This is a genomic window from Mesorhizobium sp. 2RAF21 (assembly GCF_052115345.1).
Taxonomy (GTDB): Bacteria; Pseudomonadota; Alphaproteobacteria; order Rhizobiales; family Rhizobiaceae; genus Mesorhizobium; species Mesorhizobium terrae.
Window position 1 is genome coordinate 403701 of the sequence record NZ_JBFRGM010000002.1, and the last position, 56966, is coordinate 460666.

58 protein-coding genes and 2 pseudogenes (2 of these 60 cut by a window edge) are annotated in these 56966 nt (G+C 62.9%); 19 read left to right on the plus strand and 41 right to left on the minus strand.

Translation table 11 applies throughout. The annotated features are described in order from the left end of the window. Positions 1-1466 carry the 5' portion of an aldehyde dehydrogenase family protein gene (locus tag AB4136_RS04675; protein ID WP_065997599.1) on the minus strand. Its footprint begins 13 nt before the window's first position, so only the first 1466 of its 1479 coding nucleotides appear in the window; it begins with the start codon at positions 1464-1466; its stop codon lies beyond the left edge, outside the window. Beyond that, on the minus strand, positions 1466-2569 hold the full coding sequence (locus AB4136_RS04680) for a mandelate racemase/muconate lactonizing enzyme family protein (RefSeq protein ID WP_065997601.1): 1104 nt from the start codon (positions 2567-2569) through the stop codon (positions 1466-1468). The genes AB4136_RS04675 and AB4136_RS04680 overlap by 1 nt, the downstream gene beginning before the upstream one ends. A 144-nt stretch (positions 2570-2713) precedes the next feature. Here AB4136_RS04680 and pdxR point away from each other — a divergent pair, with 144 nt between their 5' ends. Further along, a complete protein-coding gene (gene pdxR, locus AB4136_RS04685) occupies positions 2714-4210 on the plus strand; it encodes a MocR-like pyridoxine biosynthesis transcription factor PdxR (protein WP_210271000.1) in 1497 nt (498 codons plus the stop codon). A 7-nt stretch (positions 4211-4217) separates the two neighbouring features. Here the strand turns inward: pdxR and AB4136_RS04690 are convergent, their stop codons facing one another. Beyond that, positions 4218-5786: a GMC family oxidoreductase gene (locus AB4136_RS04690; RefSeq protein ID WP_245317493.1), complete on the minus strand. Its 1569-nt coding sequence runs from the start codon at positions 5784-5786 to the stop codon at positions 4218-4220. Here AB4136_RS04690 and AB4136_RS04695 point away from each other — a divergent pair. From AB4136_RS04695 to AB4136_RS04730, 8 genes are all read left to right on the plus strand, one after another. Next, entirely contained in the window at positions 5679-6071 is a 393-nt protein-coding gene (locus AB4136_RS04695; RefSeq protein ID WP_245317497.1) for a hypothetical protein, read from the plus strand. The genes AB4136_RS04690 and AB4136_RS04695 overlap by 108 nt on opposite strands. Before the next feature lie 937 nt (positions 6072-7008). Next, entirely contained in the window at positions 7009-7140 is a 132-nt protein-coding gene (locus tag AB4136_RS04700; protein ID WP_280939930.1) for a hypothetical protein, read from the plus strand. A 154-nt stretch (positions 7141-7294) separates the two neighbouring features. Continuing rightward, a complete protein-coding gene (locus tag AB4136_RS04705; protein WP_065997604.1) occupies positions 7295-7960 on the plus strand; it encodes a response regulator in 666 nt (221 codons plus the stop codon). Beyond that, a complete protein-coding gene (locus AB4136_RS04710) occupies positions 7957-9270 on the plus strand; it encodes an ATP-binding protein (RefSeq protein ID WP_065997605.1) in 1314 nt (437 codons plus the stop codon). Before AB4136_RS04705 ends, AB4136_RS04710 begins: the two co-directional genes overlap by 4 nt. Positions 9271-9615: 345 nt before the next feature. Then, positions 9616-9945 carry a PepSY domain-containing protein gene (locus AB4136_RS04715; RefSeq protein ID WP_065997606.1) on the plus strand — a complete coding sequence of 110 codons (330 nt, stop codon included), beginning with the start codon at positions 9616-9618 and terminating at the stop codon, positions 9943-9945. Positions 9946-10166: 221 nt separating this feature from the next. Further along, positions 10167-10340 carry a hypothetical protein gene (locus AB4136_RS04720; protein WP_167523846.1) on the plus strand — a complete coding sequence of 58 codons (174 nt, stop codon included), beginning with the start codon at positions 10167-10169 and terminating at the stop codon, positions 10338-10340. After that, positions 10337-11272, plus strand: a complete 936-nt coding sequence (locus AB4136_RS04725; RefSeq protein WP_083237704.1) for a phosphatase PAP2 family protein — start codon at positions 10337-10339, stop codon at positions 11270-11272. Before AB4136_RS04720 ends, AB4136_RS04725 begins: the two co-directional genes overlap by 4 nt. After that, positions 11269-11469 carry a hypothetical protein gene (locus tag AB4136_RS04730; RefSeq protein WP_137901757.1) on the plus strand — a complete coding sequence of 67 codons (201 nt, stop codon included), beginning with the start codon at positions 11269-11271 and terminating at the stop codon, positions 11467-11469. The genes AB4136_RS04725 and AB4136_RS04730 overlap by 4 nt, the downstream gene beginning before the upstream one ends. A gap of 453 nt (positions 11470-11922) precedes the next feature. On the opposite strand, the pseudogene AB4136_RS04735 reads toward AB4136_RS04730, so the two are convergent. Further along, positions 11923-12021, minus strand: a pseudogene (locus AB4136_RS04735) (DUF2274 domain-containing protein); the annotation flags it as partial. A gap of 141 nt (positions 12022-12162) precedes the next feature. Between AB4136_RS04735 and AB4136_RS04740 the strand changes: the two are divergent. After that, the gene (locus AB4136_RS04740; protein WP_280939933.1) at positions 12163-12297 is read left to right on the plus strand and encodes a hypothetical protein; all 135 of its coding nucleotides are present in this window, start codon (positions 12163-12165) and stop codon (positions 12295-12297) included. Positions 12298-12403: 106 nt separating this feature from the next. On the opposite strand, the gene AB4136_RS04745 is transcribed toward AB4136_RS04740, so the two are convergent. Further along, on the minus strand, positions 12404-15199 hold the full coding sequence (locus AB4136_RS04745; RefSeq protein WP_065997615.1) for a S10 family serine carboxypeptidase-like protein: 2796 nt from the start codon (positions 15197-15199) through the stop codon (positions 12404-12406). 370 nt (positions 15200-15569) lie between these two features. On the opposite strand from AB4136_RS04745, the gene AB4136_RS04750 reads away from it, so the two are divergent. Further along, complete coding sequence (locus AB4136_RS04750; protein ID WP_167523847.1) at positions 15570-15710, plus strand: hypothetical protein; 141 nt, start codon at positions 15570-15572, stop codon at positions 15708-15710. A gap of 340 nt (positions 15711-16050) precedes the next feature. Here AB4136_RS04750 and AB4136_RS04755 read toward each other — a convergent pair whose 3' ends face one another. Together AB4136_RS04755 and AB4136_RS04760 are read right to left on the minus strand one after the other, a co-directional pair. Next, positions 16051-17451 (minus strand): hypothetical protein, encoded by a 1401-nt coding sequence (locus AB4136_RS04755; protein WP_065997617.1) that lies wholly within the window; start codon positions 17449-17451, stop codon positions 16051-16053. A gap of 123 nt (positions 17452-17574) precedes the next feature. Beyond that, complete coding sequence (locus tag AB4136_RS04760) at positions 17575-18363, minus strand: helix-turn-helix transcriptional regulator (RefSeq protein ID WP_245317484.1); 789 nt, start codon at positions 18361-18363, stop codon at positions 17575-17577. A gap of 368 nt (positions 18364-18731) precedes the next feature. Here AB4136_RS04760 and AB4136_RS04765 point away from each other — a divergent pair, with 368 nt between their 5' ends. Beyond that, complete coding sequence (locus AB4136_RS04765; protein WP_065997621.1) at positions 18732-19724, plus strand: class I SAM-dependent methyltransferase; 993 nt, start codon at positions 18732-18734, stop codon at positions 19722-19724. 145 nt (positions 19725-19869) lie between these two features. Then, the gene (locus AB4136_RS04770; protein ID WP_065997623.1) at positions 19870-20805 is read left to right on the plus strand and encodes a LysR family transcriptional regulator; all 936 of its coding nucleotides are present in this window, start codon (positions 19870-19872) and stop codon (positions 20803-20805) included. Positions 20806-20852: 47 nt separating this feature from the next. Here the strand turns inward: AB4136_RS04770 and AB4136_RS04775 are convergent, their stop codons facing one another. The 29 genes from AB4136_RS04775 to alr all read right to left on the minus strand — a co-directional run bounded on the left by AB4136_RS04775 (position 20853) and on the right by alr (position 46905). After that, complete coding sequence (locus AB4136_RS04775; protein ID WP_065997625.1) at positions 20853-21077, minus strand: DUF2274 domain-containing protein; 225 nt, start codon at positions 21075-21077, stop codon at positions 20853-20855. A 2-nt stretch (positions 21078-21079) separates the two neighbouring features. Beyond that, complete coding sequence (locus tag AB4136_RS04780) at positions 21080-22231, minus strand: TrbI/VirB10 family protein (RefSeq protein WP_065997627.1); 1152 nt, start codon at positions 22229-22231, stop codon at positions 21080-21082. Then, on the minus strand, positions 22228-23127 hold the full coding sequence (gene trbG, locus AB4136_RS04785; protein WP_245317494.1) for a P-type conjugative transfer protein TrbG: 900 nt from the start codon (positions 23125-23127) through the stop codon (positions 22228-22230). The genes AB4136_RS04780 and trbG overlap by 4 nt, the downstream gene beginning before the upstream one ends. Positions 23128-23228: 101 nt before the next feature. Then, a complete protein-coding gene (trbF, locus tag AB4136_RS04790) occupies positions 23229-23918 on the minus strand; it encodes a conjugal transfer protein TrbF (RefSeq protein WP_065997629.1) in 690 nt (229 codons plus the stop codon). Then, complete coding sequence (gene trbL / locus AB4136_RS04795) at positions 23915-25288, minus strand: P-type conjugative transfer protein TrbL (RefSeq protein WP_065997636.1); 1374 nt, start codon at positions 25286-25288, stop codon at positions 23915-23917. Before trbL ends, trbF begins: the two co-directional genes overlap by 4 nt. A 3-nt stretch (positions 25289-25291) precedes the next feature. Next, positions 25292-25576 carry a putative entry exclusion protein TrbK-alt gene (gene trbK-alt / locus AB4136_RS04800; protein ID WP_065997638.1) on the minus strand — a complete coding sequence of 95 codons (285 nt, stop codon included), beginning with the start codon at positions 25574-25576 and terminating at the stop codon, positions 25292-25294. A 10-nt stretch (positions 25577-25586) separates the two neighbouring features. Further along, the gene (gene trbJ / locus AB4136_RS04805) at positions 25587-26345 is read right to left on the minus strand and encodes a P-type conjugative transfer protein TrbJ (protein ID WP_065997640.1); all 759 of its coding nucleotides are present in this window, start codon (positions 26343-26345) and stop codon (positions 25587-25589) included. Next, a complete protein-coding gene (trbE, locus tag AB4136_RS04810) occupies positions 26342-28795 on the minus strand; it encodes a conjugal transfer protein TrbE (protein WP_065997642.1) in 2454 nt (817 codons plus the stop codon). The genes trbJ and trbE overlap by 4 nt, the downstream gene beginning before the upstream one ends. Positions 28796-28806: 11 nt before the next feature. Beyond that, the gene (locus AB4136_RS04815) at positions 28807-29088 is read right to left on the minus strand and encodes a VirB3 family type IV secretion system protein (RefSeq protein WP_065997644.1); all 282 of its coding nucleotides are present in this window, start codon (positions 29086-29088) and stop codon (positions 28807-28809) included. Next, on the minus strand, positions 29088-29369 hold the full coding sequence (locus AB4136_RS04820) for a TrbC/VirB2 family protein (protein WP_245317495.1): 282 nt from the start codon (positions 29367-29369) through the stop codon (positions 29088-29090). The genes AB4136_RS04815 and AB4136_RS04820 overlap by 1 nt, the downstream gene beginning before the upstream one ends. 47 nt (positions 29370-29416) lie before the next feature. Next, positions 29417-30397 carry a P-type conjugative transfer ATPase TrbB gene (gene trbB / locus AB4136_RS04825; RefSeq protein WP_065997647.1) on the minus strand — a complete coding sequence of 327 codons (981 nt, stop codon included), beginning with the start codon at positions 30395-30397 and terminating at the stop codon, positions 29417-29419. A gap of 166 nt (positions 30398-30563) precedes the next feature. Then, a complete protein-coding gene (locus AB4136_RS04830; protein WP_065997648.1) occupies positions 30564-31028 on the minus strand; it encodes a CopG family transcriptional regulator in 465 nt (154 codons plus the stop codon). A gap of 4 nt (positions 31029-31032) precedes the next feature. Beyond that, entirely contained in the window at positions 31033-33015 is a 1983-nt protein-coding gene (locus AB4136_RS04835; protein WP_065997649.1) for a conjugal transfer protein TraG, read from the minus strand. 24 nt (positions 33016-33039) lie between these two features. Continuing rightward, on the minus strand, positions 33040-34782 hold the full coding sequence (locus tag AB4136_RS04840) for a VirD2 family relaxase/mobilization nuclease (RefSeq protein ID WP_137901755.1): 1743 nt from the start codon (positions 34780-34782) through the stop codon (positions 33040-33042). A gap of 243 nt (positions 34783-35025) precedes the next feature. After that, positions 35026-35946, minus strand: coding sequence for a lytic transglycosylase domain-containing protein (locus tag AB4136_RS04845; RefSeq protein ID WP_065997652.1), 921 nt, complete (start codon positions 35944-35946; stop codon positions 35026-35028). Positions 35947-35950: 4 nt separating this feature from the next. After that, the gene (locus AB4136_RS04850) at positions 35951-36286 is read right to left on the minus strand and encodes a DUF736 domain-containing protein (protein ID WP_065997657.1); all 336 of its coding nucleotides are present in this window, start codon (positions 36284-36286) and stop codon (positions 35951-35953) included. Between the two features lie 46 nt (positions 36287-36332). Continuing rightward, positions 36333-36872 (minus strand): S26 family signal peptidase, encoded by a 540-nt coding sequence (locus AB4136_RS04855; protein ID WP_083237721.1) that lies wholly within the window; start codon positions 36870-36872, stop codon positions 36333-36335. Then, on the minus strand, positions 36869-37387 hold the full coding sequence (locus AB4136_RS04860; protein WP_065997661.1) for a DUF2840 domain-containing protein: 519 nt from the start codon (positions 37385-37387) through the stop codon (positions 36869-36871). Before AB4136_RS04860 ends, AB4136_RS04855 begins: the two co-directional genes overlap by 4 nt. Then, positions 37384-38499 (minus strand): replication initiator protein A, encoded by a 1116-nt coding sequence (locus tag AB4136_RS04865; RefSeq protein WP_083237709.1) that lies wholly within the window; start codon positions 38497-38499, stop codon positions 37384-37386. Before AB4136_RS04865 ends, AB4136_RS04860 begins: the two co-directional genes overlap by 4 nt. An 18-nt stretch (positions 38500-38517) precedes the next feature. Continuing rightward, a complete protein-coding gene (locus AB4136_RS04870; protein WP_065997663.1) occupies positions 38518-38799 on the minus strand; it encodes a helix-turn-helix transcriptional regulator in 282 nt (93 codons plus the stop codon). Between the two features lie 129 nt (positions 38800-38928). After that, positions 38929-39432 carry a DUF2285 domain-containing protein gene (locus AB4136_RS04875; protein WP_245317485.1) on the minus strand — a complete coding sequence of 168 codons (504 nt, stop codon included), beginning with the start codon at positions 39430-39432 and terminating at the stop codon, positions 38929-38931. Then, complete coding sequence (locus AB4136_RS04880; protein ID WP_245317486.1) at positions 39353-39694, minus strand: transcriptional regulator domain-containing protein; 342 nt, start codon at positions 39692-39694, stop codon at positions 39353-39355. Before AB4136_RS04880 ends, AB4136_RS04875 begins: the two co-directional genes overlap by 80 nt. A gap of 125 nt (positions 39695-39819) precedes the next feature. Further along, on the minus strand, positions 39820-40080 hold the full coding sequence (locus AB4136_RS04885) for a DNA -binding domain-containing protein (protein WP_065997664.1): 261 nt from the start codon (positions 40078-40080) through the stop codon (positions 39820-39822). 197 nt (positions 40081-40277) lie between these two features. Then, the gene (locus AB4136_RS04890) at positions 40278-40601 is read right to left on the minus strand and encodes a DUF736 domain-containing protein (protein ID WP_065997665.1); all 324 of its coding nucleotides are present in this window, start codon (positions 40599-40601) and stop codon (positions 40278-40280) included. Between the two features lie 538 nt (positions 40602-41139). After that, on the minus strand, positions 41140-42870 hold the full coding sequence (locus AB4136_RS04895) for a ParB/RepB/Spo0J family partition protein (RefSeq protein WP_065997666.1): 1731 nt from the start codon (positions 42868-42870) through the stop codon (positions 41140-41142). Positions 42871-42945: 75 nt separating this feature from the next. Next, complete coding sequence (locus tag AB4136_RS04900) at positions 42946-43365, minus strand: DUF2958 domain-containing protein (RefSeq protein WP_065997668.1); 420 nt, start codon at positions 43363-43365, stop codon at positions 42946-42948. A gap of 51 nt (positions 43366-43416) precedes the next feature. Next, complete coding sequence (locus tag AB4136_RS04905; RefSeq protein WP_065997672.1) at positions 43417-44379, minus strand: ArdC family protein; 963 nt, start codon at positions 44377-44379, stop codon at positions 43417-43419. A gap of 424 nt (positions 44380-44803) precedes the next feature. Next, on the minus strand, positions 44804-45688 hold the full coding sequence (locus AB4136_RS04910) for a DMT family transporter (protein ID WP_065997673.1): 885 nt from the start codon (positions 45686-45688) through the stop codon (positions 44804-44806). 2 nt (positions 45689-45690) lie between these two features. Continuing rightward, positions 45691-46905, minus strand: a complete 1215-nt coding sequence (gene alr / locus AB4136_RS04915; RefSeq protein ID WP_065997674.1) for an alanine racemase — start codon at positions 46903-46905, stop codon at positions 45691-45693. A gap of 227 nt (positions 46906-47132) precedes the next feature. Here alr and AB4136_RS04920 point away from each other — a divergent pair, with 227 nt between their 5' ends. After that, positions 47133-48305, plus strand: coding sequence for a hypothetical protein (locus tag AB4136_RS04920; protein WP_137901735.1), 1173 nt, complete (start codon positions 47133-47135; stop codon positions 48303-48305). 70 nt (positions 48306-48375) lie between these two features. Here the strand turns inward: AB4136_RS04920 and AB4136_RS04925 are convergent. The 5 genes and pseudogenes from AB4136_RS04925 to AB4136_RS04945 all read right to left on the minus strand — a co-directional run. Then, positions 48376-49353, minus strand: a pseudogene (locus tag AB4136_RS04925) (C45 family autoproteolytic acyltransferase/hydolase); the annotation flags it as partial. A 6-nt stretch (positions 49354-49359) separates the two neighbouring features. Continuing rightward, the gene (locus AB4136_RS04930) at positions 49360-50082 is read right to left on the minus strand and encodes an amino acid ABC transporter permease (RefSeq protein WP_065997679.1); all 723 of its coding nucleotides are present in this window, start codon (positions 50080-50082) and stop codon (positions 49360-49362) included. Beyond that, positions 50079-50720, minus strand: coding sequence for an amino acid ABC transporter permease (locus tag AB4136_RS04935; RefSeq protein ID WP_065997681.1), 642 nt, complete (start codon positions 50718-50720; stop codon positions 50079-50081). Before AB4136_RS04935 ends, AB4136_RS04930 begins: the two co-directional genes overlap by 4 nt. Before the next feature lie 16 nt (positions 50721-50736). Continuing rightward, a complete protein-coding gene (locus tag AB4136_RS04940; protein ID WP_083237714.1) occupies positions 50737-51627 on the minus strand; it encodes a substrate-binding periplasmic protein in 891 nt (296 codons plus the stop codon). A gap of 135 nt (positions 51628-51762) precedes the next feature. Beyond that, positions 51763-52584, minus strand: coding sequence for an IclR family transcriptional regulator (locus AB4136_RS04945; protein ID WP_065997682.1), 822 nt, complete (start codon positions 52582-52584; stop codon positions 51763-51765). A 286-nt stretch (positions 52585-52870) separates the two neighbouring features. Here AB4136_RS04945 and aepX point away from each other — a divergent pair, with 286 nt between their 5' ends. The 5 genes in view from aepX to AB4136_RS04970 are tightly spaced (at most 52 nt apart) and all read left to right on the plus strand, a layout consistent with a single transcriptional unit that may run on beyond the window. Further along, entirely contained in the window at positions 52871-53803 is a 933-nt protein-coding gene (gene aepX / locus AB4136_RS04950) for a phosphoenolpyruvate mutase (protein WP_065997683.1), read from the plus strand. 52 nt (positions 53804-53855) lie between these two features. After that, positions 53856-55067, plus strand: a complete 1212-nt coding sequence (locus AB4136_RS04955; RefSeq protein ID WP_065997684.1) for an aminotransferase class I/II-fold pyridoxal phosphate-dependent enzyme — start codon at positions 53856-53858, stop codon at positions 55065-55067. Positions 55068-55078: 11 nt separating this feature from the next. Next, positions 55079-55876: a phosphocholine cytidylyltransferase family protein gene (locus AB4136_RS04960; protein WP_441930375.1), complete on the plus strand. Its 798-nt coding sequence runs from the start codon at positions 55079-55081 to the stop codon at positions 55874-55876. Positions 55877-55905: 29 nt separating this feature from the next. After that, the gene (locus AB4136_RS04965) at positions 55906-56511 is read left to right on the plus strand and encodes a CDP-alcohol phosphatidyltransferase family protein (protein ID WP_065997688.1); all 606 of its coding nucleotides are present in this window, start codon (positions 55906-55908) and stop codon (positions 56509-56511) included. Continuing rightward, positions 56508-56966, plus strand: partial view of a hypothetical protein gene (locus AB4136_RS04970; protein ID WP_065997690.1) — the 5' portion only. It continues 1098 nt past the right edge of the window; the window shows 459 of its 1557 coding nt (coding positions 1-459); it begins with the start codon at positions 56508-56510; its stop codon lies off the right edge, out of view. The genes AB4136_RS04965 and AB4136_RS04970 overlap by 4 nt, the downstream gene beginning before the upstream one ends.

The window sequence follows — 56966 nt, forward strand, 5'->3', positions numbered from 1 at the left end:
GTCACTGCCTTGGTCTTGCAATAGCTGGCAACGGCGATAAGCCCCTTTTCCCGGCCGATGCCGGAACGGCGGTTGCCGCCGAAGGGTGTCTCGATGCCGCCGGCAAAATATTCGTTCACATAGACCTGGCCGGCATCGACATCCCTGGCGATACGATGCGCCTTCGAAAGATCGCGGGTGAAAAGACCAGCGACCAGGGCGAAGTCGGTGCAGTTTGCCGCGGCGATCGCCTCCTCCGCGCTGTCGACGACCTGGACGGCAAGCACCGGTCCGAAAATCTCTTCCTGCACGACCGGATCGTCCCACCTGACGCGATCGAGGACGGTCGGTTCGAAGAACCAACCTTTACCGGTAGCGGGATCGGTTGTGACGTTGCCGCCAACGGTGACTTCGACGCCGCGCGCCTTGGCGTCCACCACATAAGAGGACACCTTGCGCAGATGCTCGGCCGAATTGATCGCGCCGAAATTGACGCCTTCCGACAGACCATGGCCGATGCGCAGGGCGCGGGCACGGGCGACGAGTTTCTCGATGAACTCGGCGTGGATGGAGCGTTCGATCACCAGACGCGAACCGGCGGAGCAGATCTGGCCGGCATTCTCGAAAATCGCGCCGACGACATTGTCGAGCGCCACACCGAGATCGGCGTCGGCCAACACGATGTTGGGTGATTTGCCGCCCAGTTCGAGCGTCACGGAGGCGACGTTCTGGGCTGCCATCTTCATCACATGGATGCCCGTCGCCGTGGACCCCGTGAAAGTCACATGCCGGACATCGGGGTGGGACACCAGCGGCGCGCCCGCAGCGGCGCCGGTTCCGGTCACGACATTGCAGACGCCAGGCGGCAGGCCGGCCTGAACCAGGATCTCCGCCAGAAGCAGCGCCGTCATCGGCGTCTGTTCGGCCGGCTTGACGACAGCCGTACAACCAGCGGCGAGCGCCGGCGCGACCGAGCGGCAGGCGGTCGATAGCGGATAGTTCCACGGCACGATATGCGCGGTGACGCCAACCGGCTCCTCGATCGAATAGGACGTGTAGTCCGGGCCAAGCGGGTAGGCCTTGCCCTCATGCTTGTCGGCGGCCCCGGCATAATAGTCGAAGGCTCGGGCGGAGCCCCGGACGTCGCCACGCGCCTCGGCAAGCGTCTTGCCACTGTCGAGGACCTCCGCCACGGCCAGACGTTCGGCATTCTCGCGGATCAGGGCGGCGGCTTTCGCCAGGATACGCCCCCGCCCAGTGGGTGACAGCTTGCGCCATTCGCCCTGCCCCGCCTGCTTGGCGCTGGCGACGGCATCAATCACATCGTCGGCGCCGCCGGCGGCGAATTCCGCATGGATCTCGGCGCGGCCGGGATCGAATGTCGGCATCGTCGCCCTCGAATGCGACGCCCGCCATTCGCCATCGATGAAATGGCGCGATGGCAGGAGACCCGAAGCTGGGCTGTTCGTCGCGGGCAAGGTGGCCATCACGCGGCCTCGCTCATCTGATAGCTCGATTTGGCAAGCCATTCGGGATCGACCTCGATGCCCCATCCCGGTTCGTCCGAAACGGCGACCATGCCGTTTTCCACCGTATAGGGCGATTTGACGAACAGCCCTTCCTGCCAGGGATAGTAATCGGGCCCCTCGATCGAGAACTCAAGATATTTGCCGGCGCCCTCGATAGCGCGCAGGAGATGCATGGTGAACAGCGTCACCAGCCCCAGATTTGCACTATGCGGTGTCACTGGTAGGCCTGCGGCCCTCGCCATGGCGCATACACGTAGGGTGCGGCTGATGCCGCCGAGATAGAGTATGTCCGGCTGCACGATGTCGACGGCGCGCATCTCGATCATGCGGCGCCAGGTCTGGATCTCGCAGTCCTGTTCGCCGCCGGTCACGGCAATGTCGAGCGCATCCGTGACCTCTTTGGTCTGCTCGAGTTCCCAGTAGAGGCACGGCTCCTCGAAATGCTCGATGCCATTGTCCTTCAACAGGGCGCCGACTTCGATCGCGCGCCGGGGCGAAAAGCCGCTATTGGCGTCGACGAGAAGTGCCGCCTTGTCGCCCAGCGCCTTGCGGATGGTTGGAATAATGTCCTCGGTCCGTCCCGGCCATTCGTCGACGTCATGACCGTATTCGGCAGCGACGCGGAATTTGAAGGCGTCGAAGCCGAACTGGCCTTGCAGCCGCCTGAAACGCTCAGCCTCGGCGGCCGGCGTGATATCGCGCTTCATGGACGAGGCGTAGGCCCGCAATTTGCCGGGCGTGCCGCCAAGCAGGGAGACGACCGGCTGGCCTGCCAGCTTGCCGCGCAAATCCCAGATGGCGGTGTCCAGGCCGCCCAGCGCCCGCTTCATGTAGGAGCCGGGGAATTTGTGCTCGCGCTCGATGACCCGATCGGTCAGCACATCGATATCGTCGAACGGCACGCCAAGCACATAGGGCGCGACCTGCCTGTGCAACACGCTCGACGTGATGTCGGAATTGTAGGTCGACACCTGGCCGGTGCCCTGCCTGCCTTCTTCATCCGTTATGCGAACGAAGCCGACATATTGCGTGGTGAACGTCTCGATGCGTTTGATCTTCAAGTCGGACCTCGGAAAACGTGCTGGTATCGTCTGGAACTATGAAATCGCAATGACATCCCCGGTAAGGTCCACTTTCGAAAAATCCGAAAGCCGGTTATCCCCGACGGATGTAAATGGCGGCTCTCAAACCGAGGCGATGGTCAGATGGTGAAACGGTCCGCCGGTGAGTTGCTATTCGCGATCGCCGTCGACCGTTCGCTCGACAAGTCGATCACCACGCAGGTCTACGCCGCCGTGCGGCAGTTGATCACCTCGGGCGCCTTGCCGAGCGGCAAGCGGCTGCCTTCGAGCCGCACACTCGCCAAGGAACTTGATATTTCGCGCACCACGGCATTGTCCGTGTTCGAGCGCCTGACGGCCGAAGGCCTCATCGTCTCGCGAACCGGCTCGGGTTCCTATGTCTCGAACCTCGCTGAAACCAGCAAACCCGAGCGGTCGCTGACGGTACCGCCGCCGTCAGCACCCCCATCGACAAGGCTTGCCGATATCATCGCCGACGCCTCACCGCGCTTTTTCCAGCGGTTGTCCCATCCGCACAAGCCGCGCGCCTTCATCACCGGCCTGCCTGACTACGACGCCTTTCCGCTGGCGATCTGGGCGCGGCTAACCGCCAAGCACTGGCGTGAGCCACGCGATCAGGTCATGGGTTATTCCGACGCCCACGGTCATCCCCGGCTCCGCGCGGCGATTGCCGAGCACCTTCGCGCAAATCGCGGCGTGTCCTGCGACACTGAGCAGATCTTCATCGTGAATGGCGCCCAGCAAGCGTTTGACCTCATCGGCCGCGTGCTCCTCAATCCCGGCGATCCGGTATGGTTCGAGAATCCAGGCGCCATCGGCGCGCGCAACAGCCTGATTGCCTGCGGAGCCCGTATGGTGCCGGTACCGGTCGACCGGGAAGGCATATCAGTCGAGGCCGGGCTTCGCCTGGCGCCGGATTTTCGCCTCGCCTTCGTGACGCCGTCGCACCAGCATCCGATGGGCGTCGAGATGAGCCTTCGACGGCGCGGTGAATTGCTGACCGCCGCCAACGAGGGGGGCGCCTGGATCATCGAGGATGACTACGATGGTGAGTTCCGCTACGACGGACGACCATTGCCGACCCTGAAGAGCGCAGATACAGCCGAACGCGTCATCTATGTCGGTACATTCGCGAAGACCATGTTCCCAGCGCTGCGGCTGGGATTCTACATCGCACCGAAGCCACTCGTCTCGACCTTCCAGCGCATTTCCGGCGCCTTCCTGCAGGGCGTTCCTTCGAGCATCCAGGCCGTTCTCGCCGCCTTCATCGAGGACGGCCATTTCGCCACGCATCTGCGCCGCATGCGCGACATCTATGCCGGACGGCACGCCGCCTTCCACGAAGCGGCGGGCAAGCATCTGTCGGGCCTGCTCGACGTGCGCAACTCGGTCGCCGGTTTTCATCTCGTCGGCACTTTTGGTTCGCCCACGATGAACGAAGACAAGGTCTGCGCCGACGCTGACGCCGCCGGGCTGGCCGTTTCGCCAATCGGGCGGTTCTGCATCGAAAGATCAAACGTCGACAAAGGGCTTGTGCTGGGTGTCGCCGCGATCGATCAGCGCACCATTCGCAAGGGCGTGGAGACGCTCGCTTCCGTTCTGGAGAAAAACTGGGGCTAGCCAGCGATCAGCGAGCGTCCTCGAGGATCATCGCTGCGCCTTTTTCCGCCACCATGATGGTCGGCGCGTTGATATTGCCGGATGTCACGTTCGGGAAAACCGAGGCGTCGACGACGCGCAGCCCTTGCAGGCCATGCACGCGCAGCCGCGCGTCGACCACATTGCGCCCGTCATCAGGGCCCATGCGGCAGGTGCACGAAGCATGAAACACACTGCCGGACCGGGCGCGGATATCCGCGATCAACGCGTCCTCGTCTTGCGTCGCCATGCCGGGCTTCATCTCCTCGACGATGACAGCACGCATGGCGGGCGCCTCGGCGATCCGGCGTATCAGCCGGACGCCGGCAAGCATCTGCTCCATATCCCCCGGCGCCGAAAGGTAATTCGGCTCGATGACCGGGCCGGCCTTGACATCGGGCGATTCAATCTCGATCGAGCCGCGGCTCGCCGGCCGGCAGGGCTGAATGCCGATGAAGAAACCGGGAAACGGATCAGGCAATGTGAGCCGCCGCACACCGGGCGTCGGCTTGCTGTAGCTGACCGGCGAGAAATAGAGCTGGGTATCGACCCGATCGAGCCCGGTGCTGGATTTGACGAAGCCGCCGGCCTGGTTGACGCTCAGCGACAGCGGCCCATTGCGAAACAAGACGTAGCGGGCGCCGAGCAGGAGCCGTCCCCACCAGGGACGCAGTTGCGAATTGAGCGTGCCCACGCGCGAGTGGTAAAGATAGTCGATACCCAGATGGTCCTGCAGGTTCCGACCTACCCCCGGCATGTCCTTCACCAAGAGCTTGCCGAACCTCTGCAGCAGAGCGCCGGGACCAACACCCGAATGCTGCAGCAGAACCGGTGAATGCACCGCTCCGGCGGACAGGATGATTTCCCGCCTGGCGTTCGCGATCTGGCGCACCCCATTGATTTCATACTCGACGCCGACCGCACGGGAGCCGTCGAAAAGGATCCGGGTCGCGAATGCACCAGTGACGACCTTCAGGTTCGGACGGCCCGTGACAGGGTGCAGAAAGGCTGTTGAGGAAGAAGCGCGAAATCCCTTTTTCGTACTGATCTGATAGACTGAAACTCCTTCCTGCTGCTCGCTATTATAGTCAGGCGTTTTGCGAAAACCGGCCTGCTCGGCAGCCAGCAGCCAGTCCCGGCACAGGGGGTGCACCGAAGGAGCCATGTCGGTGACATGCAACTCGCCATTGCCGCCCCGCATGATGTCGCCACCCCGCTCGAAGGTCTCTATCGACCTGAAGAAGGGCAGGACATCATCCCAGCCCCAACCGGGATTGCCGGCTTGTTTCCAATCGTCAAAGTCGTGCCGCTGGCCGCGCACAAAGACCATGGCGTTGATGGAGGACGACCCGCCGAGCACCTTGCCGCGTGGCCAATAGCTGCGGCGCCCGGCAAGCGCTTCCTGCGGCCCGGTCTCGAATTTCCAGTTCACCTTGGGATTATAGAAACTGTGGCCATAGCCGATGGGCATGCGGATCATGAAGCGGCGATCGCTACCGCCGGCCTCAAGCAACAGGACTCGATATTTACCCGACCGGGTCAAACGATTGGCAAGCACACAGCCCGCCGAGCCAGCGCCAACGACAATGAAATCAAACTCGGCCAATGTCCGCCCTCTGCAACCAGATCCGTTTCTACAGGAGCGAAACGCGCGACAAAGGAGCCATTTCAAGAAGAGTTCACAGCCAATTCGGCGATCGGCAAAGGCAACCGGGCGGTGATACTGGCGCTCGAACTGTCGCCCAAGCAACAAGGGTTCGTCGCCTCCAATACCGGGTCTTTGGCCGAGGTATGGCAGGATTACGAGGCGATCATCTATCGTTTCATGATCGATCGCCGCTAACAAGGCAAAGACCTTGGCCGCGCCGCGGTCGCCTAGGCGCTGCAGGAGATGGCGCGCCTTAGCCACATCCGCTGCGTTTCGATCTGCTACAACCGGAGAACGAGGCGGCATGTCCCTTTATGCCAGTTTCGATTTCGTCGAGCAGGGATTGGACGAGGACGACGAGCTGATGCCGTGCTCGAGTTGAGCCGGTAACGCCTTGCGCGGCCGGCCGGAAAGCACCCGCCTGCGATCGAGGCTGCCGTGGATCGGGCACTGCCGCCCTCGCGCCGCCCGGCTGCCGTCGCATTCAAGCGGGGACGAACAGGATCTTCTGCCGTCGGACAGCGCCTCCATCGCCACGCGCGAAAAGGGGGCGCGCCGCCAGCGGAGCGGGGCGCCACATCGTGCATGAATTGCCGCGATGTATAGGGCTCGCGGACCTCGCCGTATTGCGGGGTCACCCAGGAGACCCTATCTAGCCGGCGGCTATCGTCGGTTCAATTGCACATGACGACGAGATGGCCGTAGCGGTCGCCGCGCGGTCCGGCCTGTCCTACATGGCTTTGAATGGCTGAGAGCATCATCTGATCTGTTCCAACTCGCCGTTGTCATCAGGGCCGAGTTCTTCTTCTGCCGCGGATGCGTCTATGAATCCGCACATAGGCCGGGTAGAACGGACAAGAGGTCGGGGTGCAGGCTGATCTCGAATCGTCTTCCAGTGGCGTGAGCGCCTTGGAAACCGGCAGATTCGCCGATCACTGGCCTATTCACCGGTACCCCGTTCAAGCCACTGATCCTGTGTTTCGTGGACTGGGACTAACCCGTATCAATCGACCACAAGGCCCCGCCAGCAAAATCCTTGAGGAGACGTAGGTTGGAGTGCTCGGGGCCTAATTTGCGGCTAATTCGGGTGATCCAGAGCTGCGTCGATGACTTAACAGTTGAAGGAATCGACATGATTGCCGCCATCAAGATGCAGGGCACCTCAGGCGGCATCACGCTCCTCGCTCGCAATCCGGTTCCCAATGCGGCGGTCCGCAGCAGTTCGGCCACCATCGCGCAATGGCTGTTGGAACGTGGGAACTGACAGCTTTGGCGACATGCGACGAGCGGGTGTCGGCCCTGCCTGTCCGGCTCTACGAGGGCGGCGTCCAACTTCTCAGGCCGAGATGCTGGCACCTCACCCCGCGCAACAATGCCCGAATTGGGAATAGGACGCCATATTCAAATGGGGAAATTGGATGCGCGTCCTATTGATCGAAGATGACAGGATGATCGGGGCCGGCCTGTCGACGGCTCTGGCCCGTCAAGGCATGAGTGTCGACTGGGTGCGCACCGGTCCAGACGGTTCCGAAGCACTGGCCTGCGGCGGTTACACGCTTGTGCTTCTCGATCTTAGTCTCCCTGGTCATTCTGGCATCGACGTTCTGAAATCAGCCCGACGTGCCGGAATCCATACGCCTGTTCTGATCATTACGGCGCGAGACGGGTTGGATGATCGTGTCGCCGGTCTTGATGTAGGTGCCGACGACTACATCGTAAAACCATTTGAGACACGCGAGTTGCTAGCGCGAATGCGGGCGGTCCTGCGACGTCACAACGGCGCGGCGCAGTCGTTGCTGGTCGCCGGCGAAACGACGCTCGATATTGCCAGCCATGAAGTGAGCTATCTCGGAGCAACCATCATGTTGCCGGCGCGGGAGTTCGCGCTAATGAACGCTCTTGTGGAGCGGCCTGGCGCGATCTTGTCGCGTTCACAAATCGAGGAACGGATTTACGGCTGGGGCGAAGAGGTCGAGAGCAACGCAGTCGACGTTCTCATTCATTCCATTCGCAAGAAATTCGATAGGAACATTATCCGCAATGTGCGCGGCGCCGGCTGGATGGTGCCAAAGAGCCGATCATGACATCGCTGCGACGCTCGGCGCTCATTTGGATTTCCATCCTGCTGACTGGGGTCGGCCTGATCGCATTCGCCGTGTCTTACGAAATGGCCCGCCGTGAGGCCGACGATTTTCTCGACGGCCAGTTGCGTCAGATCGCGCTGAATGCTGGCGAAGGCATTTCGGACACGACGGCCTCACCTGGCTCTCATGATCGAGAAGACGAATTCGTCATCGAGATTTGGTCGCTCGCGGGGGAATTGGTCCGTAAAACCCCGTTCGTTCCGGAGATCCCGCGTATCGACCGTCCTGGATATGCCACCATCGAGGCCCGGGGGGAAGCCTGGCGCGTCTATCTCGCGCGCGATGCCCAGCGGTCGGTGCAAGTCGCTCAACGCGTCAGGGTGCGGCAGGAAATGGCGGAACTTGCCGGGCTCCAGGCCGGCGTGCCGATCCTCATTCTCATGCCGTTGACGTGGCTGTTGTTCAGTTGGTTGCTCGGGCGGTTGACGGGACGTCTGCAACAACTCGCAGAAGCCATTGCCAAACGTAGCCTCGACAGTCGTGATCCCGTGCCGGCCGCCGAGGTGCCGGCTGAGGTTCTGCCGCTTGTCCAAGGAATGAATGTGCTGACCGGGCGCCTGCAGGATGCGCTCGACAAACAGAAGCGCTTCGTCGCGGATGCCGCGCACGAACTGCGCACGCCACTGGCGGCCTTGCAGATTCAGCTCGACAATTTGAGCACGACGACACACCAAATGGCAGCGATCGGCGAACTTCATTCCGGGCTGGACCGCGCCCGGAAACTGGTTGAGCAGTTGCTGCGCCTTGCCCGCACCGAAGACGCGTCCGGCGCCCAGACTTGGGAAATGATCGACCTTTCCGCGTTCATCACGCAATGTGTCGCGGACTTCATCCCCTTCGCCGAGGAAAAGGTGATCGATCTCGGTATGGTCAAAGCCGACCCAACGACAATATCGGGCTCACGCGCCGAACTTGCATTGCTGTTCGGCAATTTGATCGACAATGCGATCCGCTACACATCTCCTGGTGGTTCGGTCGATGTGTCCGTGATCCGCACGGCTTCTGGTTTTTCGGTAGAAGTGGCCGATACAGGCTGCGGTGTGGCCGAAGCCGACATCCCCCGGCTGTTCGACCGCTTTTTTCGCGCCGCCCCGCCCGATGTCGATGGCAGCGGGCTTGGTCTTTCGATCGCTGCGGCTGTCGCAAGGCGTCATGCTCTGTCCGTCGACATCGCAAACCGGAAAGATACCAACGGACTGGTTGTGCGTGTCAGCAAAAAGACGAGCGAAGCGGGTCCCGCTCATTCCTAGGTCTCTAGCACTATAGCGCTGTTCTTCGCCGCGCGGCGAATAGCTGCCCCGCCGCAGAACGCCAGGGTGCCGCTGCGAGCGTCACAGTCTCTCGATCGAAATCCCGAACGCGGTGGCGACGGGGGCTGATCGCGCGCGTCGGCCACGAGCTCGGCGAAATCGCGCTCACTTACCCCTAAGTCTGAATCAATAGGCCTTCGCTGGTCGATCGCGGGCAGACGGCTTTCCCGCCGCGCAATACTTGGGGGCGGCGGTCTCAAGCCGGAATCTGCAGATCGACCGGTCGCGGCATTGTTTGCCGCGACCGTCAGCGACCCCGACTTAGCTTTCGCAAGGAGAATTATGATGAACACATGGAATGGATCGAAACTTGCTGCTGCGACGGCCATCGCCTTCTCGCTCATCGCAGGTCCCGCTGCCGCCGAAGAGAATGCGTCCGACAAGGCGCAGATCATGTCCTCGGCCAAGATTTCGATAGCCGAAGCCATCGCCGCCGCCGAGAAGGAAACCGGCGGGAAAGCTGTCGAAACCGACATAAGGAACAGGGACGGCAACGCGCACTTCGAAATCACCATCCAGAAAGGCATGGAACGACAGGAAGTTCTCGTCGACGGTCAGACCGGGCAGGTCGTGAAAACCGTCGCGAACGACGGCGACGAAAACGACGAAGGCTGATCAAACCAAGGAGAATGACTTGACCCGGCGCGGCCAGGAGACTGGTCGCGCTTTTTTGTGGGACACGACAACAAACGCCGTCAATCAGTGCCACGGCAACAATCAAGTCGGGCAAGCTCACTCCCTCCTAAGTGTCTCGTGGTACCGCTTGCTTGATCCGCTCGGCCACGGAGCAAGCGCCCCGGTACAGCAGGTACCGAAGCCGACACCAGAAGAACGATATGCCCACCATCAGCCTGACCCTGGCGTTCTTGATCGCCTATGTCCTGATCCGTCTGGTTGGAGCCTCGATCGGCGACTTCCTCGCCAAACCTGTCATCGCGGGCGGACCTGGCCAGGTGATGTCTCCGTCCCTTCCTTCAGCGGTCGCATATGAGCGTAGCGGAGAACAATGACGATGCCTTTGACGGAAGATCTGACCATCATTGTGTCGCTCGTGATGGCGGCCCTCGCAATGGCCTACCTCGTTGCCTTGCGCTCTATCGATGCCCTGGCGAACGCGGCTGCTCGGATTATTGAAGCCGATCGTTCCACCGTCTCCAGGTTGTCTCGACGCATTAAAGCTTGGCTGCGTGCAAAACGTCCGCGTCTGTATGGATATCTCGCCCGCCGGCTCGATCCGCGCGTCTTCTTGGGCTTGCCTTTGACGCTGACTGTACTTGCCGCGCTCTATATCGCGGCTATCTTCGGCGGATTGGTCGAAGGCGTGCTTGAAAGCGACGGCGTCGTGCGCTTCGATCAAACGGTCAATACCGCACTTACACCCTGGCGTATCTCGCCACTGATCGATGTGTTTCGCTGGGTGACCATGCTCGGTGATGGACCAGTCATCATCACCATCGCGATTGTGTTGACAGCAATTCTGTCAATTACGCTGCGTTCCGCCTTCATTGTCCCTTTGTGGGTAGTGCTGGTCAGTGCGCAGGCGACAACTTGGTTGGGTAAACAGATAGTTGCGCGCCCCAGGCCTGAGTTTATCCAGGGGGTCGTCGAGACTTCATCGTCCTTTCCAAGCGGTCACGCCACCGCCATTACGGCGCTGTTCGGCTTCCTGGCCTATGCGTTCGCTCGCGATCTGCAGTCTCTCCGCAAACGGTTCGAGATCGTCTTCTGGACGGCTGTGCTGATCCTCGCGATCGACGTAAGTCGCGTCTTCTTATCGGTCCACTACCTATCCGACGTTCTCGCCGGCAACCTCGTTGGCTGCTTTTGGCTGCTTGTGGGCTTCGCTCTCACCGAGTGGAGGCGAGCTCGCAAGCAAGGTGTGTTTGGACAGCACGCTGCCATCAAGAAAGTCGCGGCTCAAGACGGTGCCCCCCGATCATGACCGAGTGCGATCGAAACGAACGATGGACGCTTGAACGAAAGACGGATTTCGACAATGCGCGCGCCCGGGCGAACCCATCAAGCGATTGGCAATCCACCGTTGAGGCCCTCGGCAAAATTGAAGCGCGCAGCGTTTGGACAAGTCTCGCGGTGGTGGCCACCCTGCTTATCGTTGCCCTGGCTATCGCCGCGCTGTAACTCCAGCCTCAAAATGATCGCATGGTCGGACGTACAGGCAACGATCTCCGGCGCGGCGCAGGTAAACCTCGCCAGTGCCGTGCTCCTCAAGCCAGGTCCTACGTTGCCTTCATCGGACATGATCTTTTGGCCTTGCACCATCTCGGTGAGCGGCGCGTGGGACTGACCACTGCGGTCGGCCGCCTTTCTTAGCCACACATTCACCTATACGCTTGGGTTCGACTTCCTGGCGAGCGGCGCAATTCGCATACTCGTCTACTCCTCAGTCGACATGGAACCGCGGTGGTGATCGCGTCGGCGCAGGCACATTCTGGTTAGGGTTGGAGCAGTGGACAGCGGCATCCGTTTGGTCGAGCTTGGGATGCGTTAAGGGCCGATGGCGGTGCCATCATGAGCTACGCCGTGGCAATCGCGCTCTCGGATCACGTTCTATCGTCGCCAATGTTAGCTGGCTTACCACGGCCCCACTTGGCGGCCGGACAACGTCCGGCGCGCCTTCGCGAATCCGCGATCGGTTGCAACGAAGCGCCCCAGCATCGGAACGATGAGTTTCCGCAGGCGCCACAGGCTCGCCACAAGAGATTCGAACAGCGCGACTATTGACACCGGAGATGTCCGCTTTTGGGAAACAATTTGGACCGTACGAATGACCGACATAAGGGCGAAAGCAGAGCCGCGGCTACCTCGAGCCCGATGAAACTGGCGCCAAGCACGACCGCGCGGCGCGCAGTGGCAGCGCGGCTCAAGGGCGACGACGGCGTTGAAGGTGACGCGGCGCAGGCCGTCGAAGTCGTCGAGGCGAGCTTTCACAAGCGGCTCAGCAGGTAACCGCTGAGCCCGCTCTCCCGAACTACGGTCTGGTCACTCGGCAAGTGAGGAAATCAACCACTGAAAAGGCTTGAGGGTCGCGCCGGCTCTCGAGATGATTGCTGGTTCAAATAGCCCTCGTTGGATTTCGGTGTCGGCCGCGCACCGCGTGCGCTGTTGGGGCCAAGGGTTTGTTCGACGCCTCGAACAGTCTGGCCAGTTTGTTTGCAATGGGAGTGCCAATGCCGGTGCACGGGTCTGGGCCGATGCGGGCGCGGTAGTAGCCGTTGTCGCCCTTGGTGATGTCGTTGAAGCAGGTCTGGTTGAGCCAGAGCTTCGGCGTCACCATGCCGAGTTTGCGCCCGAAGGCCGCGAACAGCCCGGCATAAAGCGGCGCCACGGCGCTGGTGCCGCCAATCACCTCCTGCTGGCCGTGCACGAAGACATTGTAGCCCGTATAGGGATCGGCATTGGCGGAGACGTCGGGCACCATGCGGCCCGGCCCGTGCGGCGCCCCGGCCTGCCAGGCCGGCATGGGCTGGAACAGTTCCGAGAAGCCACCACCGGTGCCGGAACCTCTCGGGTTGCCGGGGTCGTCGTTCCAGACGGTTTCCTCCGCATTGGCGCCGTGCGGCTTCATGGTGCCGCCGCAACCCACGGAGAATGGGCTCGAAGAAGGCAGATCGACATTGGCCGGGTCCGCGCCGCCGTCTGAGGAATCATTGTCGCCCGATGCGGCGAAGACGATCATGCCCGCCTTGGCCGCCGCCTCGGCCGCCGCATTCAGCCTGCCCGGGTAGTCGACGCCGGACGCCGTGGCCGCCGCCCTCCAGTTGGCCTCGTCGGAACCCCACGAGATCGAGCAGACATCGCAGCCGTCGGCCGCGGCGGCAGTGATGGCGGTCGCCATCGCATTCCAGTCGGTGGCATCGGCCCAGTAGACGCGGATGCTCGCAGCTTCGCCTGTAGCCACGGAATAGGCAGCGGCGGCAACTTGGATGTCGAGCGCGACCTCGCGGTCGGGATCGGAGGCCTGGTTGCCTGAATGTTTGTTCGGGTCGTTGCGGCCGGGGCCGACCGGTACGTCGATGATGGTCGGCGCGGGCAGGCCGGTCGAGCGGAAATAGGTGTCCATGTCCTTCTGCACCCAGCCGCCGCCGAGCTCGATGATGGCGATAACACCGCCACCGACGAGCCCTGTCGGCCACGAGTAGGCCTTGCACAGATCAGGCACGCTCCATGGTTCGGCGCCGGCGGCGGCTGGACGAAAGGCGCCAGCGCCACCGCCCGGCAACTTGAAATAAGGCCGGACGACGTTGGGCACCTCGCGCATCAGAGCCGCCCTCGCAAGAAGGCTTGCACGGCGCACGGAGACGGCCTGGTCGTACATGACTGCCAGGTCGGCTTTCATGGCCGTTCGCGAGCCGCCGTCGAGATAGATCATGTGGCCGGAAGGGTAGTTCCTGATGGTCAGGTTGCCGCGCACCTTGACGTCCGCGAGCGGCATGGCGTCCAGCGTCAGCCGGGTCTGGAAGAAGGGCGTCACCGAATCGTAATAGCCGTTTGCCGAGAGCACCAGCAGGCTCGGATTGGCGGCCATGGTGGCGGCGAGGTCGCCCGCCGTATAGAGCGTCGGGTTGCCCTGACCGTCAGGCTTCTGCACCGCGCCCGTCGGGTCGGTGTGGCTGAAATCCCAGAACTGGAACGCCTGGTCGTTGAGGTCGACGAAGTTCGAGGTGGCGGTAAACTTCAGATCGTTGTTGAGATAGCTGTTCCACATGGTGGTGTAGACGCCGCTCACCGCCACCATGGTGGGGTCGTTCATGCCGCCGTCCGGCGACACGATGGCCGCGATCCCTGTGTCTATACCCGTCACCCGCCCGTCATAGGCGCCCAGCGCCACGCCCTGGTCGCGCAGCAGTTCGATCAGGAAAGCGGAATGGCCGAGCCGGTCGGCCGCCTCGACATTCAGCCTCCAGGCGTCGAGCATGCCGGCGGGAAGGCCTAGATAGCGCCTCAACGTCTCCACAGCCGCAGAGTCCGCCTTGGGAAAAGCCTGCAGCGCCTGGGTGTAGGGACCCTGCGCGAACTGCGTTACGGTTTCCATGAATGAAGCGAGGTCCGGCGGCTGCGGCTCGATGCCGGTCTTCTTGTGAAACCACGCGTCGGCGGCAAACGTAGGCATCAGTCCGGCCGCGTTGGAGAAATTGGCGGGATAGTCGAGCACACTGGACTGCAGCGTGATGCCGTTGAGGTCGATGCCATCCTCGTGCAGTAGCCAGGCAAGCACGCAACTGCGGGTTGTGCCGTAGGATTCGCCGAACAGAAACCGCGGCGAGTTCCAGCGGTTGAAGGCGCTCAGATAACGCTTGATGAACTGCTTGATTGAGACGGCGTCCTGGTCGACGCCCCAGAAGTCGCGGTTCTTGAACGGTGCGATCGCCGCGGAATAGCCGGTGCCCACCGGGTTTATGTAGACGAGGTCGCTGCGGTCGATCAGGCTGTCGGGATTGTCCTCCATGGCGTAGGGCGGAGGCGGCGTGAAGCCCGGCATGCTGGTTCTGATGCGCCTGGGCGCGAAGGAGCCGAGCAGCAGGAACACCGACGACGAGCCAGGCCCGCCATTGTAGAAGAATGTCACCGGACGGGTGGTGGCATTCATACCGTCCGCCGTGAAGGCCACGTAGAAGAACTTTGCGGCGGGCTTCGAGCTCGACGGATCGACGGTGACGAGATGACCGGCAATGGCGGTATAGGGAACGGCAATCCCGTTCACCATGGCCACGTGGTGGGTGATTGCGGCGTTCTCGGTCGCGTCTGCAAGCGCGTCATCCGGCCCGGCCCCGTAGGCGGTGATGTCGAGGAACGGCTGATCTGGCTCAGGCTGGCCAATGCCCAAGCCGTTGTTGATCGTCTTCGCCATCGCCGGCCTCCAGAACCTCGAGTTCACATCCGCCGACACCGCTCGGCTGCCCCTCCCCCAGGCCAATGTCCTTCCGGCCAAATTTGTTAAATTCTTTTTCTATACTTCCACAATTTATTGAAACTGACGCAATACTCTACGCTTGTTTAGAAAGACCGACAAGTCTTGAACTCGGAAGTGGCCCAGTCAGTTCGACCCCACGTTTGCCAAGGAGCACGGGGCGCCCACCAAGCGAAGCGTGAATTTGAACACCTACGACGGTTCGGTTCATTCCAGGGCGGCTCATCATAAACGCATTCGCGAATATGAGATTGCCTTGGTTGTCAGCCTTCAACGGCCCTGTCGATGCATGTTTGGCTAGGAGGCAAAAATGGAACAGCTTCACAAGCTGCGGGGCATTTCCGACGAGGAGTCGCTGAAAACTGTCACCGACAAGCGCGCCGCCCAGCACCGGAAATCAGTACCGACCATCTTCGCGAGGCGCAGTGGGAAAGGTACGACCAACCTTTGATCCCCGGCTCGCCATGGCTGAAGTCTGCTTATGAGGAGTGCCAAAGGCACCTCGAATGTTGAAATGAAGGCGCAAAGCCGGCATGTGCAACTCAACGCTCCAGTTGGGGCTTGAATTCACCCTCTAACTAAACCTGCAAAAAATCGTATGGTGCGCGGGTTGCGATAGCCTGGAGGATAGCAGGCAAAATGGAGAGCCAATCCACGGACGGCAACTGGTGAGCTCGCCGAGGCCGAGGATTTCTTTGTTCACCTGAGCCTGGAGGCTGGTCATCCAGGACAGCTCAAGAAATTGGGGCAATTCCCAGGGCCTGGCGCGGCGTTTCCGATCCGCCGCACCGTCAGGCGAGAGCCCACTGCGGGTCTGCGGCGGCAAGTTTCTCAGCTTCCAACCGCCTCCAAAGGTCTCGCCACGATAGGTCCCGGACGAAACCGCTCATGCCTCCGCACGCTTCGGTCAGGGCAATGTTCCCCAGACGCTCGAGTATAGCTCCAATGCTTGTGGTACCAGCAGCCTTGAATAGATCGAACAGTTCCTCATTTCGTTCGATGACGCGATGTCCCCAGGCACCCGGCACATCATCCGTGGCAAGCGAATGCTGGAGGTCGGCGTCAATACCCGCCGCCTCGCTCGCGCGGGAGACAACATACCGTATCAGCGGGTAGTAGATTGGCTGGCGGCTGCCTCCGAGCACGCGCACACCGGGAAGGATGGCCAACACCAGAAACGCAAGAACCATGTTGGGGATGAGGCTGCGGTTCAACAACCCTCCGATGATTTCCGAAGCCGTGAAACGAACCACGGCTGCGCCACCGGCATGATGGACCAAATCCTCTCCCGACAGCCGAAGCGGCATCCGCTTTCCGTTTTCATAGAACCAGAAGAAGTCTGTCCCGCGCGCGAGCCAACCAGCCCAGGGCCCGGCAGCCAAATGATCGATTCCCTCCAGAATTCCCGATGCGACCTTTGGATTTCCCAGCAGACGCCTATGCAGCCAGGAAGTTTCGTCGGACAGGTGGTCGACGACCAGATCGGCGACATCCTCGTCATCGATCTGGAGAAAAGCACAATTGTTGCCGAACATTTTCGGCCAAAGAGCAATGTTTGCGGCCTTGATCGCACGTGCCGGTTTTTCGAACTGCGTCGGTGGAAGAAGATCACGGAGTTGTGCAAGCGCCTCGCTGGATGCCTCCGGCTCTACCGGTACAAGCTCGAACCGATAGGGCCCGAGTGCCGTGAGCAGGCCATAGCCGATCATCCGGCTTCGGCTGAGGCCAAAGATGTTGACCGCCTTTCCATCGACCGTTAGCCACCCCGGTCCCTTACGAGAACTTTCGACAAGGCTCACCGTCGAAACCGCATAGGAAACATAGGTCGAGCACCCATGCGCAGCGAGCCCAAGCAGACTGAAGGCATGTGTGTAACAGGCTTCCGGCTCAAGTATGAGGAGCAAGTGCGGGCCGGTCTGCAAGACGCGGCGATTTTCAAAATCCCGACAGATTTGAGCTACCGTTTCATCTGGCAGTCGATTGCGAATTGCCGCCTTGCGGATGACGTGGAGGAGCTTGTTGAAAGCGACAACCCGGCAGTCCGGCAGCGCTTTCGAAACAGGCGGGTCGAAAAGACGACAGGCATAATCGCGAACCGGCCGGGAGAAAAAAGGTTGCATCCACGGATATAGCACGGCCAGCGCCCGAAGGACCGCCTGTTTCCCCTCAGCGTTGTTTGCCAGACGGTCCACCTCTCAACTTGTCCCTCATCGATGTTCCGCACTCACCAATGGATATGCCGTGCCCCGTCGTTTTCTGCGTTCAATATCGTAACGGGATTTGCAATTCCTTGCGCCAAACCGCTTCGCCAGAAGCTAGAGCCGGCATTGGCGGCGGAAATCGGTTGGCGTGGTTCCGAACGCCCGCTTGAAAGCTGTCGTAAAGTGGCTGGAACTGCCGAAGCCGCACTCCATCGCGATTTCGGTCAATGACCGTCCGCTGCTGCGAAGCAGATCGCAAGATTTCTCCAGCCGGCGTTTCGCCCTGAATGCGTACGGCGTTATGCCGGTCGACTGCTTGAATGCCCGCCAGAGGTGGAAACGGCTAAGCCCTATCTCTCTTGCAAGATCGGGCAACGCCCACGCTTTGTCCAAGGTTTCCAGAACCTCCAGCACCTGCTTCAGGTCGAATGGCGACAAACCGCCCTTTGCCAGTTCGTGGGGCGCGCCATTCGCCCTGACCATCCGCCCGAGCAGTTGTATAGCCTGGGACTCCACCATGGCCAGGCCGAGAGGATCGGGCTGCCTGAGCTCGATGGCGATCCGCTGCAGCGCCAGCTCCACGATGCTGTCTCGAAACCCTATCGCGGGCGGCAGGTCTGCCAGACAATGGCGCACCGTTTCGCCAAACGTCTCCTCGGCGAACTGTCGTTCGACCGATACGAGAAGGTAGGACGCGGTCGCGTCGCCCTCGTCCCACCCGCTCCATCTCGTGCCGGCAGGAAGGCAGATCAACGAGCCGGCGCGCCGCGGCGAGAAGGAAATGCGGCGCCCGTCGATGAAATCCTCACCACGGAACGCTGCCCCCCTGAGGTTCAGGATGAATACATGGGCGGAGCAGGCGAGGTCTGTTTCCTGCCTCTCCAGGCCGGTTCGTTTGATCAAGTCCGCGCGCACGCGTCCCCAGCTCTGATACTGATGGACCAGGGTCTGGCACCGACACCGCCGGATGGTGCACGGATCACCGCAAAACACTTCTCCCACAGGAAAATACTCCCGCTTAAGTGGCAGCGTATTCCTGCGTCTCTACGAACCCTGAGTTATGACTTCATCCAGAAATAATTCATGGTTGGTGAAAGATGTGACTTTTATGAAAAAAAATCATTCCACTGAAAGCGATCAATCCCGCGCCAGCCTATTGGCGACTTCGACCTATACTCGACCCAGGTGAAACACTGCTTCGTTGATCATGAAGTTTCCCTCCGTCCTGTTGCGGCATCTCACCGAACGAGCGACTGTGGGAGGCATCTTGCATGCGAGGCCTCAAGGACTTCCTGGCCGAGTGCGATCTTGGGCCAAGAATCAACGAACTCAGCGGCTTCTTTGCAGCAACCGCCGCTGGCACGAGCGGCATGCCGGTGCGCAGGCCAATCGCTGATACACGCCTTCTCCCAAGCGAGGATCTCCTGCTCGCCATGGTGAAACTGCATGCCGCACGGCAAGGTTTCTTCGACCAGCACTATCACGGCAGCATCCCCTACAGGCTGGAGGAGGAGTGCCGTATGGCCTATGCAGTCCTCAATTGCGCGCGGCAGCGGGAGACTCCTTTTTTACTTTACAGCCTTGGAACGGCGGAAGGGACGATGGCGAGAACGCTGTCGGAGATGGCGAACGGCCAGATCCGGACGCTGTCATGCAGCCCCAACCCGGAAAATTATCGATGCTTCCTGGGTTATGGAGAGCCCCCGCACGCGGAGTTCTTCGTTGCACCTTTTCACAAGCTGACCAAGGACGTCATCAGTTCGGATAGCCGACTTGCGAGGTTCGCCGGCGGCTTCGATCTCATCCTGGAGGACACCACCTTCCAGATGTACTCCCCGAGCCGGGCGAAGCAGATCGAGTATGTCGCCCAGCACCTCAAGGCGGACGGCATATTCGTCTTTGTCGAGAAGTTCCGGGCGCGTGACGCGCAAGACTACCAACGCCGCGAGGAGCAAAAGGATTTCGGCTTCAAGGCGCGCTACTTTCCGAGAGACGACATCGAAAAAAAGAAAACTGCCGTCCTCGGCACCATGCACGACAATGAGGTAACGCTGTCGGAGATGTGTGACGCGATACATGCGCAATTCAGGCATTGCGTGATGACGTGGAACAGCGGCAACTTCTACAGCCTCGCGGCGAGCAACGCCCGGGAAAACCTGGACCTCTATCTGTCCCGGATGGCGCCTGCCGCGATCCCGCACGAATATGTCTACGACACCGGTCTGCCCCGCGAGCTCGATGAATGCCCCACGGAGCAGAACTGATAGGGCAGGCACGTTCGTGTCGGTGGAACCGGTTGAAGCCCGGCCTACCGAACCATCGCCGTCAGGCACCCTGCCCTTAACCTGGGTTTGAGTGGTGACGGACGCTCAAACATCAGCCTGCTCAACTTTCGCAAGGGCATGAGCGGTGAGAAACACCAAGAACGCGCTCCGCCGGCTGGACTATGTTTTCACGGCCGTTGACCAGGGCAGCTTCAGACAGGCCGCAAGGGTGCTGCATGTGAGGGAATCCAGCGTGAGCCGCAACGTCGTCGCACTCGAGCAATTTCTCGACATGCAGCTGTTCGAACGGAGCGCGCATGGCGTCCGTCCCACCGGAGCCGGCCGAGCCTGGATCGACGTCGCCAGAACACATTATGAGGGATTGCATCAAGCCCTGGCCGAAGGTGCGGGTGAGCCGCGCCGCCGCAACGCGCTCAGCATCGGCATATCCGGGCTGGTCGGACGCGCCTTCCTGACGCGCCTGATCCATCGTTTCCGCGACCTGTATCCGGAGGTTGGTCTCGTCATCGAGGATATTTCGCATGGACAGTGCCTGGCGGCGATACGGCGACGGCGTCTCGACGTCGTCTTCGTAAGAGGGGCCCAGGCCGACACGTCATGCTGCAGCGAAACGTTCGGTCACGAGCGCCTGTTCGTTCTCCTGCCGGTTCACCATCCCCTGGCGAACGAGGCCGCCATTACATGGGCAGATCTCGCGGACGAACGCTTGTTGATGCCCGCATGTCCGGAAACACCGTCTGCGCGTCCGCGGATGGCCGACCACATTACCGCCGAAGGCGCGGTCGTTCAGACATGCGGTAGCGCCAGCGAGATGACGGCGATCCTCAAGGTACAGCTTGGTCAGGGCGTGATCCTGGCGGGCGAATGCTTTGCCCGGTCAGTCGCCATCGATGCAACGACGTGGCTGCCACTCTGGGGCGAGAACAGTGTCTGTCCGATCAAAGCCCTGTGGCTGGGATCGAACCCGAAGAGGGCGCTGCTGCGACTGCTCGGGATTGCTAGAAATGTCGCAGGCCCGGTCTCGGACGAGCGTGGTTCCTCGCGGCACCAGAGTGGATAGCCAACCAGCCATCACCTGGTGGCATGAGGGTGTTCGTCATCCCCGTTTCAAGCCACCGATGAACGCTTCGCCTTGGAGAAACCTCGATCTGTCGCAATGAACTTTTCCAACATCGGCGCGATGAGACGGGCCGGCTCGGCCGGCGGACGGCCAGATTCCTGGCCGAGCAGGCTGGCATAGGCTGCGAGATCCCGGTGCAGTGCCGCCGGCAGCTCGATGGTGACCCTGACGGGCCTGTCGTCGGCAATCAGTCCAAGTTTCAGCTTTGTCATGGTCACTCCGTGTAGGGTTCGAGGACAAGATCGCGGGTCACGACGACGCGAACGGGGAAGCCAGGGCGAATGGTGAGCGTCGGTGGAACCTGCAATTGGCTGCGCACGATCTGCTGTCCAGCGTCGTTGATGGTCTCTTGCATGCCACGCCGGATGGCCGCGACCAGACGGCCGTCCTCGCTGACAGCCAGTTCGGTGCCGACCGCGAGCAAGGTTGAGAGCCCGGCGGCCTTGGCAAGGTCCCACCAATGATGGTCAACGCCATCCTGGAGACCGGCATAGCCCTGTGCGTCGGCGCCAGGCTGACGCTCGAGCACGACCGATCGGCCGTTCGGGAATATCAGGCGATTCCAGACCAAAAGGATCCTGCGTTGCCCGAACTGTGTGCCGTTGTCGTATTGGCCGACCATGCGTGCGCCCTGCGGAACGAGCAGGGACCGACCCGTCAAGCTGTCGTAGACGTTCTCTGTCACCTGCGCCGTGATCTGGCCGGGAAGGTCGGAGCGAATACCGGTTATGAGCGCAGCCGGGATGACCGCGCCTGCCTGAAGCACGAAAGGCGACGCTGGTTGCGTGACGCGATCCGCCGACGTGGTGCGTCGGTCGACGGGCGCGTCGAGGAAGGCCAGTTGCCTGTCCTGGATTGTCTGTTGACCCCGCAGACCGGCCGGATCGGGACCGCCGAGGCTCGGTGGAAGCGCGCCCGCCGGCCCCGCAGTCGCAACGCCAGGAGATGCCTGGAAGAAGATGCGGCTGGTGCGGGCTGCTTCCTCGTCCTGGCGGCGGCGTTGTTCCGCCTCGTCCACCGCCGGCGCCGTGATGACTGGCGGCGTCGCCGGCTGCCCCTTGTTCTGCGCCTCGAGGATCGGCCGGCCGAGGTCGCCGGGCAGCGGCGGGCCAAGCACCGGACCGGTGTAATCCCGCGGCAGGCCGGCCAGACCATCGGCGGGCTGTCTGTTGGTGGTCGAATAAAGCTCCTCGCCGGCATCTCCCGACATCGGCGTCCGCAGCGCGTAGATCAATGCACCGCCAAGGCCGAGCGAGGCGACGAGAGCAACGCTGGCGAGCGCCTTGCGCGACAGGCGGGTGACGCGCGGCGGCTCGGCTCGGAGCCGCATCGCCGAAGCAGCGCCGGCTTCTTTCTTCTCACTCATGACGGCCTCCCATCGGTGCGCCCGATCCTGACGGTCTGCTGTGTCCTGCCGCTGCCAAGGCGCAGTTCGGCAGCGCCGAAGAGCCGGTCGACGATCAGCAGGTTGCGGTGAATCCGGCAGTTGGCGATCTGCGCTTCCCCCTCGGGGCCGATCACGAAGATCGGCGGCATCTCGCCCTGCACGATGCCACGTGGAAACTCGACATAGACGCGCCGGCCATCGTCATAGACCGCTACCGGCTTCCATGGCGGGTTGTCGCCGCTCAGCCCATAGCGATAGTTGCGAGCCGCCATAGCCTGGATGAGGGGCGTCGCAGCGGTACTGTCCTTGCTCCCCGGAACTCTCGGATAGGCCCAGGACACGGCCGGCATGTAAGATTTCTGGCCCGAGCGCAGTTCAAGCATGTAGGTCCGCCGATCCGTGGTGATGATCAGGTTGGTCGTGATATCGGGACGCGAGGGCTTCACCAGCACATGGACACGGCGGGTCATTCCGGAACCCGATTCCGTGTCGCCGATGATCCATCTGGCGGTGTCGCCCGCCGCGATCGGCCCCGCACCGGCCAGGCTTTCGCCCAGCTCGAGGGCGATGTCGGTGATCTGCCCTGGCGCGGCGTAAACCTGGTAGAGTGCACCTTCCGACCACGGATAGACTTGGATTGCATTGTAATAACCCTGGCGGCGGGGTTCGACGCGGGCTGCCGCATTGGCGTTTTCGACCCGTGCCGCGGGCGCGCCTGCCGCTGCACCACCCCGGGCGGGAGACCAGGCCGGGGGAACATGCAGGGGCTTCGGTCGATCATCGCTGACGGACGTGGCAAGAACCGGCAAGGGCGGAACGTCGCGGTCATACAGGATCTGCGGCGGCTTCTGGGGCGTGGCACAGCCAACAAGCATTGCTGCCGAAACCAGCAGGAACAGCAGGGCAGATCTCGAAAGAGCCGAGGCGAGGACGGGATGGCGTTGAGCATTTCGATCCTTGCGGACCAGCAACCGGTTCATTGGCTCATCTCCCGCGACCACGAGATTGCGTTGACGTAGATGCCAAGCGGATTGGCCCGAAGCTGGTCTGCGTCGCGCGGCGGCTCGACAACGATGGTCAGGATCGCCGTCCACCGCTCGGTCGTGGAGAGCTGGCCGTTTTCGTATTGCCTTTCGGTCCAGGCGACGCGGAAGCTGTCCGGCGACGCGCGAATGACCGATGAGACTTCGACGGAAATCTGCCGCTTGCCGAGCTTTGCGAACGGATCGTTGGCGCGGGCGTAGTCGTTGAGCGCGGCCGCACCCCGATCGCTCGTCCACTCATAGGCGCGAAGCCAGTTCTGGCGCACGATGACGGGATCGGCCGGGATCGCGCGAACCTGCTCGACGAAGCGAGCCAGATGCCACGCGACCTGCGGATCGGTTGGCCGGTAGCTCCCAGTCGCCGGCGCGATCGCCTGAGCCTGGCCGAGGACGTCCACCTGGACCACCCAGGGCACCACGGTTCCGCGCGCCGACTGCCACACGAAGGCGGCGGCAAGGCCGGTGGAGAGGATCAGCGACCCGAATGCCATGTAGCGCCAGTTGCTGGCCTGGACGCGGGCCGAGCCGATGCGCTCATCCCAGACCTGCGCGGCGCGCTGGTAGGGCGTTTCCGGCTGAGGGGTCTTTCCATAGTGGGTGGCGGGTCGCTTGAACGGGTTCACGAGTTGTCCCTTTCGGAAAGGTTGACGGATGTACCGGGGCCGTGGCTGTCGCCGGATCGGACCGCATGCACTGCGGCGTCGACGCCGTGGCCGATGTGTCTGCCGCGTCTCATGCGCTGCGCCCAGGCCGGCGGCCCTTCGTCGGTTGCAATCGAGGAGGTATGGGATGAAGGCTCCGACGCGCCGCCGGTACCGGTGCCCGCCTTGCTGACGAACGCGCCGCCAGTGGCACTCACCGCGTTCCGGCTACCTTGTTCGAAACCATCCTTGATGCCGTCAGCGGCGGAAACCAGCGTCCGCCGAAGGGGTGAAAGAGCCGCGTTCGCCGCCGCGACGGCGACACCGCCAACCCCTCCGGTGACGCTGCTCTTGCCGCTCCCGTCCATCGCGCCCAGTTGGTAGGCCCCCGACATTGCTCCCGCTGCCGTCGCTCCAGCGCGGACAGCAGCGGCACCACCCGATAGCGCCGCGGTCCCACCCCTGGCGGCGAGGAACGCTCCCCCGCCGGCGCCAAGAACCGCTCCACCGGCTGCCAGGCCGGTGCCGGCGGCGGCACCCGCGCCGAGTTGCGGGCCACCGCTGACCAGGCCGGATGCGATGCCGGGACCGAAAATGCCCAGCCCAAGCAGCGACAGCGCGGCCAGCACCACCGCCATGGCGTCGTCGACGGTCGGCGTTCGCCCGCCGAAACCTTGCGTGAACTGGCCAAACAGGGTCGAACCGATGCCAATGACGACGGCGAGCACCAGGACCTTGATGCCCGAGGAAATGACGTTGCCGAGGACGCGTTCGGCCATGAACGCGGTCTTGCCGAAAAGGCCGAAGGGGATCAGGACGAAACCCGCCAGCGTCGTCAGTTTGAATTCAATCAGTGTCACGAACAGTTGAATGCTGAGAATGAAGAAGGCGAGAATGACCAGCGCCCAGGCGAAGAGCAGGCAGGCGATCTGGATGAAATTCTCGAAGAACGCCACCCAGCCCATCAGGTCGGAGATGGACTCCAGCAACGGCCGCGCGGCGTCCAGCCCTGTCTGCGCCACCTTTCCCGGACGCATCAGATCCTGCACGGTGAAGCCCGTTCCGCTCGCCTTGAGGCCGAGGCCGGCGAAACTGTTGAAGACGATCCTTGCGAGATCGCTCCAGTTGGAGATCAGATAGGCGAAGACGCCGACGAACAGCGTCTTCCTGACCAGTCGCGCGACGATGTCCTCCTCCGCGCCCCAACTCCAAAACAGCGCGGCCAGGGTCACGTCGATGGCAATCAGCGTCGAGGCGATGAAACTGACCTCGCCACCAAGCAGGCCAAAGCCGGAATCGATGTAACGGGCGAAGACTGCAAGGAAATTGTCGATGACGCCGGTACCGCCCATGGATCAGTGCCCCGTACCTGTGGTCTGCGGCTTTGGGTCTGTCCTGCCGAGAAAGCGGTCGCGGGTTTCGGCCCAGACGCGCAGGCATCCGGCATCGTCCGACGCTTTCTGTCCAAGGCGCTGGCAGCGGCGCTGGCCTTCACGCAGGGCGTTGTGATCGGACTGGATGACTGGCCTGGACGCCAGCGGGACTGGCTCCATGTTACCGGCCAGCCCGAGCGCCACCGCCGTGACGACGATGGCGGCCACCACAATTGTGGCCGTTCGGGCAAGCATCCTGCGGTTCATAGAGCCGTCCTCACTTGCGGTTGAACATCTGCGCATTGCCGGGCTGGTAGCCGCTGCCTGGCGCGAGGAAACGACGGCGTTGCTCGCGTCCCTGCGTCACCGCCGCGGCGCGCTCCGCTTCGGTCAGCGCACCGGCGCGGCCGTTGGCAGCGAGCAGCGCAACGAGATCGGAAAGCTGTTGCGACTGAAGGGCGAGGAGCTGGTTACCGGCCTGGGCTGCCTGAAGCGCGCCTGTAGCGCCCTGGCTCTGACCGACGAGCTCGGACATTTGAGTGCGGTTGGCGTCGATGTTGCCAACGACACTGGCCTGCACGCGCATCGCGTCCTGTAAGCCGCCGACCGTATTGCGCCAGCGCGATCGTGCATCGGCGACGAGACGCTGGTCCGTCGCCGACATTGATGCTTCGCCATATTGCTGCCGGAAGGCTTGATCGATCTGCTGCACGTCGAAGGCGATGTTGTGTGCTTGCTGCAGCAGTTGCTGCGTCCGCTGCGTCGCTTTCTGAAGCTGCTGCAGTGCTGAGAAAGGCAGGCTCGCGAGATTGCGCGCCTGGTTCATCAGCATCTGAGCCTCGTTCTGAAGCGAGGTGATCTGGTGACTGATCTGTTCCAGGGAACGCGCGGCCGTGAGCACGTTCTGGGCGTAGTTGCTGGGATCGAAAACAAGCCGCCAAGCATGCGCCTGTGGGGCCAGGACAGGCGAAAGCGCAAGTGGCGCGGTGAGCACCGCCACGGCCAGCAGTTGGGCGCGCGCGTTGAAACGGGTCATGGGCGGACCTCCTTTTGGTTTTCAGGGATGGGGGCGTGGAATTTGGGAAGAAGATCGGCCGCCCAGTTCACACCGCGGGCCCTGAACCAGGCGTCGAGGAAGCCTTCGCGGCCGTTCTCTTCGAGAACACGGGCAATGAGCGCCTGATCGGACTTGGCGGATGCGGCGCAAAGCGCGAGACCGACTTCCGACAGCCCCAGCTCGAACAGACGATTTCCCTGGCGGCTTTGGCAGTAGTAATCCCGTTTCGGTGTCGCCCGGGCGAGGATCTCGATCTGCCGGTCGTTCAGGCCAAAACGCCTGTAGATTGCCGTGATCTGTGGCTCTATCGCTCGCTCATTCGGCAAGAGGAGCCGCGTAGGACAGCTCTCGATAATGGCCGGCGCAATGACGGACCTGTCGATGTCGCTGAGAGACTGGGTGGCGAAAACAACCGATGCATTCTTCTTGCGCAGCGTCTTCAGCCAGGCGCGAAGCTGATCGGAGAACCCCTCGTCATCCAGCGCAAGCCAGCCCTCATCGATGATGAGCAACGTCGGCCGGCCATCGAGCCGGACGCCGATGCGGTGGAAGAGGTAGGCGAGCACCGCCGGTGCCGCTCCGGTTCCGACCAGACCTTCGATCTCGAATGCCAGGACCTGCGAATTGCCAAGAAGCTCGGCCTCGGCGTCAAGCAAGCGGCCATACGCACCGCCGACGCAATAGGGGCGCAATGCCTGCTTCAGATCGTTGGACTGCAGCAGCACGCTGAAACCGGTAATGGTCCGCTCTTCGATGGGTGCGGAAGCAAGCGAGACCAGTGCCGTCCAGATGTGCTCCTTTGCCTGCGGGGTTACGGGGACACCTTCACGCATGAGGATCGCTGCGATCCAGTCGCCGGCCCAGGCGCGCTCATGGGGATCATGGACGTGCGCAAGCGGCTGCAGGGAGACCGATGCGTCCGACCCGTCGGTCAGGCCGCCGAGATCATGCCAGTCGCCGCCCATCGCAAGCACGGCCGCCCGGATCGAGCCGCCGAAATCGAAGGCGAAGACGCGCCCCTGCTCGTAACGGCGGAACTGAAGTGCCATCAAGGCAAGCAGCACGGACTTGCCCGCGCCGGTCGGGCCGACCACCAGCGTGTGGCCGACGTCTCCGACATGTAGGGAAAACCGGAACGGGGTCGAGCCTTCGGTCCTGCCGTAAAGCAGCGGCGGCGCGTCGAAGTGCTCGTCCCGTTCCGGCCCCGCCCACACGGCACTGAGGGGGATCATGTGGGCGAGATTCAAGGTGCTGACCGGAGGCTGACGGACATTGGCGTAGGCATGTCCCGGCAGGGAACCAAGCCACGCGTCGACCGCGTTGACGGTTTCGACCATCGCGGTGAAATCGCGCCCCTGGATCACCTTCTCGGCCAGCCGCAGCTTCTCGTCGGCACGGCGCGGATCGGCGTCCCAGACTGTGATCGTCGCGGTGACATAGGCCATGCCGGTGACGTCGGCGCCGAGTTCCTGCAGGGCGGTGTCGGCGTCGGCCGCCTTGTTGGCCGCATCGGTGTCCACGAGCACGGATTGCTCGCTGGTCATCACCTCCTTCAGGATCGCGGCGATCGATTTGCGCTTGGCGAACCATTGCCGCCTGATCTTGGTCAGCAGCCGGGCCGCGTCGGTCTTGTCGAGCAGGATGGCGCGGGTCGACCAGCGATAGGGAAAGGCCAGCCGGTTGAGATCGTCGAGCAGGCCGGGCGTCGTCGCTGTCGGGAAACCGACAATGGTCAGGATGCGAAGATGCTGGTCACCCAGGCGCGGCTCCAGCCCGCCGGTCAGGGGCTGATCGGCCAGCAGCGCGTCGAGATAGACGGGTGTTTCCGGGACCCGGATGCGCTGGCGATGTGTCGAGACGCAGGAATGCAGGTAGCTCAGCGTTTCGCTGTCGTCCAGCCATGCGCATTCCGGCATCATGCCTTCAAGCAGCGCCAGCACGCGCGCTGTCCGATCGGCGAAGGCACGCACCACCTCGCGCGGATCGAGTTGAGACCGTTCGCGCCCCTCATAGAGCCAGATTTCGGCGCGCGCTGCCTCCTCGGCCGGCGGCAGGTAGAGGAAGGTGAGCAGGTATTGCGATTCAAAATGCGCGCCGGCTTCCTCGAAGCCGGCCTTGCGCTCGGCGTCGAGCATGGCAGATGCCGGATCGGGAAAAATGCTGTCGGGATAGATCGAGGCCTCGCGCCGCTGCGCCTCCACGAAGATGCTCCAGCCGGAGCCGAGCCGGCGAAAGGCGTTGTTGATGCGGCTGGCGGCAGCGACCAGTTCTGCCGCTACGACGGAATCGAGATCCGGGCCGCGAAACCTGGCGCTGCGCTGCAGGCTACCGTCCTTGTTGAGCACGATGCCTTCGCCAACGAGCGCCGCCCAGGGCAGATAGTCGGCGAGGCGGCTGGCGCTGCGGCGATATTCAGCGAGGTTCATCATCGGGACTGCCCTCACACCGCAAGGTGAGCGGGCATGCGCAGATGCCGGCGGCCCACCTCGACAAACAGCGGATCACGCTTCGCCGCCCAGACCGCCGCGAAATGCCCGATCGCCCCGATGACGAGCCCGAGCAGCCAGAGCCGGAGGCCAAGGCCGATCGCACCGGCGACGGTGCCGTTCACGATGGCGATGGAGCGCGGTGCGCCGCCGAGCAAGATGCGCTCGGTCAGCGCGCGATGGACCGGCACCGAAAACCCCGGTACCGCGTCGAGCTGTTCGAAAGCGGCCGCCATCAGATGAGCGCTCCGCCGCCGAAGGAAAAGAAGGACAGGAAGAAGCTCGACGCCGCGAAAGCGATGGACAGACCGAACACGATCTGGATGAGACGGCGGAAACCGCCGCTGGAATCGCCGAAGGCCAGGGTAAGACCGGTGACGATGATGATGATCACGGCGATGATCTTGGAGACCGGCCCTTCGACCGACTGCAGGATTTTTTGCAACGGCTGCTCCCACGGCATGGAGGAGCCCGCGGCGTGGGCGGCCGTCGCAAGCATGAGGGTATTGGCGGACATGGCGGCGATGGTCGTCACCGCGCGACTGGCACGCAGGAGTTTTCGAGTCATGCGGGGTCTCCTGGGTTCGATGTGAGTTGGACGATGCGGTAGTCGTCGTGCGGGCCGAGGCCATCGACACGTGCGAGTTCGATGAGCCGCCGCTGCGAGCCCCGACCCGACAGCACGGCAACGACATCGATGGTCTCGGCGATCAAAGCGCGCGGGACGGTGACGACTGCTTCCTGGATGAGTTGCTCGAGACGGCGCAGCGCGCCGATGACACTGCCGGCATGGATCGTTCCGATCCCGCCCGGATGGCCCGTGCCCCATGCCTTGAGCAGGTCGAGGGCTTCCGCGCCGCGAACCTCGCCGATCGGGATACGGTCGGGCCGCAGGCGCAGCGAAGAGCGGACCAGATCGGCAAGCGTGGCGACGCCGTCCTTGGTGCGCATGGCGACGAGATTGGCCGCGGCACATTGCAGCTCGCGTGTGTCCTCGATGAGGACGACGCGATCGGCGCCCGTCGCAACCTCGGCCAAAAGCGCGTTGGTCAAGGTCGTCTTGCCGGTCGAGGTGCCGCCGGCGACAAGAATGTTAGCGCGCGTCTGGACGGCCGACCGCAACGCTTCAGCCTGTGGACCGCTCATGATGCCGGCATCGACATAGTCACCAAGACTGAACACCGCGACGGCCGGCTTGCGGATCGCGAAGGCCGGAGCGGTGACGACCGGCGGTAACAGGCCTTCGAAGCGCTCGCCGGTTTCAGGCAGCTCCGCGGAGACGCGCGGGCGGCCGGCATGCACTTCGGCACCGACATGGTGGGCAACCAGGCGGACGATACGCTCGCCATCGGCGACAGACATCATCAGCCCCGTGTCGGCGAGCCCGGCGGAGAGCCGGTCCACCCAGATACGGCCATCCGGGTTCAGCATCACCTCGACTACGGCGGGCTCTTCCAGCAGGCGGGCAATGGCGGGACCGAGTGCCGTGCGCATCATGCGTGCGCCCCGCTGGATAGCTTCCTGCCTGTAGTGGATGGACGACATTGCGGCCTCGTTTTCGACGGGGCCTCAACAGGTCGTTCCCCGATTGGGGATGACTAAAAGAGCCGCAAGGCGGCCAGGTTCAACAAGTTTCGATTGTCGTAGTGTCGTGGCGTGCAAATACAAAGGAACGGCGCTGTCGCCTCGGGGACGGGACAAGCGTGGAGGTCTAACCTTGCCAGTCCGCCCCAGCCGGATGTTGAGCATCGGTTTCGGAGACAGCCACGTCTTCCGCTATTTCCTGTCGCAGGTTTGGTCCTTTCGCCAGACGCCTGCCGAGTGCGGTGATGAAGTTCTCGTATCGTTCAGCGGCCTTTGCGCGGGCGGCCTGGGCGGCAGGCTCCGGCAAGGCGGGCGTCGTGGCGAGCCAGAAACGGATGAACAGCGCCAGTGTCTCGATCGCGATGCCGACGTCGCGCTCAAGCCGCGTCATGCGCCGGTCGAGCTGATCGAGCCGCTTGCCGATCGCCGCCTCGCGTCGCTCGGCGTCATCCGGGGACAGGAACGAAGCGATGGCGGCTTCCGCCACCATCGACTGGGACAGGTTCCGGCGCGCGGCATAGTCCGCCAGCATCGTCATGACATCCGGGTCGACATAGACAGAGACCTTGGTCTTCTTGCCTCGGACAGCCATCTGCTCAAAGCTCCATGCCGTCTTCCGGATCGAGCGCCACCTGCCGCGCGACGCCTTGCATGAGCTTCGTCAGCTGACGGTTGGCCACCGCATCGTCGTCTGCGTCGTCGCCCGGGTCGAGCTCGAATTCGTTCGCGACCGGCTCCTTGTTTGCTACCGGCTTCACGCGATCGAGCTCGGGCTGATGACGGCGTTCCGCCCCGGTCGGATCATCGTCATCATGCTGTTGCGCCAGCGAGGCAGTGCCAGCCAACTGCGCGAGTGCCGGCAACCTGCTCCAGTTGTCGTCGAGCAATTCTTCGGTGCCAGGCAATTCCGGAGGCGGCAGGATACGCTCCGAAAAGCGGTTGTCTTCATAATAGCGCGCCTTCCGCGCCCGGATCGGCGCTGTGCCCGCAAGCATGACGATCTCGTCCGCAGGCGGAAGCTGCATCACCTCGCCCGGTGTCAGCAGCGCGCGCGCCGTTTCCTGCCGGGATACCATGAGGTGTCCCAGCCACGGTGAAAGGCGATGTCCCGCATAGTTCTTCATCGCACGCATCTCGGTTGCCGTGCCGAGAGCGTCGCTGACCCTTTTTGCCGTCCGCTCATCGTTTGTGGCGAAGCTGACGCGGACATGGCAGTTGTCGAGAATGGAGTTGTTCGGGCCATAAGCCTTCTCGATCTGGTTCAGGCTTTGAGCAATGAGGAAGCTCTTCAGGCCGTAGCCCGCCATGAAGGCGAGCGCGGTCTCGAAGAAGTCGAGGCGTCCCAGCGCAGGAAACTCATCGAGCATCAGGAGCAGCCGGTGACGGCCGGCGCGCGAATGCAGGTCCTCGGTCAGGCGGCGGCCGATCTGGTTGAGAAGCAGGCGGATGAGCGGCTTGGTTCGGTTGATGTCGCTCGGCGGCACAACGAGATAGAGCGTCGTCGGCCTCTCACAGCCCACGATGTCGTCGATGCGCCAGTCGCAGCGCCTTGTCACTTCCGCGACGACGGGATCCCGGTAGAGCCCCAGGAACGACATGGCGGTCGAAAGCACGCCGGAGCGCTCATTGTCGGACTTGTTGAGCAGTTCGCGCGCCGCACTGGCCACGACAGGATGCGGCCCGGCCTCACCAAGATGGGCGGTTTTCATCATCGCAAGGAGAGTGGATTCGATCGGCCGCTTCGGATCCGACAGAAAGCTGGCGACGCCGGCGAGCGTCTTGTTGTTTTCCGCATAGAGGACATGCAGGACCGCGCCGACCAGCAGACTGTGGCTGGTCTTCTCCCAATGATTGCGCTTGTCGAGACTGCCTTCGGGATCGACAAGGATGTCAGCGATGTTCTGGACGTCGCGCACCTCCCGCTCGCCACGGCGAACCTCGAGCAACGGATTGTAGGCGCAGGATTTCGGATTTGTCGGGTCAAACAGCAGCACGCGGCCGTGCTTCGCGCGAAACCCGGAGGTGAGCTGCCAGTTCTCGCCCTTGATGTCGTGGACGATGGCGGAACCCGACCAGGTCAGCAACGTCGGGATAACCAGGCCAACGCCCTTGCCGGATCGTGTCGGCGCAAAACACAGCACATGCTCTGGCCCATCGTGGCGGAGATAGTCTCGCTCCAAACAGCCGATTACGACACCGTCGGGCCCCAGCAGGCCCGCTGCCTTGATCTCGCTCTTGTCGGCCCAGCGCGCCGAACCATAGGTGGCGGCATGTTTTGCTTCCCGGGCCCGCCACACCGACATGCCGATCGCCGCGGCGATGGCGACGAACCCCCCTGAGGCGGAGAGCAGCCCGCCCTCGAGGAAGATGTCCGGCGCGTAGGCGTCATAGAAATACCACCACCAGAAGATGGACGGGGGATAATAGACCGGCCAGCCGGCGAGATCGAACCAGGCCGGGCCGAGTTGTGGCTGAAAGCCGAGTCGCCACGCCGTCCATTGCGTCGCGCCCCACGTCGTCACCAGCACGATGGCAAGCACGCACAGGATCTGCCCCCAGAGGATTTTCGTAGCGGACATCACGGTTCTCCTTGCTGATGAGGCCTAGAGGCCGAGCCCCCGCCTGCGACCAAAGCTCCAGTCGATGCCGCCGTCGATGCGGGCCACGCCGGATACATGGCGGCCGAGCTCTCTCTCAAGCGTCGGTGACCAGGGCACGAGCTGGAAGCCCAGACCATCGTCGATCATGGCGAAGCGGCCGGTCGCGAGGTCGAACCGCCGACGATAGATGCCGGCGACGAACTCACCGCTGCCGCCACGGTGGAAGGGCAACACTGTCTCGGCGGCGAGCTTGTCCCCAAGGGCAGCGAGTTCGCGATCGCGCAAGGTATCGAGCAGCCGGCGCGCGAACACGACACGCCCACCCTTGTCGCGATTGGCCAGACCTTCGCCGATGAGGTGATCGGCGCGTTGCTCGAGCGCCTTCCTGACGTCGGCACCGAAGCCACTGTCAGCGAGCGCCACGGGCTCGCGCGCGACAGTATGCCGATCGAGCCAGGTCGCGCCCGAAGCCCTCACCTGTGCCTTGATGTCGAGATCGGAACGGACGGCGATCGCCACGCGCCGGTCGCCGCGCGCGTCATCATAAGTGCGGAGTTCGACGATGGAGCCCGGCGCACTGTCTCCCGCAGCCGCCAGGTGGGACAGACGGACATGATGGGTGCGACCATCGACGCCGTCGACCACGGCATAGGCGGTGCCGGTCAGCTCATCATCGAGGCCGCGCTCGACCAGCCGCCCGATGACCGGGACAGCGAGCTTTTCCGCCGCCAGCACATAACGATCCGCCGCGCGTTCAATGCCGACTTCCGAGAGCGCGCGGTGCATGCGCCTTATGATATCGCCGCGCTCGCCGAGTTGGCGAAGCACCACCTCGGCTTCGGGCTCGATGCACCATTGCGCTTGACCGACCTGTCTGGCCGCGCCGAGAACTTCGAGAAAGCGGAGCCGGCCGATCTTCAGTGCGTGAAACTCGTCTGGCTGGCGGCCGGCGCGCGGGGCAAGATCGATGAAGCCTGTCGTGGCAGCCTCGCGCATGAGTTGCCGGTCGAGTTGCGTCCAGCGTTCCGCCTCGATCTGCCTTTCGAGGTTGCGGCGGATATCGAGGTCGGTCCGTGGCCCCAACTCCTGGGTGATGAGATCGCGAGCGCGATCCCGCATTCCCTCCTTGATGTAACTGCGCGCGATGACCAGGTCCTCCCCGTCGTCGCGGACGCCGCGCACGATCAGATGGATATGCGGGTGCCCGGTGTTCCAGTGATCGACGGCAATCCAGTCGAGGCGCGTCCCGAGATCCTTTTGCATGCGACCAACGAGATCGCCGGTGAAGGATCTAAGATCGGCCATCTCCCGGGCGTCCTCGGGCGAGACGATGAAGCGGAAATGATGACGGTCTTCCGCGCAGCGCCCGGCAAAGACGCGACCGTCCGCGGGCTGCGTTCCCGGTCCGAACAGCCGTCCCTTTTCACCCTCCCTGGTGACACCGTCGCGGCGCAGATAATCGAGATGTGTTCCGAGCTGTGCGCCGAACGCCGTATGACGAACCACACGCGCCTTGACGACGGCGCCGCGGCTGCGCGACGTGATCAGCCTGTTGGCCTGGATGCTTGCGCGCTGGCCAAGACCGAAGCGCGAGCGGGCACCGCGCACAACGTGACCGGATCGCGGAATGCCACCGCCCGCCTTCCTCGCCGCCACCAACGCCTGGGCGATGAAGGGCCGCCCATGCTGCGCGCGGGTTGAGCGGATGCGGCCCGGACGGATGCGGAATTCGCGCTCACCGGACATGGCGTGACCACGCAACGTGCAAAACAAGACGCGAAATCAGAGATATAGACCGAAAGCACACGGTGCACAGATACGCTGCACCGTGCAAAACCCGACAGAAAGCTGAACAAAAACAACCGTCCGACCCAAGCGCACCGTGCGCGCTTTTATCTTGCCGTCGCTCGGCCGCGGCACCGCGCACCACAGCAATCCTTCGCCATGACACATCAACACGCGCAAGCGCACGCCAAGCCGCAACGCTGGTCATGGCCGTCCGGCATGCCCGTTGCGGATGACGAAAATCTCCTCTCGCCGACCTACCCCTGAACTATCCTGTGTCGCCGTGGAAGCTGATCGCGGAGAGTTCCGGAAGCGATCAGGAGACGGCTGATGGGAAACGGAGGCGCTAATAGTCCGCTCGATGAACATCGCCGCTTCGCGCCAATCCGGCGGACGAGGCGCTTCCAGCGCGATCTTGGAAGGGCGTTCGCCACCCAGCATCGCTGCAAGCGAGGCGACATAGGCACGTGTTTGCGCAGGCAGTGGACGGCCGGACGCCAGGTGCCGATCATAGCGCGCCGGCCCGGCATTGTAAGCGGCGAGCATGGCGTTAACGTCGCCATACCTGTCCCACATCTCACGCAGATAGGCCGTGCCGGCGAGAATGTTGTCATGCGGATCGTAGGGGTCGCGGCCGAGCCGGTGGCGGGTACGCAGTTCAGCCCAGGTGTGCGGCATGATCTGCATCAGACCTATCGCGCCCGCCGGTGACAGGGCTCGTTCCTTTCCGGCGCTTTCGGCGTGGAGCACCGCACGAATCCAGCGCTGCGGAATACCGAACCGCCGCGACGCGTGCGCGATGTGCGCGGCATTACGATCGACGGCCGTGGCGCGTGCGACCGGTGCGGAATGCGCGAGCGCCAGGTCCACTGAGCAGCCGGGCGAGAGCAGACCGGCCGCCACGAGAATGGCGTGCCGTACGTACTTACCTTTCCCGCAGACCCGCAAGCCTGCCAGCGTGCTCGCTGCGGTCAAGGGTGCGCGCAAAGCGCCGGCGGGACGCCGCCCCTGACCTGCGCTGCGCGCGCTGACCGGATCGTGCTCGAGCGGGACGAGGGGATGAAGCGGCTTTTTCGCGAACAAAGGGATGAGAATCTGGATCGTCAGGACCGCGCGGGACCGCATGGCGTCAGCTCCGCGCTTTTCGCGGCTTCGGGCGATTCCAGTGGAGAGACCATGCATCATCATTGTCATCGGACCGGAAGAGGTTGGCACGGATCGGCTGGGCGAAGGCCGGGTCGTCGATCTGGAACGACAGATAGTCACCGGCCCTGTCGCCGGTCTCCTTCCACGCGGCTCCGATCTCCGGACCTTTTTCGTCGTCGCGGCGGATGCGGAAGTCCGGCGTGTTGTCGGCGTCAGTCTTGTTCGCGGGGATGAGTACGACGTCAGCATCGAGGACGAGCGTACGGATGCGGCCGCTATAGCCGGTCCTGGTCTGCTGGAATGCGCCGATATTGGTCATGGCAACCTCCGTTTGTTGCAGGGTGTCGGTAGGAGTGAGCGCGCGTTCAAGGTGTTTGCCGCCACCGGAAACGGCCGCTGCCGTCGTCGGTCCACAACGGCACGGCGGCGCCAAGCAGCAGGTCCGTGGTCGTCGGCCCGAAGTAACGGCCATCGAAGCTGTCGCGGACCTGCCGGTTCATCAGGAACACTTCGCCGCTGTGGATGCGGCGGCAACCCTGCCAGGCGGGCAGATCGCGGCCAGCGCGATCGCGCGCGAGCGCAGAACCGACCTCGGCACCATCCACGGTGATCGCCAGGTTGGTGCGGCAGACGAGTTGTCCGGGCATGGCAAGCACGCGCTTCAGAAGCGACAGGCCATCCGGCAGATAACCGCGTTCCGCCAGAAAGCTCGCGAGCGGTTCCGATGGAACGAAAGCGACAACATCCGCTACGTCCAGCGGCGTGTTAGCGACGACCGTATAGAGCCCGACCGGCACGCTGGCGGAGGCGTTCCATATGAGCTTGACCGGCATCGGTGCAAGGCACGCAAATCCGACACCAAGCGTGCCGAAGACGCAGATGAGAAGGCCGCCGGCGCGCATCACTGCTTCGTCCTTCGGCGCATCAGCCACGCCTCATGACGCGAGAGCGTATAGGAGGACGGCGTTTCGCCGGCGCGCAGGCGGTTGTGGACATGGCGCCAATGAGCCGGATCCACCTCGACGGGATCGATGCCCAATGCTTCGATGGCATCGATGCGCTGAAGCACGCGCTCGACGCTCGACCAGCTTTCGGCTTTCAGCAGAATGTCGCCTCCAGGCCGGACGAAGGGCAATGTCTGGAAAGGCTCGCCGCGTCCGACGGCGCGCACGATGTCGATGCGCGAAACGATGGTGCCATAGTCGTTGGCGGCCCATCGCACGAAGGCGAAGATGCTGTCCGGTGCGAAACCGGCGAGGCTGCGGTGACGGTCGAGGATCTGCTGGTAGCTTTTGCGGCCGAACCTGATCCAGTGTTCGATCCGCCGTTGGCGCCAGGTCAGGTCGACGAGCGTCGTGAAAGGTTTCGGACCGTCCGGCAGCGGACGGGCGCGCATACGGCGATTCGCATCCCCGGTCATGAGGCGTCTCCTTCGGTCGGGAGGTCGAAGGTGGGACATGCGGGCCTGGTGGCGTTGCCGTGATCGGCTGCCGCTGAAGCCTTGTCCGGACACATGCTTTCTGCGTCGTTCACGCCGCGACGGCGCCGCTTACGGTTAGATTCTGAGTTAGAGTCTAAGTTAGGGAGACGATTTCCCGTTGTCTTTCCAGCGCTTAAGGCCTTCCCGGGTTCCCGATAGCACGACCCGGCGGTTCCCGATGGCACGATGGTTCGGGTTCCTGATGGCACGACGCCGTCCCCCTCCCGCGCGGAGGATGGCTCGAAAGCGAGCAGCACGCGCCCGCCAATATCGATCTCGAGAAACAGGCAGTAGCCGGGAAAAGGCTGGCGACGAACGATATCGCGCATTTCGAAGGCGAAGCGCTTGAACGGCGACAGGCTTCCGGACTTCTGGTGGAGATGGCGGAAGTCGAAGCGCCAGCCGGCCTGCTGCCGGCCGCCATGTTTACGCACAAGGCGATAGAGCCAGCGGTCAAGCCCGCCCGTCAGATCGAAATATGCCCTGTCGATGGTGAGCACCAGCGCGTCATCCAGCACGGCCTGGTAGAACCAGTCCGGTACGATCAGCTCGATGCCGGCAGGCCTGCCGTGGCGATCGGTCCGCTCCTGCCATTCGTTGATCCAGGAAAAGCGATGGCGCCGCCCTTCGACCGTCTGGCGGATCGATGTGCACACGGTGGTCGACTGGAGACGATCCAGCGCTGCCTTCAGGCGCCGGTAATCCCGCTGCGACGTGCCACGACCGACAAAGGTCAGGATTTCGTAGGGCGTGGCGGCCATCAGCCGGGAAGTGGCTATTCCGTCATCGCGCGCTTCGACGATCTGGCTCGCCGCCCAGATCAGGATATCGGCGTCCCAGATGGTCGCCATGCCGTGATCCGGCACGGCCTCGACACGGATCGAGACATCACCGCCGCGAAAGTCGATCGGCGCGACGCGGTGGGACTTGGAGAGTGAAAAGAAGGGATAGGCCATGAGGTCCTGCGCATCTCTGGCTGCGAAATCGCCGGGGAGTGCCCTGAACAGGTCGAACTGCCCGCGCTCGGAAAGGGACTGGCTCCGCGCCACCATGAAGAGTTTCACCAACGATCAGCGTGTGCATCGATCGATGCAGGGCGGCTGGCCGGCTGCGTGACGTTTCGCCGGCAGGACCGAACCGCGCGGATCGGATGTCGAGGTGACCGCTCCGTGATCGGCCCAGGCCTTGAGGTCGTCGACGGCATAGACGACGCGACCGCCGAGTTTGCGGTAGGCCGGGCCGGTGCCGTAGGTGCGGTGCTTTTCCAGCGTCCGAGCCGACAGGCTCAGGAACTGAGCCGCCTCCTTGGTGCGCAGAAAGCGCGGGGGTAAGATAGCGCGTTCGGACTGCATGGAGCGTGTCTCCGTGGATTGTTAGGCGACCGCTGGCGTCCAGCGGCGGATGACAACCATGGTGGCGTAGCGAACGGGGCACGGGGGATGGGGAAGTTGGGGGAGACAAAAATCCCCACCCGAGGGCGCCTAGGGTCGGCGGCGGTGGCGAAGGAGCTGGAGGTAGCCACCGGCGATCATGGAGCTCCCACCTTTGACAAGTCCGATCACCGTGTCGCGAAGCGCCGACGTCTTCCAGGGTTCGGAGGCGACGCGAGGCTCACCGTAGATCGACCTGGCGATCTCGCGATAACTCGCCGCGCTCCTGCGACCATCTGCGGCCCGCAGCATCAGCCGCAGCCGGGCGCGGCGCTGCGGCGTTATGCGCGTATCCGCAGGTATCGTTTGCCTTTGCCAGGAGCGCCAGAACCGGGTGAGTGCTTCGATCCTTCCCAACGCATCGGCGTCGAGCGGGATCAGGGCGGCTACGACACCGCCGGGTTTCGCGCCAGGACGAAGGATAAACTGCGTGGCGGCAGGACCGTCATGGAGAGCGTGACGTCCTTCGGGACTTTCACGGTATACGCTGGAGCCTTCCAATGGCGGAGGCCGGGTCGTCGACAGGAAATGCGGGGCGGCGACAAGGGTGACCACGGCAGGGTTCGCGGACGGGGTCCAAAGTACAGTCTGCGACAGGGCGGACAGGTCTGGCCGGGCCGGGAAATCGCAACCCCCAACGCCGTTGCGCATCGAGGTTCAAGGGCGCGGCCTCCGCACCGGCAGACACCAGCTCGTGATATTGTCTGTAATAGTCTTCGCAGCGACGAAGACATTCCCAGGCAAGGCCTTCGACAGAAAGCGCATCGAAAAAGGCGTAGCTGTCAGGATCGCGCCATTGAGATGCTTCGGGCCTCATGCAGCAGTTCCCACAGACGATGCGCTTTCGGAGTGGGCAGAATTGCTGGCCGCAACGGCCCGGGGAAGGCCCTCATTGGGCATCGGGCGATGCCCTGGTCGCATCACCTATGCATCAGGCCTGCGTCAGTCTGGGGATCCGCGCAAAAGAAGAAGATAGCCCTTCCGCGCCATCCAGCGCGCTCTGGCCAGATGGCCTTGATGGACAGTGGCCGCCCGCCGGGGCTCCCGCGCTGGATCGATTCCAAAGACGATCCTGACGATTTCCCGCCAGTCGGCGCCATCGCTGTCGGCGTCGAGCAGACGCGCATACAGTTTGAGATGGGCCTGGTCGTAAGCGGTGAGGTCGTCGCCGGTCGGAGCGGCATCGTCATAAGGCTCGATCATGGGGCAAGAAGCCTTCTTGTCAGCATCCAGGACCGCATTTTATCGGGAAAGGCCTTCTGTCGGAGCACGGTTTCCAGGCATCACGCGATGCACATATCGCATCGGGTTTCGTCGTGCTGCAGATGGAAGCTCCGGATGCCGGAGCCTCACCGGAGAGGCCCCCGCGCCGGAGCGGTGCGGGGGCCCGGTCTTGCCGATCAGTCGGCCGGGTTCCAGATGATGGCGTAGGTTTCGTCGTCATCGTGGCCGGCGGCGCGGCCGAGATTGGCGTAGAGCTTGCGCGGGCCGAACTCGGGGGCGGCGATCGACAGGCTCACATAGTCCTTTCCGGAAGCCTCGCCGGTCCGGACCCAGCCGGCGCCCACTTCGACGCCCTGCGCCAGCACCCGGAAGTCGGGATGGTTGTCGGCGCTCTTGGCCTGGTTGGGCACGATGTCGATGTCGGCGCGGAGGCTGAGTGTCTTGAGCTGGCCTTTGTAGGCGCCGTTTTCCTGCTTGGTGACGTAACCGATCGCGGTCATTTGAAGTCTCCTTTGGGTATTCGCCGGGGACCATTCCCCTGCGATGGCGGACCGTGATGGGCGCGTCCGGACGGCCCGAATCCGGCAGGGCCGCAGCGGCAGCGGAGGACCCGAGCGGGCGGCTTTTTTGGAGCGAAGCGGCGCGAGGAAGCCGCCGCAGGCGGCGGGGAAAAAAGTCGTCAGTCGAGGGTTTCGGGCGGGCCGGATCCGCCCATAGGTCAACAAGCCAGCCGCAGGGAAATGGTCCTTGCCAAGGCAGTTGGAGATTTCACGGCAACGCGCGCGCGCAGAGCCTGGATGCAACGGAGGCTATAGGAATAGCGGGATCATTCGACGCGGCACCTGGCGCAATCCTGCCCAAAAAAGCTCGTGCGCTCCAACACCATTTGCATGTGGGAGTGAAGCAATCAGCGGCGATGCCAGCACCCGAAAATGGAGCGGCCAGTGCTTACGGCGGCAGCGCCTGAGCCAATCGATCTGAACTTGAGATTGGGGCGAGCGGCGGCAATCCAATCTGCCGCCACTCGCCATGTGACGGTCACTCGGACCCGGCCAGCGCCTTGACCTCAGCCCACTGATCGGCAGTGCGGAAACCGCCGCGCTCGGTGTAGCTCTCAACGGGGAATTTCATCCAGCGCGGCAGCCAGCCATCGACTTTCTGCCTGCCGTTTTGGCCAGAAATGAAGTCGCGGATGATGGTCTTCTGCGTCTTCACCTTCTCCGAAACATTGCCGTCAGCGACCTCATTGCCACCGATCTCGGCAAGTATGGCGTTGACGACTTCCCTGTCACGCAGCAGGTCGAAGAAAGCGTCGTCCGGCTTCCAGCAAGTTGCCATATCAACGTTGAGATGCGCGCCGAGAAGCTCGACGACTGCCGTTCCGGCGCAAAGCGTTTCCGCCATGACAAAAGCCAGCACCCGCGCGACATCCTCGTCAGTCAACGCAAGCAGTTGGACGAAGATAGTGGCGAGGGTAACGTCATCGCCGTACCCTCCCGCAATGGTCGTGTCGTCATCCAGCCGACCAAGCAAGGTCAGAACCTCGCGCAGTTTTCCGGCGAAAACAGCTTCCGCTTTGCTTGCGGCGATGCTTTCCGCGATGGCCTGATTTGCAGCGCGTTGCGGTTCCAGCCGTACTTGCCACAGGTGTGAGCCGGCAATCGCATGCGCCACCATCAATCGGAGCGCGACACCCGGATGATCGAACAGCGCGGCGCGCACCGCTGCATGCCGATGCAGATCGACATAGTTCTGCATCGGCCCGGTGAGTTCTGCGCGAGACATCTTTACCGGTGTCTCGACTTGCTCGCCGTCTTGTTCATCGAAGCGGAGACGGCGTGCTTCCTTGCGCGTCAGCCAGCCCTCATGAAACTCGACCTCGCCGCGCTGCGAGACAGCGATGATCACCTTGCCGCCCTTTTTCTTCGGCGTCTTCTCGTGATCGTAAGAGTGGAAATATTGGCCGGGTTCCAGCACCGCCACGTCGCGCCAACCGGCTTCGAGATAGGCATCACGCTTAGCCGCGATTGCCTCGTTCTGCTTGCGCCAGAACAGATCGACATCGGCGAAATAGCAGTCCTCGCCAAACAGGTCGGAGACGATCAAGCCGCCGTAATCCTCGACGGCAAACAGCGCCACCTTTGTGGAAATCGACTGGCCGCCGAACAGCCATTGCTTCAGCTGCCTGCCATGCGGCGCGTACTGATCGGGATCGGCAAGGAGCTCCAGCCAATGCTTTTGCTGATCCTTGGAGGCCATGGTGAGGTGACGCACCGTCTCGGCGTCGATCTCGTCCTTGCGGTAGGCTTCGCGGATCTTGGGCAGCAGACGCCCGAGCGCCAGAATGCGCCTCACCTGAAGCTCGGTGATGCCGAATGTCGCGGCAACATCGCTGATCGTGCGGCCCTGCCCGATCAGGCGCGTGAACGTCTCCCATTGTGAAACCTCATCGGGATCGAGGCGGGCGATGTTCTCGATCAACGACGCCTCAAGCGCGGCGGCGTCGTCGCCGTCTTCCATGATGGCGCAGGGCAAGGCTTCGACCTCGCCGCGCTCCCCGGCGACTGTCTTTGCCGCGAAATAGCGCCGCCGTCCGGCGACGATCTCGAAGCTCTCCGGTGTGCCGTTCGGCCTGACCAGCAGCGGCACCAACACGCCGCGCGCCCTGACGGAGGGCAAGATATCGGAGATATCCGGCGCGCGTTTCGAATGCCGCATGTTGGCGATGGAGACACTCAATCTATCGATAGGAATGTGAGCAAGCTGCATGATTTCTTCTCCTTTGGCTCTGGTTGCGTTTGGTTGCCGCGAGGCCGGAGGCCGAGCAGCGGACCGGCTTTGCATCTAGCGGCGCTTGTCATCCGCCTCGTCGGGCGGAAGCTCGAAATGGGAAAGTGCCAGCGCCTCTGCGGCATGCCGCAAAAGCTGCTCCGCCTCGGCAATACGGCCAGCGACGCGCGCGGCCTCGGCATAAACCGTGAGTGGAAAGTGAGGCGCGAAGTAAAGATCGCGCTCTATGCCAAGACCGAGAGGGCCTTTCACGGCTTCCAGTTCGGCAAGGCTGATGCTGCCAAGTTCAGGGAAGCCAAAGCCAAGATCGCAAAGCCCGAATAGCGTGTCGCCGTCCTTGTCGAGCTCGGTCAAAAGCCATGTCGCTGCCCCAACCGGATTGAACAGTTTCACAACCGGGACATGGTTGGTTCCAGTCTCGGCTGCGCCGTTGGCGAGCAGCCGTGTGCGCAGTTCGTCCGTGATCAGGATCATGGCGAAGTTCCTTGGTGGGAATGATCGGGTTGAGTGCAATCGCGCCGGCGCTCAAGCTGCGATGCCCGCCTCAGCATCGCCTGCCACGCCATTGTTGAAGGCGAGCAGGAAATTGGCGGCTTTCGAGGCGAGGCTGGCCGCGCGAAAAATCGCGCGATTGTCCTCGCGCAACGCCGTGAGCCACGAGCCGATATAGTCGGAGTGGCGCACCGTCGGCGCGATGCCGAGCGCCGAGCAGACGAAGGCCGCAGCCATCTCGGCTATCAGTTCTTCACGGGCATAGGTTTTGGAGCCGAATGCCCCGGTGAGATCACGGGCCAGACGCGTCGGATGCCCGGTCCAGTGACCGAGTTCATGAAAACAGGTTCGGTAGTAGTTGATCTGCTCGAAAAATGCGGGCTGCGGTGGCACCTGGATGCAATCGTTGGCGGGCATGTAGAAAGCGCTGTCACCGCCGATGCGGATATCCGCGCCGGTAGCCCGCATCAGGGCCTCGGCGTGCGGGATGATTTCCCGCTCGGGCAGCGGCTCGGTTACGCTCGTGACATGCTCGGGCAAGCCGTCGCACTGCGCGACATTGAAGACGGTGAACCGCTTCAGATAGGGGATTGCCTGCGGCTCGGTGTCTTGGGCCTCGGCGCGTTCCTTCTCATCCTTCGGAACGAACCGATCCGCGTGCACGATGGTCGTGCCGTGCTCGCCCTTCCTGACTGAACCACCAAGCGAAAGTGCCTGCCGGAAGGTCAGCCAGTTCTGGCTTGGATAAGCGTGTTCGATCACCGCGCCCCACAGGATGAGGATGTTGATCCCGGAATAGCCGCGTCCGGTGGCGGCATTCTTCGGCAGACCAATGGCCGCCTTCGCCCTGCCCCAAGGCTTGACCCAAGGCACGCAGCCCCGTTCGAGATCGGCGATGATGCGGTCCGTGATTTCTGAATAGAGGCTGGCCTGCGGTTGCTGGTTGCCTTTTGCACCACCCCCGCCTCGGGCTGAACGCTTGCCGGTCCTGCGCATGATCTGATCTCCGCTCGCAATCTCGCTGCGCCCTCCCCCGGAAGCGGGGTGGGCGGCGAAAACGACCGGAAAGGCCCGCCGTCAGAGGTGGCAGGCATCCGAAGGACCGGAACGAAGTGGAGGACCCGAAGCAGCAAGCGAAGGGTTGCGGGCTGCCGCGGCGGGGCTAGAAGGGAGAGCCGCCCACCCCGCGCCACCGGGAGCCCAAACAAAGCAACTTCGCCACCCGGAAAGGGTGGCGGCCGCTGCAACTGTCTACGCCGAGGGGACGAAGTCGCCGGAGACGATCAACCTAAACCGGGACCATCTTGCTGCAAGGACGATACTGGACGGTCAGGCAAAGCTAAGTTTGGGTGAAGCGGAGGACACCACGATTTGACATTGTCGCCCACGCAATGCACGCATAACGAGAACACCAACGTCGTCAATTCGAGAGATAGGAATTCGCGGGCTTTCGATCGGCGCTGAGCAGGAAAGCCAGAACCGAGACGAATATGATCAACCCACCGAGTATGGTGGATTGTGCCGGCACCTCATGGAAAGCAAGCCAGACCCAGATCGGTGCGATCGGGGTCTCGACGGCACCGATAAGCGCGGCGTCGCGCGCCGGCAGATAGCGCAAGCTCAGTCCGAAAGTAAGAAATCCGAGCGTCATCTGCACAAGCCCGAATGAAGCCAGCCAAGCCAGGTCCTTCGACGCGACGGCCAGCGGGCTTGAGAACGGCAACACAGCCACCGCGCACAATATGTTGGAAAGGATCAAAGTCTCGGCCACGGGGAATTGGTCGTTTCCGCGCATGGCTATGGCCATGAGTGCCATCAGCAGGGTCATGATTAACGCGAGAACATCACCCGTAAAACCACCTCCCGAGAGCGCCGACGCACCCACCGTCAAAACGGCGCCCGCTATGGCTGCGACGCCGGCTATAAGCGCAACCGACGGCGGCCTGTCGCCGAGCAAAGCCCAGGAGAGGGCCGCAACGATCAGCGGCGCCCCGGCATGAATGACCGCGACATTGGCGACCGTCGTGTTCCGCAACGCGAATATGAACGCGACCATTGCCGTCGACGACATGCCTGCAACCAGCCATGCCGCGGGCGTGAGCCTTCCGACAATGCCGCTCAGTGACTCTCGAAGCACCAGCGTCAAGAACATCAGCACAAAAAGGGCACTGAAGGTGCTGCGCCAAAACAGCAGCGTCCAGCTGTCGACAGCGATCAAGCGCGAGAACAATCCTCCCGTGCTCCAGAAAACCGCCGCAAGGACGGCCAGGGCCACACCTGCGTTTCGATTGCTGATGGAGAACATGCCTAGACGCCACCAAGCGCTACGCGGTCGCCGGTTGAATGGTAAAAGCCCAGCGTTTCCGGCGCCGGATGCCGCTGGCGCCATACGATCAATTCGGCTTCCTCGCTGCCGTCTTGCCGATGGCGCTTCAGACACCCAGAACCCAGACGCATCACGATCTCCTGAGCATTGACGCCGATCTCGGCGGCAAGGTCGCCGACGTCAAATTCGTCATGCAGGAACTGCGCCCAGGTGCCGGGACCACAGAGTTCAGGCGGCACGTCCGTCACGTCGACCGTGACGTATTCCATCGATATGCACCCCACCACGGGAGCGGAATGCGCGCCGAGGCGGACAGAGATCCTGCCCGCGCACGCCCAAGGCAGCCCCTGGGCATAGCCGATGCCGACGATGGCGATCCGGCTGTTGCGGCGGGCGCGGAATGTCGCTCCATAACCTACGGCTTCATGTGCGGAAACCTCGCGAACGGCAAGGACGCGGGCACGCAGGCTAAGGACGGGACACAGCGGATTGGGACGGATACCGGCATTGTTGAGCCCGAACAGCGCTGACCCAATGCGGGCAAGATTGAAGTGGAACGAAGTGTCGAGCCACGCGCCGGCGGAAGCCACCAGGCTGCTGGCCATGGGTCGGATCGATGCGCGCAAAGATTCAAATCGCAGCTTCTGGACTTCATTCATCGCGTCCGATGAATGGTCGCTGCAGGCCAGATGACTGACCAGGATTCGGGGCGGGTGCCTGAAAAACCATTCCTTGTTGGAAAAATCCGAAACCTCCGACGAGGATAGGCCGAGGCGCGAGAAGCCTGTGTCGACATTGAGCAGGTACGGATCGGTCGCCGCTGTCCGGAAATGGAAATCCAACTCCTCTGGCGTGTTGATTACCGGCTGGATGTCTTCCAGCCGGTAAATTCGCCTAAAGCGGACATAGTCGTCATGGAAGACCGCGATCCTGGCGAAAGGGCAGACGGCGCGCAGTCTCAATGCTTCTTCCAGATTGGCAACGAAGAAGGACGTGCAGCCCACGTCCCACAGCGTTCGGGCAAGTGGTTCCAGGCCGAGTCCGTAAGCATCACTTTTGACGACCGCGGCAGTGGTGACATCGCGGCCGAGAATACCGGTCATCGTGATGTAGTTGGCGCGCACCGCATCCAGATCGACCTCCAGGACCGCGCTGTCCAATGGCAGATATCGCGCAACGTTAGCGACCTGGTTCATTCCTTGCTCTCCACCTTGCCGCCCCATTTTGGCGATGCGCCGACAGATGGTGGCGAAGTTATCGAGCGTGGATGACAAGCATCTTTCAGATGAGTGACAGCCATCGGATTTTAAGATGTATCGATCTCAAAGGTGAGAGGTATGTACCGTCCTAAAAGGTGCTGTCACAAACGGCTGCCATTGTCCGGAGCGTTGAACCAACCATTAACTCAGACGCGAGGCGCAAAATGGCTCTCGAAACGGGCGATCATCCTACCAGGATTTTGATACTCGGCTGCGGCGTGCTCGGCGGCGGCGTTCTTGATTTTCTGAGCCAGAGCGGCTGCGGCTACGACATCCACATAGCGGCACGCGATAACCAGAAAGTATCGCTGCGCGCGAACCTGGCGCGCTACACGGCGGCCAATCTCGGCCACCACGCCAGCATCCAGGTCGCCGCCGTCGACCTGATGAATGTCGACGAGACGGCCGCCTATCTCACCGCGCTTCGGCCGGACATCATCTTCAACGCAACGACGCTGCATTCATGGTGGGTAATCACCCAGCTGCCGCAAGCCGCCTTCCAGCGCCTGGACCAGGCGCGCGGCGGCGTCTGGGCAGCCATGCATCTGGTTCTGGTGCGCCGCCTGATGCAGGCCGTCCGCCTGGCCGGCCTGCAGGCCAAGGTCGTCAACGCGTCCTATCCCGACGTGACCAATGCGGCGCTCGCAGCCGAAAACGCCGCCCCCTTGATCGGCATCGGCAACATCGCCAATGCCGTTCCGGGGATCCAGCTGGCGGCGGCCCATCTTCTCGGCTGCGACGTCAGGCGCATCGCCGTGCGTTTCTTTGCGCATCACTTCCTGAGCTACCGGATGCCGAGCTCAGGCGGGACGGACGGTGCACCCTACCATCTGAGTTTCTACCTCGACGGCGAGGTCCTGCCGACCGAGGCAATCGATCACGACGCGGTGTTTGCCACCGTCGCCGGGCGCTTCCGCCGCGTCAAGGGTCTGGCCGGGCAATCGGTGACCGCCTCCTCGGCGACGGCCGTGCTGCGGACGCTAGCCGACGGCGTTGACCGCGTCGTTCATGCGCCAGGGCCCCTGGGTCTAGTCGGCGGCTATCCCGTCAGGATTTCACCAGACGGAATATCCATCGACCTGCCGGAGGGATTGTCGATCGGCGAAGCTGTCGCCATCAACCGCGCCTGCCAGAAATTCGACGGTATCGAGTCCGTCGACGCGGATGGCACCATCCGTTTCACGACGGATTCCGCCGCGATCATCCGCGAAGAAATCGGCTTCGACTGCCCAGCTGTGCGTCTCGCGGATTGCGAGGAGATCGCGAATGAACTTGCGGCAAGGTTTGCTGAATATCGGCACGCACAACTGGCGAAGTCGGATCTGAGTGCCGCCTGACCGAGACGCGGTCGCGAGCCGGAAGGCCGTGCGCAACGAACGCGCCCGCGCAGGGAAGACCGAGGCAGACATGGATCACCCCTGCCGTGGGATCGCACACGATCGAACACGCGGTCTCGGTCGCTTCCTCGCGCGAGAAGCTCTTTGCAACGGCATTGGGCGCTCCGGTCCGATCGCGCAGGACGCGCTTGGCGTCGGCTACATAGCGCATGGACCCGGCTGCACCGGCAAGCGAGGCATATCGGTCATATGTCGACGGATAGATCTGCTGCAGCAGGGCACGGTTCTCGACGGCCTTCGTCTCGCTCAACAGTGCGTGGTTGGTGTGGATGAGCGGACCGGCGCCGGCAAGGGCTTTCACGCCGGCTGCCGGCGACACCTCGACCGCGGCTATCCGTCCGGAGGCATCGCCAAGCAGGTAACTTCGCCCGCCCATATGCGGCAACCGATGCAGAAGACGAAGTGCGCTCGGCACATCCGGCTCGGACAGGACCATGCGACGCACCACCTGGCTGGGCAGGCCTGCCGTCCTTGTGTCGAGCATCAGATCATTGGTCGTCAGACAGAGACCGTGGCCATTCTGGCCGAGCCAGCCCAGCGTGCCCCTGGAAGCGACGGTGGCCAATTGAAAGCCGTCCGGGTCCAAGTGCACGAAAAGCACCAGGCCGGATTTCGCGCCGTGCGGTGCATCCCAATTCTGGCCAACAACCGCGCCGCGCTCGCCCTTGAAGGCGAACGCACTGCAGCCGGTCGGCGCCGGCTCCCCGAAAAACTCGAAGCCGCTGTTGAGGAAGATATCCTCGGCCGCACAATGCGCGCCGTCGGCGATTCCCTCGATTTCGGCGGCTATGGCAGGCGCGAGCAAATTCAGGGTTCGCCAAGACGCCCCCGCCTCGCGTCGTGTCCTGACCAGGACGCGCGCTGGAACAGACCTGGCAAGCCGGTCCAGGTCAGAGACGATATCACGCTGGAAAGCGGTTCCATGCTGATGGCCGCGCTCATAGGGCGCGCCTTGCAGGACCACAACCGGAAAAGGGGCTCGCGCCATTGGCCCTCACCTGGCCAGAGGCGCCAGGCGCGCCCGCCGCCTGGGCGCTCGCAAGCGCTGCGGTTGCGGGCAGCGATGGTTGTTCGTCCGCCGCTCGATCGCGCGTGCGAGCAGCGAAGCCGGCCAGCCGAGCGCAAGGTAGAAAAGGCCTGCGAGCAGGAAGACATGCAGCGGCATGAAGCTCTCGGACATGATCGCCCGGGAGGTCAATGTCAGCTCGTTGACGCCGATCAGGGCGCAGACGGAGCTGTCCTTGAGCACGCAGATCAAGGCAACGATCAGTGGTCCGGACATATGGCGCACGGCCTGGGGAATGACGACCAGCCGCAGGCTGAGGAGACGAGACAGTCCAACGGCGCGCGCGGCTTCCCATTGACCCTGCTCCACGGCCTGCATGCCGGCGCGCAGCACCTCGGCCAGATAGGCGCCGTGCACAAGGACAAGGCCGAGCGTGCCCGCCAGGAAAGGCGACAGCGTCAAGCCGAAGCCGGGCAGGACGAAGTAAAGCACGTAGAGAACGATCAGCAGCGGTATGGCGCGCAAGACCCAGACATACGAGTTGACGAGACCGCGCAGTCTCGCGCTGCGCGACGTCCTCAGGGCTTCCAGGCCAAGGCCGACCAGGGACGCGCCGCAAAAGCCTGCCGCGGTCAACAGCAGCGTGAGCGACGCAGCCTCGAAAAGGCGCGGGCCCCAGTCCGCAAGATACAAGGCAATGCCTTCCATCATTGGCTCGCCACCTGTTCAAAGCGCTTTGTCAGGCGGAAAAGGATGAAGGCGACGCCGAGATAGATGCATGCCGCCAGCCCATAGATCAGTCCCGTCTCGAACGTGCGGTTCACCAACGCGCGCGCCTGGAACATGAGCTCCGGCGCAGCGATTGCCGCGGCCAGCGTCGTGTCCTTGACGAGGGCGAGCGCATAGTTGCCGAGCGGCGGCAGGCTTATTCGCCAGGAATTGGGGACGATCACCAGCCTGAAGGCCAGGAGGCGGGAAAGGCCCAGCGCAAGCGCCGGCTCGCTCTGTTTTGCCGCCACCGACCGGAATGCCGTGGCAAAAACCTCCACAAGCATCGCCGACCCTATGATGCCCAGTCCTGCCGTGGCTGCCGGCACCGGCGGGAGCCTGATCCCGATGTGAGCCAGGCCAAAATACACCAGAAGCAGCCAGATCAGGCTGGGAATGGTGTGCAGGATCCCGGCATAGATCGCAATGAGAGTGTCGACGAGACGGGATCGGAGCAGGAAACTGGCGGAAGCCAGAGAAAAGCCGAGTGCAATCGCCAGGACCAGCGCGCCCAAGGCGATGATGACGGTGATCCTTGCACCGTCCAGCAGGATCAACAGGACAACGCCGAGGTCGATCACCGCTCACCCCCGCTCGCTATTGCCGACAACGCGGTGCGGCCCAGTCGGCTGGTCTGTCGACGCCGGCGCGGAAATTGTCCGCCGAGGGCACGAAGTTCGTGTCGCTCAACAGGCCATAATGCTTGCCGATCAGCCTGACCTCGCAATCCGACCACAGCAGCCTGATCTCGCGGCTCAGGTCATCGGCGAGCGCCTGATTGTTCTTGGAGAGACCAAAGACATATTGCCGGCCGGTGCTCGTCAACAAGGGGAAGTCAGGATTGTTGTCGATGAAGGGGACCGTGTGCAGCTTCCAGTCCGGATTGCGCGAAATCGCGTAGTCGATGGCCGGCGGGTCGCCGATCATGGCGTCGATCCTACCGATGACCAGGTCACGCATTGCCGCGTCCGGCGTGTCGTAGAGCATGAGCTGCAGGCCGGGCAGCCTGCGCAGTTCAACCAGAAAGCCAAAGCCGATCATCGAGCCGACCTTCTTGTTCTCAAGATCCGCCAGGCTGTTCCAGTTCTGCCCGATCTTCTGGGTAATGCCGTTCTGGAAGTAGGCTGTGGGATCGGTCATGGTCAGCACGTCGGCCCGCTGCCGCGTCCAGGCGACGTTGCCGCCGATGATGTCAACCTGGCCGGACTGGGTCGCAGCGATCGCGCCGTACCATTCCATCGGAACCGGCCTTATCTTGAGGCCAAGCCGCGTCGCCGCCATCTGGAGGATTTCACCGTCGTAGCCCGACAGCTTGCCATCGAGCGCGACAAGACCCGGCATGTCGCCGGTAATCGCAACGCTCAGCGTTCCCGGCACGCTCAACTGGTATCGTTCCAATGCAAGGGCGGCTTTCGAAAGCAACACGGCCATCAGCACGCAGAGCGCGATACCCAGGCAGGTTCCAGTCGCATGCCGATCGCAAACCATCTGCCCCAACACTCCATACGAAAGGGGAATCCAGCCTACCGATATCCATAATATGAGTGAACTCTAAACCTTGCCGGCTTACTTGTAAACGTGCGCGAAGCGTCACGAATTGCGACGTCGCAGGGGCTTCGGCGTTCATCTGGCCGGGCGTTGCCGGAACATGATCTCCAGCGGATTGATCTGCTCTTCAAGCTGCTGCACTTCCCGTCTGACCAATGGAAGCAACTGTTCGAACCGGTCTTGGGACAGTCTGGCGCTGGTCATGTTCACGGCGATTGCCACGCCGCTCGGCCTTTGCCCGGGGCTGATCGCGACGGCGAACGCCGAGATCCCGGCCACCAGATCGCCCCTGTCGAGGGCGTACCCTTCCTGGCGTATTGCCGGCAGCAAGCTGCGGACGCGGCCTGCTGTCAGACCATGATGCTGCGGATAGAGTGGCGAGTTCGCCTCGATGATGGCGTCAGCCTCCGGCGGCGGCAATGAAGCCAGGATCGCCAGGCTGGCCGAACCGACGCCGAGCGGTATCTGCCCGCCTATTCCGCCGGTGAGGCTGTCAATCATATAGCTGCCCTGGTGGCGATCCACGCAGATCGCGCTGACCCCCGAGCGTGCCATCAGGAAGACGGTGTCGCCGGTGGCCGCGCCGATGCGCGTTAGCGCCGGCTGTGCCAGCGTGCGCAGGCCGGACTCGTCAGCGGCACGGACACCCAGCACAAAAAGCCCCAGCCCGAGCCTATAGCGCTTCGTGAGGCTGTCGCGATCGATCAAGCGATGACGTTCGAGGGCGACGGCAATCCGATGCGCGGTCGGTTGTTTGAGATTCAGCCCCTCACTGATGTCGGCGATACTGGCGCCGCCCGACCGCGCCGCCTGGCCGACGAAATTCAGCACCGCCACCGCGCGGTCCAGGAGTTGCGCCCCGCTCGCCAGTTCCGTCTCGTTGACTGTCTTTGGCATCCGCAGCGTGTATCTCAGAACCCAGTTATCTCCCCAATGCCTCATACCGCCTGGCTTGACAAGTCTATGCCAACGATCCCGTAGCCGGCTAAAAGAGCAATCCATAATCTGGATATTTTTTGAATTGACAACCATAATATGGTGTGAATAACGTATGACAGTTCGGTGACGCTCAAGCGAATTGTGGCGCTTCCCAATCAGTGGGCCCCTGACAAGGCCGCAGAAACGCCTCATGCTTGAGTTGTCGGCACGAACGGCAGTGCACCTCATCTGGGAGCGAGCAGCGATGTCGTACGTTGGAGAATCCGGCCTTTCAACCACAGCCGTTTCGGCAGCAGCCAGGCCAAGCCTGCGCGGAATAATCCAGGCCAATACGCTCGGTTTCATCATGGAAGCGCATGACGCGCTTTCAGCAACCATCGCGGAACGCGCGGGCTTCAAGGGCCTCTGGGCTTCCGGCCTATCGATTGCCTCGAGCCTCGGTTACCGCGATGCCAATGAAGCATCCTGGACACAGCTCGTCGAAGTCGTCGAGCGGATGGCCGATGCAGCCTCAATCCCCATCCTGGTGGATGGAGACAGCGGCTTCGGCAATTTCAACAATGCCAGGCTCGCGGCCAGGAAGCTCTTCCAGCACGGCGCGGCCGGTGTCTGCCTCGAGGACAAGGGCTTCCCCAAGATGAACTCCTTTGTCGGTGACCGTCACCCGCTGGCGGAAATCAGTGAGTTCTGCGGACGGCTGCGCGCGGTGAAGGACACGCTTGGTTCCGAGGACTTTGTTCTGGTCGCACGCGTCGAGGCGCTGATCGCGGGTTACGACCAACAGGAAGCGCTGATGCGTGCGCATGCCTATGCGGACGCCGGCGCCGATGCGATCCTCATCCACTCGCGTAAGTCGGACGCCGGCGAGATCCTGGCCTTCGCCCGGGAATGGAGCAATCGCCTGCCCCTCGTGATCGTCCCGACCAAATACTACCGCACGCCCGTCGATGAGTACCGTGCGGCCAAGATCTCGACGGTGATCTGGGCCAACCACAACATGCGCGCGGCCGTCTCGGCCATGCGCCAGGTCTGCGAACGCATCCTTCGCGAAGGAACGATCGCCGGCATCGAAAACGAGGTCGCCACGCTGGACGATGTGTTCGACCTGCTCAACTACCGCGAACTGGCGGAGGCCGAGACGCGCTACCTTCCTTCGGTCGCGGTCGCGGCCGAGTAGCACTGGGCCGGTTCCGCCCACCATCAGTCACAACAACTCACGAGGGCCGACAATGTTGGCACAGCGTACGAAGCTTTTTGCGTCGTCGGGGACGGCTGCCGCGCGCGCAGCCGCCAAGGCGGCATCCGATGCCGGCAAGGAGGTCATCGACCTCACCGCAGGAGAAATATGGTCCGATCTCGCGCCGAGCGTCCGCGAGGGCGCGCTGGCCGCCATTGAACGCGGCGAGAACCGCTATACCGACACCGTCGGGCTTCGCGAACTGCGTGAAGCGCTCGCCGCAAAGGTCGCCCGCGAAACCGGGCAGGTTTGGCATGGCGAAGAGATCGCCGTCACGAACGGTGCCAAACAAGCGCTTTTCAACGCCGCGATGGTCCTGCTGGACCCGGGCGACGAAGTCATCATCCCAAGTCCATATTGGACGACCTTCCCGGCGCAGGTGCTGATTGCCGGCGGGCGGCCGGTGCATGTCGACACGCGCGACCACGGCTATGTTCCAAGAGCCGAGGATATCGAAGGCGCCATCACGCCGAAGACGCGCGCGATCGTGGTCAACACGCCCAGCAATCCGACGGGCGTCGTTTATGACCAGAGCACTTTGGAACAGATCGCCGACCTGGCAATCCGCCGCGATCTCTGGATCATCTTTGACGAATGCTACGGCGCATTCGCGCATGCACCGCACGCCCATCATCCAATTGTCTCGCTCGTGCCGGAAGCGCGCTCGCGCACCATCATCATCAATGCGTTTTCCAAGACGCTTGCTTTGACGGGCTGGCGAATTGGCTACCTGGCCGCTCCAAAAAGCGTGATCGACGCCGTCAAAGCACTCCAGTCCCACACGACATCGAACCCGAATGTGATCGCCCAGCATGCCGTCCTGGAACACCTGCGACGCGGCGACGGCAGTTATGAAAGACATCTCTCCGAGCAGTTGACCCAGGCCCGGCGGCTCGGACTGGACATCCTGTCGCGCCAGGCGATTGCCCCGCTGCCGAAGGCACAGGGCGGGTTCTACTTCTATCTCGACCTCCGGGAGCTCGCTGACAGTGGCGCAATTTCCACCGCCCCACGAACCGCGGACGATGTCGTCAATGCTCTCCTCGCCCAGGCCGGAGTGGCAGGGGTGTCGGGCAGCGCCTTCGGAGACCCGATGGGGCTGCGTCTCTCTTACGGAATTGACCACGACAAGCTCGCGCTCGGGCTGGAGAGGCTCGTCGGAGTTTTTGACGCGTGGACCGGAGCAACTCGCAACGTAGCTTAAGGAAAGTTGTCATGTTCAGGACTGAAGTACCCCAAAGCGCTGTTATCCTGGCTGCAGGTATGGGTTCGCGGCTGCGCCCCCTGACCGACTTCCGACCGAAACCCCTGGTGGAGGTCCTCGGCGTCTCGATCATCCATAACGCCCTGCGCCATCTTGGCGCGATGGGGGTCAGATCGGCCACCATCGTCGTCGGCTACAGGAAGGATGCAATCGAATACGCCTGCGGTGACCGGTTTGCGGGCGTCGACATCGACTATGTCGAATCTACTGTCTACGACCGCACCGGCAGCGCCTATTCGCTCTGGCTGGCGCGTCATACCCTGCTGAGCGGTGACATTTTCCTGCTCGAAGGAGATGTCTTCTTCGAGCGGCAGGCATTGGTCTCGTTGATGGCCGCCGGCGCCGGTGACGTCGCCGCGGTCGCACCTTTCACCGAAGAAATGGAAGGCTCCRCCGTCGTTCTTGGCCCCGCCGGGACAATTGCGGAAGTCCGCATGAAGCAGACCGCCGCAAATCTGAATGAGGCAGGCGCCCCTCGCCTCTTCAAGACCCTCAATCTGTTCCGGTTCTCGCGCGCAACCCTGTCGACGGTCATCGTGCCTGCCCTCGACGATCTGATCGGCATCGGTGCCGGCACGACCTACACCGAGCAGGTGCTGGCGCAGCTGATAGGCCGCGGCCTGAAGATCGCGGCGGCGCGCTGCGACACCGTCAAATGGTACGAGATCGACAACCAGGCCGATCTGCGCATGGCGGAAAACCTCTTCGCCACGCCGCCTGAAGTAACGCTCTTGTCGCAGGCTGTTTGACCCCTAGCCAGGGCTGAGGAGTAACGCACATGCTTCGTCAACTTGCCGATCCTGCAAACGCCATCACCGGGGCAGGTCTCGCCTTGTCCGTTGTCGGCATCAGCTTCGCACTTGCGGGCCATCCGGAAGCGGGTGTCGCGGTCACGCTCTGGGCCTTGCTGGCCGATCATCTAGACGGCGTGGTTGCCAAGCGCACCTTGGGCCGAGCACCCGAGACGGGAGAGGTTGGAAAAAACCTTGATTCCCTGGCAGACCTGGTGAGCGCAGGTATCTTTCCGGCTGTCACCTTGATCGTCGTGGGACAAGGATCGCTCCTCTCGATTCTTGCTGCAGCGACGTTGGTTTTGGCCAGCGCTCTGCGGCTGAGTTACTTCAATGTGTTCGGTTCTCCCGGTGGGCGCTTCGTTGGTGTGCCGACGACCTATGCGGTTCCTCTGACAGCGGTTCTCTTCCTGCTTCGCCCGGTGATTGCCGAGCAAATCTTTCCATCACTGTTCGCCGCTGCACTTGTCGCGCTGGCTTTGCTCCACATCGCGCCTTTGAGCGTCCCGAAAACACAAGGCGCGATGTACGTCGTCGTGACCGCCTTTTGCGTCGCCTCATCGTTGCTGCTTGCCTCGAGGACACTGGGATGAACTCGCATTCGACACTCAAGCAAGCATCGGTCAACGCTTCGTCTGCAGGCGCGGTCTTCCGGGCACTAGGCGTGGAGCCCATCGTTCAATGCGCGGGGGTGCGCACCATCTATGGCGCCAGCAACCCTTCGGATGAAGTCATCGCGGCCATGAACGCAGCAGCCGGCGCATTCGTGGACATGGATGAGTTGGCCCAAGGCGCGGGCCAGCGGCTGGCCGAGTTGACCGGCGCCGAATGGGGCGTGGTAACGGCAGGGACTGCCGCAAGCCTGGCGCTTGCAACGGCAGCCTGCATAGCCGGAAACAATCCCGAACTCATGCTGCGGCTGCCCGACACGTCCGGACTGCGCAACAAGGTCCTGATCCCCGCCGATCAGCGGTTCGCGTATGAGCAGGCCATGCGCATCGCCGGCGGTGAGATCGTCGACGTTGCGACCTATGAAGAGCTGGACAAG

Coding starts and splice junctions, on each gene's coding strand:
- pdxR (WP_210271000.1), top strand. CDS start 2,714: ATGGTGAAACGGTCCGCCGGTGAGTTGCTATTCGCGATCGCCGTCGAC.
- AB4136_RS04700 (WP_280939930.1), top strand. CDS start 7,009: ATGATTGCCGCCATCAAGATGCAGGGCACCTCAGGCGGCATCACGCTC.
- AB4136_RS04705 (WP_065997604.1), top strand. CDS start 7,295: ATGCGCGTCCTATTGATCGAAGATGACAGGATGATCGGGGCCGGCCTG.
- AB4136_RS04710 (WP_065997605.1), top strand. CDS start 7,957: ATGACATCGCTGCGACGCTCGGCGCTCATTTGGATTTCCATCCTGCTG.
- AB4136_RS04715 (WP_065997606.1), top strand. CDS start 9,616: ATGAACACATGGAATGGATCGAAACTTGCTGCTGCGACGGCCATCGCC.
- AB4136_RS04720 (WP_167523846.1), top strand. CDS start 10,167: ATGCCCACCATCAGCCTGACCCTGGCGTTCTTGATCGCCTATGTCCTG.
- AB4136_RS04725 (WP_083237704.1), top strand. CDS start 10,337: ATGACGATGCCTTTGACGGAAGATCTGACCATCATTGTGTCGCTCGTG.
- AB4136_RS04730 (WP_137901757.1), top strand. CDS start 11,269: ATGACCGAGTGCGATCGAAACGAACGATGGACGCTTGAACGAAAGACG.
- AB4136_RS04740 (WP_280939933.1), top strand. CDS start 12,163: ATGAAACTGGCGCCAAGCACGACCGCGCGGCGCGCAGTGGCAGCGCGG.
- AB4136_RS04745 (WP_065997615.1), bottom strand. CDS start 15,199: ATGGCGAAGACGATCAACAACGGCTTGGGCATTGGCCAGCCTGAGCCA.
- AB4136_RS04750 (WP_167523847.1), top strand. CDS start 15,570: ATGGAACAGCTTCACAAGCTGCGGGGCATTTCCGACGAGGAGTCGCTG.
- AB4136_RS04765 (WP_065997621.1), top strand. CDS start 18,732: ATGCGAGGCCTCAAGGACTTCCTGGCCGAGTGCGATCTTGGGCCAAGA.
- AB4136_RS04775 (WP_065997625.1), bottom strand. CDS start 21,077: ATGACAAAGCTGAAACTTGGACTGATTGCCGACGACAGGCCCGTCAGG.
- AB4136_RS04780 (WP_065997627.1), bottom strand. CDS start 22,231: ATGAGTGAGAAGAAAGAAGCCGGCGCTGCTTCGGCGATGCGGCTCCGA.
- trbG (WP_245317494.1), bottom strand. CDS start 23,127: ATGCTTGTTGGCTGTGCCACGCCCCAGAAGCCGCCGCAGATCCTGTAT.
- trbL (WP_065997636.1), bottom strand. CDS start 25,288: ATGGGCGGTACCGGCGTCATCGACAATTTCCTTGCAGTCTTCGCCCGT.
- trbK-alt (WP_065997638.1), bottom strand. CDS start 25,576: ATGAACCGCAGGATGCTTGCCCGAACGGCCACAATTGTGGTGGCCGCC.
- trbJ (WP_065997640.1), bottom strand. CDS start 26,345: ATGACCCGTTTCAACGCGCGCGCCCAACTGCTGGCCGTGGCGGTGCTC.
- trbE (WP_065997642.1), bottom strand. CDS start 28,795: ATGATGAACCTCGCTGAATATCGCCGCAGCGCCAGCCGCCTCGCCGAC.
- AB4136_RS04815 (WP_065997644.1), bottom strand. CDS start 29,088: ATGGCGGCCGCTTTCGAACAGCTCGACGCGGTACCGGGGTTTTCGGTG.
- AB4136_RS04820 (WP_245317495.1), bottom strand. CDS start 29,369: ATGTCCGCCAATACCCTCATGCTTGCGACGGCCGCCCACGCCGCGGGC.
- trbB (WP_065997647.1), bottom strand. CDS start 30,397: ATGTCGTCCATCCACTACAGGCAGGAAGCTATCCAGCGGGGCGCACGC.
- AB4136_RS04830 (WP_065997648.1), bottom strand. CDS start 31,028: ATGGCTGTCCGAGGCAAGAAGACCAAGGTCTCTGTCTATGTCGACCCG.
- AB4136_RS04835 (WP_065997649.1), bottom strand. CDS start 33,015: ATGTCCGCTACGAAAATCCTCTGGGGGCAGATCCTGTGCGTGCTTGCC.
- AB4136_RS04840 (WP_137901755.1), bottom strand. CDS start 34,782: ATGTCCGGTGAGCGCGAATTCCGCATCCGTCCGGGCCGCATCCGCTCA.
- AB4136_RS04845 (WP_065997652.1), bottom strand. CDS start 35,946: ATGCGGTCCCGCGCGGTCCTGACGATCCAGATTCTCATCCCTTTGTTC.
- AB4136_RS04850 (WP_065997657.1), bottom strand. CDS start 36,286: ATGACCAATATCGGCGCATTCCAGCAGACCAGGACCGGCTATAGCGGC.
- AB4136_RS04860 (WP_065997661.1), bottom strand. CDS start 37,387: ATGACCGGGGATGCGAATCGCCGTATGCGCGCCCGTCCGCTGCCGGAC.
- AB4136_RS04865 (WP_083237709.1), bottom strand. CDS start 38,499: ATGGTGGCGCGGAGCCAGTCCCTTTCCGAGCGCGGGCAGTTCGACCTG.
- AB4136_RS04870 (WP_065997663.1), bottom strand. CDS start 38,799: ATGCAGTCCGAACGCGCTATCTTACCCCCGCGCTTTCTGCGCACCAAG.
- AB4136_RS04880 (WP_245317486.1), bottom strand. CDS start 39,694: ATGAGGCCCGAAGCATCTCAATGGCGCGATCCTGACAGCTACGCCTTT.
- AB4136_RS04885 (WP_065997664.1), bottom strand. CDS start 40,080: ATGATCGAGCCTTATGACGATGCCGCTCCGACCGGCGACGACCTCACC.
- AB4136_RS04890 (WP_065997665.1), bottom strand. CDS start 40,601: ATGACCGCGATCGGTTACGTCACCAAGCAGGAAAACGGCGCCTACAAA.
- AB4136_RS04895 (WP_065997666.1), bottom strand. CDS start 42,870: ATGCAGCTTGCTCACATTCCTATCGATAGATTGAGTGTCTCCATCGCC.
- AB4136_RS04900 (WP_065997668.1), bottom strand. CDS start 43,365: ATGATCCTGATCACGGACGAACTGCGCACACGGCTGCTCGCCAACGGC.
- AB4136_RS04905 (WP_065997672.1), bottom strand. CDS start 44,379: ATGCGCAGGACCGGCAAGCGTTCAGCCCGAGGCGGGGGTGGTGCAAAA.
- AB4136_RS04910 (WP_065997673.1), bottom strand. CDS start 45,688: ATGTTCTCCATCAGCAATCGAAACGCAGGTGTGGCCCTGGCCGTCCTT.
- alr (WP_065997674.1), bottom strand. CDS start 46,905: ATGAACCAGGTCGCTAACGTTGCGCGATATCTGCCATTGGACAGCGCG.
- AB4136_RS04920 (WP_137901735.1), top strand. CDS start 47,133: ATGGCTCTCGAAACGGGCGATCATCCTACCAGGATTTTGATACTCGGC.
- AB4136_RS04930 (WP_065997679.1), bottom strand. CDS start 50,082: ATGATGGAAGGCATTGCCTTGTATCTTGCGGACTGGGGCCCGCGCCTT.
- AB4136_RS04940 (WP_083237714.1), bottom strand. CDS start 51,627: ATGGTTTGCGATCGGCATGCGACTGGAACCTGCCTGGGTATCGCGCTC.
- AB4136_RS04945 (WP_065997682.1), bottom strand. CDS start 52,584: ATGCCAAAGACAGTCAACGAGACGGAACTGGCGAGCGGGGCGCAACTC.
- aepX (WP_065997683.1), top strand. CDS start 52,871: ATGTCGTACGTTGGAGAATCCGGCCTTTCAACCACAGCCGTTTCGGCA.
- AB4136_RS04955 (WP_065997684.1), top strand. CDS start 53,856: ATGTTGGCACAGCGTACGAAGCTTTTTGCGTCGTCGGGGACGGCTGCC.
- AB4136_RS04965 (WP_065997688.1), top strand. CDS start 55,906: ATGCTTCGTCAACTTGCCGATCCTGCAAACGCCATCACCGGGGCAGGT.